The organism is Micromonospora sp. DSM 43699, assembly GCF_055517075.1.
In genome coordinates this window covers 1-57,671 of sequence record NZ_JBTMMT010000036.1, presented here as the reverse complement: position 1 = coordinate 57,671, position 57,671 = coordinate 1, and the positions used below count along the sequence as shown (strand labels likewise).

Below are 57,671 nucleotides of genomic sequence, written 5' to 3'. Positions count from 1 at the left end.
GAACCGAAGGCCGGTGTCCTTGAGCCGCCGGTAGGCCGCCTCGATGTCGTCCACCTCCAGGTTGACGTGGACCAGCCGGCGGCTCATCGGGGCCGCCCCGGTCACCTCGCGCAGCACCAGCCGGGTCGCCCCGGAGGCGAGCACCGCGTTGCCGGTGCCCCTGTCGAACTCCTCGAAGCCGAGCTTGTCACGGTAGAACTCCAGGGACCGGGACAGGTCGGTGACCAGCAGGGTCAGCCCGACGCCGCTGATCGGGGCGGCCAGGTCGTCCTGGTCCTCCGGCGCGGTGGTCGGGTCGTACCCGAAGATCGCCTCGTCCAGCTCCGGGTCGAGCCGGCCCTCGGTGGTGGGGGGAGCGTCCAGCGGGACGTCGACCGGGTCGAGGATCGGCTCGTCGAACCGTTCCTCGGCGGGTGGGCGGGGGGTGGGCGCGGCGGTGACCGTGGCCCGACGGGGCAGTCCACCGGCGGTCGGCTGCTCGACCACGGTGCCCTCCAGCACCACCGGGCGGCCGGGCCGCTGGTGTACCACAAGCGGCTTCCGCTCGTCGGTCAGCACCTCGACGTCGTCGCGCAGTGGCTCGGCCCGTGCCGGCTCGGGATGGGGCGACTCCGGCCGCCGGGGGTCGTCGGGCAGCGGGTCGGTGGGCGGCGGATCGCGCAGCTCGTCCCGGAACTCGTCCCGGAACTCGTCGCGGAACTCGTCGTCGGCCGTCCGGCCCGCCCACGGCGGGGCCTCCTGCTGGATCAGCAGGTCGTCGAGGGGCTCGGCCCCACCGTACTCGGGTGGCAGGTCGGCCATGCTCGTGGCGGACTCGGTGTGGGTCGGCACCTCGTCCCAGAGGACCCGGACGTGCCGCTGGTCGTCCAGGGCCACCCGGATCGGCAGGGTCTGCCCCAGCGACGGCCACTTCGCCACCGGCACCCGGGGCTCGATGATCTTCTTGGACCGGGGCGGCAGACCCGGCGCGTCGATCACCAGTTGCAGCTCGCAGCGGCCGAAGGCGTACTGGGTGGGTGGCTCGGAGGCGCTGTGCACGTGGCCGACGCCGACCACCCAGGTGCGCCCGCCGCCGCGCACGGTGGCCAGGGCGATGGCGAGCACCACCAGGGCCACGCCCAGCGCGACGATGGCCCAGCTGGTCATGCCCAGCCCGAACAGGACGACGAAGGTGGCCACGGTGCCGAGCACCGCGGCGATCAGCTTGCGTACCGGCGCGATGGTGCGGTTCCCGCCATTCGCCACAGTGGACCTCCCAGGGGTCAGAGCCAGGCTAGGCCGGACGGCGACCGAGGGAAAGAGCAGCCGCCGCGCCGGTGCCGGTACCGGGTCGCTAGGCTGACCGTACCCAGCCGAACCGCCTTGTGCGCACAGGAGGAACCCAGCGTGTCCAGCAGCAGCCCGGATGAGCGCACTCTCGTACTGATCAAGCCGGACGCGGTGCGCCGTGGCCTGGTCGGCGAGATCATCTCCCGCTTCGAGCGCAAGGGCCTGCGGATCGACGCGCTGGAGACCCGGACGCTGGACGGCGGGTTCGCCGACCAGCACTACGCCGAGCACGTGGACAAGCCGTTCTACCCGCCGCTGAAGACGTTCATGACGAGCGGGCCGCTGGTGTCGCTGGTGCTCTCCGGCGACCAGGTGATCGAGGTGGTCCGCGCGATGATCGGTAGCACCGACGGCCGTAAGGCCGCCGCCGGCACGATCCGGGGCGACCTGTCGCTGTCCAACCGGGAGAACCTGGTGCACGCCTCGGACTCCACCGACAGCGCCAAGCGCGAGATCGCCCTCTGGTTCCCCACCCTGGACTGACTCCGCCGGAGGCGCTACCGGGTGGGGCGGTCGCGGAAGGGGCGGCCCCGGCCGAGGGCGTCGGCGTACCCCCAGCGGCCCCTGATGTCGAGCAGTTCGATCTGCCCCAGCTCCTCCGGCACCGCGGCGTCGACGGCGAGATGGTCCTCGTACGGTTCGAGGCCGAGCAGCGTACGGAGCAGCATCAGGGGCGCTCCGGCCGACGGCGCGTACGGGCTGTCGGTGAAGCCGTGCGGGACGGGGACGTGGGTGATGGCCCGGTCGTAGCCGGTGAGGTACGCCGGCAGCCGGCCCTGGAAGTGCCGGGCGGCGTCGAGCAGCCCGGTGGCGACCCGGGCGGCATGGGTCCGGAAACCGGCCCGGCGCAGCCCCCAGGCGATAAGCGAGTTCTCCCAGGGCCAGATCGCGCCGGTGTGGTGGCCGAGCGGGTTGTACTCGGCCGCCGTGCTGGCCAGGGTGCGGATGCCCCAGCCGGAGTACAGCGCCGGTGAGAACAGGTGCGCCACCATCTGTTCGGCGCGGTGGGGGGCGACTATGCCGGTGCAGAACAACTGTCCGATGTTGGACGTCAGCGAGTCCAGTGGGGTGCCGTCGAGCTGCACCGCCACCGCGTAGTGGCCGCGTTCGGGCAGCCAGAAATCCCTGTCGAACCGCTCCCGCAGCCCGGCGGCGTCGCGTTCCAGCCGGTCGGCCCAGGCCGGATCGGCCCAGAAGCGGCGGGCCATCCGGGCGGCCCGTCGGCGGGCTTCGTAGGCGTATCCCTGGATCTCGCAGATCGCCAGCGGGAAGGTGGGCGAACGGCCGTCGTGGAAGCAGACCGCGTCGGCGGAGTTGCGCCAGCTCTCGTTCTGCAGCCCGGTCCGGGTCGGGTGGCGGGTGGACCAGACGTAGCCGGTGCCGGTCGGGTCGGCGTCGGAGCCGAGCCAGCCGATGGCAGCCCGGACCTCGAACTCGAACCGGCGTACCAGTTCCTCGTCGCCGGTCCAGCGTTCGTACTCGTCGAGCAGGATGACGAAGAGGGCGGTGGTGTCGGCCGCGGTGAAGCTGGCGGCCTCCGGGGTGTCGTTGAACGCGCCGGAGTCGCCGTACCGGCTCTCCTGGACGATCTTGCCGGGTTGTTCGCCCCGGAACGGGTCCTGCCGGACGCCCTGGCTCAGCGCCAGGATGCGCAGCGTGTTGACCGCCCGGTCGGGCATGAAGGGCAGCGCCTGGAAGCTGCTGACCAGGCTCTCCCGGCCGAGTAGGGCCATCGACCAGGGCAGCCCGGTGGCGGGCAGGGCGGCCTGGAAGTTCAGCCCGGGGTAGTGCAACGCGGCCAGGTCCCGGATGCCGTACTCGTACGCCTGCTGTAACGGTTTGTGGTCGGCGCGCAGCCGGGGCACCCCGGCGGTCCGGGCGGCGATGTCCCGGCCCCGCCGGTGGTGGCTGCGGCCAGCCGAGCTGGTCAACCGTTCCCGCAGGTCGCGGCGGTGCAGGTCGCGCAGGAGGGCGAGCACCCGCAGCCGGGTGGACCAGGTGCCGTGCGACGCCACGGTGAACGTCCAGGTCAGCCCGTGCTCGTCGAACTCGGCAGGTGTGCTGGAGGTGATCACCGTCTCGCGGTGCAGGCTGCTCCGCTTGTAGTGCAGCCGGAGCGCGTTCTCGGCGATGGTGGCCGTCACCGGCCGGGCCCGGCGGAAGCCGTCGCGGACCTCCAGTACCTCGGCGAAGTCCGCTCCCGCGTCGAGCCGGACGACGTACCGCACCGGCTCCGGCGCGTAGTTGAACAGGGTGATCTCCTCTTCGAACTCCGGCCCCACCCAGCGGTGGCGCAGCACGGAGGTGGTGGCGTTGACGTAGTGGGTGGGTTCCCCGGGGACCAGCCCGAACTTGGCCTCGTAGGTGGCGACGTCGTCGACGGAGAGCACCGAGAGGGATTCGGAGTTGACGGTCAGCCGCCAGGTCGACAGGAACCGGGTGTCGAAGGAGAAGAGCCCGAGCGGGGTGGTCGGCGCCGCCGACACGTCCCCGTTCTGGGCGCTGATCATGAATATGTTGCCGGCGAATACGCTTGTGACCTCGTCCAGTCCGATGAAGCTGGGGGTGGTGTCCCGGACCAGTTCGGGGGCCGGTTCGGTGCCGGCGCTGTCGGCGGGCACCGGCAGCAGCCGCCGGAAGGTGAACAGCAGGGCCAGGTCGCCGGCGACCGAGACGTCGCCGCGTAGCAGCATCGCCACCGTGTTGTCCCGGCCGGCCAGCAGCCGGACGAACGCCTCCGGCCGGATCTCCACCGTGCAGTCGGGGTGGTCCCCGGTCCGGGTGACCCGGGCCCGCCCGTCGGCGAACCGGACGAACCAGGTGGCGGTCTCCCCGTCGTCGGCGACGACGTCGAAGCGGAGCAGTCCGGTGGGTGCGGTGGGCAACCGCCCCGGACGGTCCGCAGTGAGGCCGACGAAGAACTCCTCGATCCGCCCGTCCACCGTCGGCTCCCGTCCCCCTGCTGGCCGTACCCACGAAAAGGTCCAGGCGTGCCAAAAGGAACAATACGCCGCGTCGAAACCGGGTGGGCGCGCTTAAGTGGAAGAACGCCATTACGCTGCGCACACGCCGGGGAGGTTCGACGATGGACGGGCAGACGGCCGCCGGGATGCGGTACCGGACGTACGGGCAGGGTCGGCGCGGCACCTTTCTGCTGGTGCACGGCTGGTGCTGCGACCACGAGTTCATGGCGCCGCCGGCCCGGCACCTGGCCGCCCGGCAGGCCCGGGTGATCGCCGTGGACATGCCCGGTCACGGGGCCAGTCCACCCCCGGCCGACGGCTACGGGGTCGCCGAGATGGCGGGTCACCTGCGGTCCTTCGCCGCCGCCCTCGACCTGCGTCGGGTCTTCGTGCTCGGGCACAGCCTGGGCGGGGTGTGGTCGCTGGTGGCCGCCGCCGGTGACCGGGACCGGTTCACCGGGCTGGGGCTGCTCGACTCCGCGGTGGCCGGGCCGCCCGGTGCCGCCGCCGCGATCGCCCAGGTCGCCGCCTCGCTGCGGGACGACACCTCGGGTGCGGTCCGGGAGTCGATCGTCAGGTCGTACTTCCCGCCGTACTCCGACCCGCGGCTGGTGGAGCGGGTGGTGGCGGCGACGGCCCGACCGTCCACCGAGGTGGCGTACGCGCCGATCGCCGGGCTGGCCGAGTGGACCGCCGCCGAGGGGGACGTGGCCGCCCTGCGTCGCTGGGACCGCCGGCTGCTCTTCGTGGGCAGCAACGCCCCGTTCGCCGACTACGCCCGGCTGGCCCAGCTCGCGCCGCAGGCGGTCATCGGGCAGACCGTCGGCTCCGGGCACTTCGTCCAGCTCCAGGTGCCGACCCAGGTCGACGCGATGCTCGACCGCTACCTGGAGATCACCGACTGACCCGGGTGGTGGGCCGGCGGACGCGACGACCGCGCGGTCCCCGACAGCCGCGGGGGAGGGGACGCCGTCAGAGGGTGTCCAGCGAGGCGCGGCGACGGGACTCCGCCTCGAACACCTTGAGCAACCCGGCCGCCAGCACGGCGTAGCCGACCCCGACGGCCAGTTCGACGCCGATCGCCGGCAGGGCGTCGCCCAGGGTGGCCCCGCCGGCCAGCCGCCGGGCCGCCTCGGCGGCGTGGGTCACCGGCAGCACGCCGCCGACCGCGCGGATGCCGGCCGGCAGACCCTCGGCCGGCACGTTCACCCCGGTGAACAGCAACAGCAGCGCCGCCGCCACGTTCGAGATCAGGAAGACGTCCCGGAAGCGCAGCCCCAGCGCCCCCAGGGTCAGCCCGAAGAAGCCGCAGGTCAGCGAAGCCGAAGCCAGGGCCAGCAGCAGACCGGGCAGGGCGGTGACCGGAATCCGTAGGCCGAGCAGGAACGCGGCCACGGTGAGCGTGCTCGCCGCGATCAGCAGGCCGTTGCCGGCGTACGGCAGCACCCGGCCGAGGAAGATCGCGGTGCGGCTGCGCGGGGAGAGCAGCACGTGCCCGAGGGTGCCGAAGCGTCGCTCGTTGGCCACCGCCATGGTGCCGCCGTAGACGCAGGCCAACGAGGTGCTGAGCACCGCGTTGCCGACGATGTAGAACCTGTCGTCGGCTACCCCGAGCTCCCGCCCCAGGTAGGCGAAGAAGAAGAGCTGGAACAGCGGGCCCACCAGCAGGGTACCCACGAAGATCGACGGGGTGGTCCAGTTGAACAGGGCCCGGTAGGCGATCACCCCACCCACGCCCACCAGCCGCAACAGTGCGCTCATCGGTGACCTCCACCGAGTGGCCGGGACAGTGCGCTCATCGGTGACCCCCTCAGGCCAGGGCCAGGGTCGCGGCGACCCGGGCCCGGCGCTCGACGTACGTCATCAGCAGCCAGCCGGCGGCCAGGCAGGCCAGGCTGATCGCCAGGCAGATGCCCAGCGCCGGCCAGACCGACCCACCGACGGCGGCCTCGTGCACCGCGCGGGCACCCCAGGTGGTCGGCAGCACCGCGGCGACCGGCCCGGTCCAGCCGGGCAGCGCGGTGACCGGCACGAGCATCCCGGAGACCAGCCAGATCGGGTACTCCAGCATGTTCGCCAGGGCGTTCGCGTGCCGCAGCAGCACGAAGCTGGACGCCAGCAGCAGACCGAACATGCCCAACCCGGCGATGCAGCCGACCACGGCGACCGGGAAGGCCAGCGGGTGGGCGAAGTCGAGCGGGATGCCGTAGAGCAACCGTCCCCAGGCCAGGGTGGCGAGCATCGCGTACGTGCCGGTGACGCCGGTGGCCAGGGTGATCGGCAGCAGCACCAGCGCCGGCGGTCGGGGCGCCAACATGATCATTTCCAGGGTGCCCTGCCAACGCTGGCTCTGGATCGCCCCGCCGGAACCGAACAGCACAGTCGACCAGACCCCCATCAGGCCCGCGCCCACCGCCGCCTCGAGCAACCGGTCCGGCTCACCGCCGGCCCGGAACAGGTAGACCGCCAGGGTCGCCTGCACCACCGGGACGAGCAGCGCGATGGCGATCTCGAACGGGGAGCGGCTGAGCTGCTTGACGTGCAGCAGCGCGCCGACCGCGATCATCCGTGCGGTGCTCACGCCGGCACCGGATCGGCCACCGACGTCGGCTGCGCCGCCCGGTTGACGATCGCCACGTACGCGTCCTCCAGGGTGGGTTGCCGGGCGGTGACCCGGCCCAGCCGTACCCCGCTCAGCTCGCGCAGCACGTCGGCCTGCACGTCCACCCCCGCGTCGGACTGCACCCCGAGCACCTGCGCCGCCCCGTGCACCGCCAGGCTCACCTCGCGTACGCCGGGCCGGGCCCGGATCGCGGCCACCTGCTCGTCGGTGACCCCGTAGGCCTCGACCTCCAGCACCCGCCGGCCGTCGGCGTGGTGACGCAGCTCGGCGGGGGTGCCCAGGGCCTGGATCCGGCCGCCCGCGATCACCGCCATCCGGCCGCACAACTCGTCGGCCTCGGCCATGTAGTGCGTGGTCAGCAGCACCGTCGTGCCGGTGGCGGCCAGCTCGGCGACGGTCTGCCGCAGCTCCCGGGCGGCCACCGGGTCGACCCCGATCGACGGCTCGTCGAGGAAGAGCACCCGGGGCCGGTGCAGCAGCCCCCGGGCGATGTGCAGCCGCTGCCGCATGCCCCGGGAGTAACCCTCGACCCGGTCGTCCTCCCGGCCGGTCAGCCGGACCAGCGCGAACAGCTCGGCGATCCGGCGCTTCTGCTCCCGACCCGGTACGCCGTACAGCTCGGCGAAGTAGCGCAGGTTGTCCCGGGCGGAGAGCCGGTCGTACAGGCCCCGGTCGCCGCCGAAGACGTAACCGATCCGCCGGCGTACCTCCCGGGTCTGCCGGACTACGTCGAAGCCGCAGATCCGGGCCTCGCCCGCGGTCGGGATCAGCAGGGTGTTGAGCAGCTTGATGGTGGTGGTCTTGCCGGCGCCGTTCGGGCCGAGCAGGCCGAACAGCTCACCGTGGCCCACCGTGAGGTCGACCCCGGCGACGGCGTGCACCTCCCGGCGCTGTGGTCGTAACCAGCCGGTCCTGGTGCGGTAGCTGCGGTGCAGTCCCACCGCCTCGATCGCGTGCCCACCCATGGCCGTGAATCTATGGGTTGCCCGGGGACGCCCGCACGCCCATTACCCGCCGACCGGCACCGCCCCCGGCCCTCGCCCCGGCCGGTTACTCGGCGGCGGACGCCCCGGTCGGTCGAGTATCCTTGCCGGTACAGGCGACGACCCGGCCATCACCGGCGAGCCTCCGGAAGAAACGGTGGCGACACCGGAGTAGAACCGGACGGGGCGGCCCGTCACAGCCGACCGACGAGCGGGTGGTCGATTCCTGACCGCCAAGCGGGGTGGTACCGCGGGCCCGGCCCGGGGCGTCGACGACGGCGTACCGGCGAAGGCTCGTCCTCGCAGACCACGAGATCAGTGAGCTGCCAGAGGAGAGCGACCCCCGATGGGCTATCCGTTGCACGACCCGGCCGCCGGCGTCCCGGCGAGCCCGGACCTGCCCGCGGTCGAACGCCGCGTCCTGGAGCACTGGACCGCCGACCGGACCTTCGAGGCCTCGGTGGCGGCCCGGCCGGCCGGCGACGACGGCAAGAACGAGTACGTCTTCTACGACGGCCCGCCGTTCGCCAACGGCCTGCCGCACTACGGCCACCTGTTCACCGGGTACGTCAAGGACGTGGTGCCGCGTTACCAGACCATGCGCGGCCGGCACGTCGAGCGGCGTTTCGGCTGGGACTGCCACGGCCTGCCCGCCGAGGTGGTGGCCGAGAAGCAGCTCGGCATCACCAGCAAGGCGGAGATCCTCGACCTCGGGGTGGCCCGGTTCAACGAGGCGTGCCGCTCCTCGGTGCTGGAGTTCACCCAGGACTGGGAGCGGTACGTCACCCGGCAGGCCCGCTGGGTCGACTTCACCGACGACTACAAGACCCTCGACCTGGACTACATGGAAAGCGTCATGTGGGCCTTCAAGACCCTGCACGACAAGGGCCTGGTCTACGAGGGCTTCCGGGTGCTGGCGTACTGCTGGCGGTGCGAGACGCCGCTGTCGAACACCGAGACCCGGATGGACGACGTCTACCGTGACCGGCACGACCCCACGCTGACCGTGTGGTTCGAGCTGACCCCGGACGAGCGTGCCCCGGAGCTGGTCCGCGGGCCGGTCAAGCTCGGCGTCTGGACGACCACGCCGTGGACCCTGCCGTCCAACCTCGCGCTCGCCGTCGGCCCGGACATCCGGTACGCGGTGCTGGAGCGCGACGGCCAGCGGTACGTGGTCGGGGAGTCCCGGCTCGGGGCGTACGCCAAGGAGTTGGAGGGGTACGAGCAGGTCGGCTGGGTGACCGGCGAGGCTCTGGCCGGACGCCGCTACACCCCGCTGTTCGACTTCCTGGTCGAGCGGGCCGGGGAGAACGCCTACCAGGTGCTCGGCGCGGAGTTCGTCACCACCGAGGACGGCACCGGGATCGTGCACCTCGCCCCGGCCTTCGGTGAGGACGACCAGAACGTCTGCAACGCCGCCGGCATCCCCACCATCGTCACGGTCGACGACCACACCCGGTTCACCGCGCTGGTCCCGCCGTACCAGGGTGAGCAGGTCTTCGACGTCAACAAGCCGGTGATCCGGGAGCTCAAGGAGCGGGGGGTGGTGCTGCGGCAGGACACCTACACCCACTCGTACCCGCACTGCTGGCGCTGCGACACCCCGCTGGTCTACAAGGCGGTGTCGTCGTGGTTCGTCGCGGTGACGCGGTTCCGGGACCGGATGGTCGAGCTGAACCAGCAGATCAACTGGACGCCCGGCCACATCAAGGACGGTTCGTTCGGCAAGTGGCTGGCCAACGCCCGGGACTGGTCGATCAGCCGCAACCGGTTCTGGGGCTCACCCATCCCGGCCTGGAAGTCCGACGACCCGAACTACCCCCGGCTGGACGTCTACGGCTCGCTGGACGAGATCGAACGGGACTTCGGCGTACGCCTGACCGACCTGCACCGGCCGGCGGTGGACGACCTGGTCCGCCCCAACCCGGACGACCCGACCGGGCGCTCGATGATGCGTCGGGTGCCGGAGGTGCTGGACTGCTGGTTCGAGTCCGGCTCGATGCCCTTCGCCCAGGTGCACTACCCGTTCGAGAACGCGGACTGGTTCGAGCACCACTACCCGGGTGACTTCATCGTCGAGTACATCGGGCAGACCCGGGGCTGGTTCTACACCATGCACGTGCTGGCCACCGCGCTGTTCGACAGGCCGGCGTTCCGCAACTGCCTGAGTCACGGCATCCTGCTCGGCTCGGACGGGCGCAAGATGTCCAAGAGCCTGCGCAACTACCCGGACGTCTACCACGTCTTCGACGCGTACGGCTCGGACGCGATGCGCTGGATGCTGATGTCCTCGCCGGTGCTGCGGGGCGGGGACATGCCGGTCACCGAGCCGGCGATCCGCGACGCCGTCCGGCAGGTGCTGCTGCCGCTGTGGAACGTCTGGTACTTCTTCTCGCTCTACGCCAACGCCGCCGGGCACACCGCCCGTCGCCGGACCGACTCGACGCACCTGCTCGACCGGTACGTGCTGGCCAAGACCCGGGAACTTGTGGAGACCGTCGGCGCGCAGATGGACGCGTACGACATCTCCGGGGCCTGCGCCACAGTCCGGTCCTACCTCGACGCGCTGACCAACTGGTATGTGCGGCGGTCCCGGGACCGGTTCTGGTCGGGTGACGCCGACGCGTTCGACACCCTGTGGACGGTGCTGGAGACGCTCTGCCGGGTGGTCGCGCCGCTGGCCCCGCTGACCGCCGAGGAGATCTGGCGCGGGCTGACCGGCGAGCGGTCGGTGCACCTGACCGACTGGCCGTCGGCGCAGGACCTCCCCGCCGACCACGACCTGGTCGCGGCGATGGACGCCACCCGGGACGTCTGCTCGGCGGCGCTGTCGCTGCGCAAGGCCAAGGGGCTGCGGGTCCGGCTGCCGCTGCCCAGGCTGACCGTGGCCTCCCCGGTCGCCGACCAGCTGCGGCCCTTCGCCGACCTGGTCGCCGACGAGGTAAACGTCAAGGCGGTGGAGTTCTCCGCGCAGGTCGCCGACTACTGCCAGCAGGTGCTGACCGTGGTGCCCCGGGCGCTCGGCCCCCGGGTCGGCAAGCAGGTGCAGCAGGTGATCAGGGCGGTCAAGGCGGGGGAGTGGGAGCTTCACGACGGCGCTCCCGTCGCCGCCGGGGTCACCCTCGCCGAGGGCGAGTACGAGCTGCGCCTGGTCGCCGCCGACGCCGCGCACTCCGCCCCGCTGCCCGGCGGTGAGGGGGTGGTGGTGCTCGACACCGCTGTCACCCCGGAGTTGGCCGCCGAGGGGCTGGCCCGGGACGTGGTCCGGGTGGTGCAGCAGGCCCGCCGGGACGCCGACCTGGACATCTCCGACCGGATCGTGCTGTCGGTGTCGGCCTCCGAGGAGGTCCGGGCGGCGGTGTCGGCGTACACCGGGTTCGTCGCCCGGGAGGTGCTGGCCGACACGGTGGACTTCGCCGACGGCCTGGCCGGGTTCACCGGTGAGGTCGGCGACGGCGAGCCGGTGACGGTGACCGTCCGACCGGTGTGAGCGGTGTGGGAGGGGCCCCTGCCGTCGCCTGCGCGGCGGTCGGGGCCCGTCCCCGCGCCCGCCCATCCAGTGGGCGGACGCGCGTGCACCCGTTGGGTCGTGCGGGCGTCCGTCCGCTACCGTGACACCGCCTGTTCAACGTACGACCGCCGGAGGACCAGTGCCGCTGCTCTACACCATCGGCAAGCTCACCGTGGGACCCGCGATCCGGCTGGCCTTCCGCCCGGTCGTCGAGGGGCTGGAGCACATCCCGGCGAGCGGCGGTGCGATCTTCGCGGGCAACCACCTCTCCGTCGCCGACGAGCTGCTGCTGGGCACCGTCGTCCCCCGGCACCTCGCCTTCTGGGCCAAGTCGGAGTACTTCACCGGCCCCGGTCCGAAGGGCGCACTGTCCAAGTTCGTGCTCACCGGCCTGGGTGCCATCCCGGTCGAGCGGGCCGGTGGGCGGGCCGCGCTGTCCGCGTTCGACGCGGCCATCCCGGCGTTGCGCGGCGGAGACCTGGTCGCCGTCTACCCGGAGGGGACCCGCTCGCCCGACGGGCGGCTCTACCGGGGACGGACGGGCACCGCCCGGCTGGCGGTGGCGGCCGGCGTGCCGATCATCCCGGTGGGGGTGCTCGGCACCGACAAGGCCCAGCCGATCGGCACCCGGGTCCCCCGCCCCGGCAAGGCGAAGATCATCATCAAGTTCGGCAAGCCGCTGGACTTCACCGGCCGCTCCGACGACCGCACCTCGCTGCGGGAGATGACCGACGAGCTGATGGCCGAGATCCAGAAGCTCACCGGCCAGGAGTACGTCCCCCGCTACGCCCCCCGCCGGGCCGAGCCCACCTCCGGTGGCACGCCGGCCTGAACACCGCCTGTACACGGCGGAGCGTCGGCTGCTCGGGCCGGCCCCCGCTCAGCCCTGCTTCGGAGTGACGATCTGGGCGCGCATCGTGGCGAGCAGCCGGGCGCTGTCGTCCACCGAGAGTCGGGTGAAGACCCCGGTGGCGCTGCTGCCGTGGTCCACCGACGTGCAGACCACCACGTCGGCGCCGTTGGATGACCCGGTCGCGCAGCGCTCGTACCGGCCCCGGACGCCGGTGTCCACCGGTTGGGGCGTACCGAGCCCGAAGGTGTCGGTCAGCCGCACCATGGCGTCGTCCGCGTCGGACTCCGGGCTGAACCGGAAGCCGGTGTCACCGAAGACGATCACCCGCTTGCCGTCGGACGTGCCGTAGACGCCGGCGTAGACGTCCTCGGCGAGCAGGTTCGCCTTGCGTACCTCGGTCTTGAGCTTCTCGACCTCGCTGCCCGAGTCCTCCCGCAGGGTCAGGTCCGCGACCTGGCCGGGCAGGGTGGCATCGGCGGGGTACTGCTGCCAGGCCGGTCGGCCGAACCAGGCGGGGCAGCCGCAGCAGCAGGCCAGGCTGAGCAGCAGCACCCAGGGCCAGCGCCGACGCTTGCGGCGGACGTACCCCTTGGGAGGTCTCCTGGGGTCCACCGGCGGTGGGGCGGCCGGTTCCGGACGGGCCCGGCGCTGCTTCGGCGGCCGGGGTGGCGCGGGCGGCGGCGGGGGTGGCAGCGCCGGGCGGGCTGGTGGCGGGGACACCGGCCGCGCAGCGGGCACCGGCGCGACCGGGTAGGGCCTGGTCGGCGAGGGCGCGGCCGGAGCCGGCGACGACACCGGCGGGTACGGCGGGGTCGGGGTGTTCTGGTGGAGCGGGGTGTTCTGGTACGGCGGGGCCGGTGGGGTCGGGGTGTGCTGGTGGGGCGTCGACTGCGCCGGTGGGGTGGAGCCGGGCCGGTGGGGTGGGGCCGGGCCGGTGGCCGGTGGGTAGGGGCGGGTCGGCGGCGACGCCGGATAGGGCACCGCCGGCGGCAGTGCAGCCAGCTCGGGGTGGTGCAGGTCCCAACCGCCGGTGTCCGCGCCCGCCCACGGGTCCACCGGGGCACGGTGCTCCGGCAGCTCCGGCGGGGGCGGCGGCGGGAGTGGCGGCGGTGCCGGGGTGAACTCGGCCGACTCACCCCACCCGCGGCGACGCGGCGGCGGTGCGGGTACGGCGGCGGAACCACTCCACCGGGGCGCCGCCGGCTCCTCAAGCGTCGCGTCGGGGCGCTGTTCCAGCCGGGTGGCGTCGGGGCGTTGCTCCAGCCTGGTCGGGTCGGGGCGCTGTTCCTGCCGGGTCGGGTCGGGGCCCTGCTCCTGTCGGGCCAGGTCGGGCTGGGCTGGCGTCGTCGGCTCGGGCTGGGCTGGCGTCGTCGGCTCGGGCGGTGTGACCCGCGCCGGAACGGCGGCCGACCCCCGGGCCGGGGTGACCGGGCCGGGCGCGACCCCCCGCGCCGGGCCGACCGGCTCCACCGGACTGCTCTGCTCGGTCGGGCCGGTGGACTCCATAAGACCGGCCTGTCCGTCGGGGCCGGCCTGCTCGCTCGGGCCGGCGGACTCCGGCGTGCCGGCCTGCTCGGCCTGCTCGGTCGTGCCGGCCTGTTCCGGTGGGGTGGGGGGCTCGGTCGGGCCGGCCTGTTCCGGCGCGGGGGTGGGTCGGGGTGGGGTGGCGACGTCGACGGGTGACGCGGAAGGAGGGGCGTCACCAGCCGGATTCCCCAAGTCGCCCTGCGTGACCGCGATGGGCTCACCCGCCGACGCTGCGTGGTCACCAGGCGGTGGTGTGGGGAGGTCGACCGGCTCGGCGGTGACCACTGGATCCTGCTGCCGACCCGGGACCGGGTCGCCCCCGTCGGCCGGCCGGTCTGCTCCCGGCTGCGGCTCCGGCATCGCGGCAATCTCCTCTCGCGCCGGTTGCGAGGTTAGTACCGGGGTGCCACCTCGACCAATCGGCGGTGCGGCGAGTGGTTCGCCGGCGGACGCGTACCCTTGGGCTCCATGAGTGCTCCGTCCACGACGCCGCGCCCCGCCGCGGCCATGACCGACGACGGCTCCGGCACGGCGGGTCCTTCGCCGCGCCACGGCGGCGAGCTGTCGGTCTGGCCCCGGCTGGAGGCGCTGCTGCCCCAGGTGACCAAGCCCATCCAGTACGTCGGTGGCGAGCTGGGCGCGGTGGTCAAGGACTGGGACGCGGCGACCGTACGCTGGGCGCTGATGTACCCCGACGCGTACGAGGTGGGCCTGCCCAACCAGGGCGTGCAGATCCTCTACGAGGTGCTCAACGAGCAGCCCGACGTGCTGGCCGAGCGGACGTACGCGGTCTGGCCGGACCTGGAACAGCTGATGCGTACCCACGGCGTGCCGCAGTTCACCGTCGACGCGCACCGTTCGGTGCGCCGCTTCGACGTGTTCGGGGTCTCGTTCTCGACCGAGTTGGGCTACACCAACCTGCTCACCGCGATCGACCTCGCCGGTATCCCGATGCGCGCCGCCGACCGTACCGAGGCCGATCCGGTGATCGTGGCCGGTGGGCACGCCGCGTTCAACCCGGAGCCGATCGCCGACTTCGTCGACGCCGCCGTGCTCGGCGACGGCGAGGAGGCGGTCCTGGAGATCACCGCGATCGTCCGGGAGTGGAAGGCGGAGGGCTCCCCGGGCGGCCGGGACGAGCTGCTGCTGCGGCTGGCCCGCACCGAGAGCGTCTACGTGCCGCGCTTCTACGACGTGGACTACCTGCCCGACGGCCGGATCCAGCGGGTCGTGCCGAACCGCCCGGACGTGCCGTTCCGGGTGCACAAGCGCACCACCATGGACCTGGACGCCTGGCCGTACCCGAAGAAGCCGCTCGTGCCGCTGGCCGAGACGGTGCACGAGCGGTACGCGGTGGAGATCTTCCGGGGCTGCACCAGGGGTTGCCGGTTCTGCCAGGCCGGCATGATCACCCGCCCGGTCCGGGAACGCTCGATCACCACCGTCGGGCAGATGGTCCAGCAGGGGTTGGAGTTCTCCGGCTTCCACGAGGTGGGCCTGCTGTCGCTGTCGTCGGCCGACCACTCCGAGATCGGCGACATGTGCTCCGGCCTGGCCGAGCAGTACGCCGGCACCAACGTGTCACTGTCGTTGCCGTCGACCCGGGTGGACGCGTTCAACATCGACCTGGCGCAGGAGCTGTCCCGCAACGGTCGGCGGACCGGGCTGACCTTCGCCCCGGAGGGCGGGTCGGAGCGGATCCGCAAGGTCATCAACAAGATGGTGTCGAAGGAAGACCTGATCCGCACGGTGGTCACCGCGTACACCAACGGTTGGCGGCAGGTGAAGCTCTACTTCATGTGCGGCCTGCCCACCGAGACCGACGAGGACGTCCTGGAGATCGCCGACATGGCGCACGAGGTGATCCGGGCCGGGCGGGCGGCCACCGGGTCCAAGGACATCCGCTGCACCGTCTCCATCGGCGGTTTCGTGCCGAAGCCGCACACCCCGTTCCAGTGGGCACCGATCTGCCCGCCGGAGGTCATCGACCACCGGCTCAGGCTGCTCAAGCAGGCGATCAATTCGGACCGCTCGCTCGGTCGGGCGATCGGCTACCGCTATCACGACGGCGAGCCGTCGCTGATCGAGGGCCTGCTCAGCCGGGGTGACCGCCGGGTAGGCGCGGTGATCCACGAGGTGTGGCGCAACGGCGGCCGGTTCGACGGGTGGAGCGAGCACTTCTCGTACCAGCGCTGGGTGGACGCCGCCGCCGAGGTGCTCCCGGGCTTCGGCGTCGACCTGGACTGGTACACCACCCGCCAGCGCGACGAGCTGGAGGTGCTGCCCTGGGACCACCTCGACTCCGGCCTGGACAAGGACTGGCTCTGGCAGGACTGGCAGGATTCCCTGGGCGAGTACGAGCAGGACGACTGCCGGTGGACCCCGTGCTTCGACTGCGGTGTCTGCCCGTCGATGGACACCGAGATCCAGATCGGTCCCACCGGCCGTAAGCTCCTGCCGCTCACCCCGGTCACCGGCCTGAAGGTGCCCACCGGCGCCCAGCAGTGACAGTCGCCGGGGCGGGGGTGGCGTGCCCCGGCGGGCCACCCGTCCCGCGAAGACGCGCATGACGCTATCGTCACCGCCGGCCCGGGGCACGGGGACGACCGGCCGGTTCTAGACCGAGGAGTACGACGATCAGCAGGAAACCACAGCCGGAGGGCGGGCAGGCGCCCATCGTCCAGCGGGTCCGGATCCGGTACGCGAAGCGCGGACCGTTGCGGTTCACCTCCCACCGGGACTTCGCCCGCGCCTTCGAGCGCGCCCTGCGCCGGGCCGCCGTACCGGTGGCCTTCTCCCAGGGCTTCACCCCGCACCCGAAGATCTCCTACGCCAGCGCCGCCCCCACCGGCGTCGCCAGCGAGGCGGAGTACCTGGAGGTCGGCCTCCAGGCGGTGGTCGACCCGGAGCAGTTGCGCGCCGCGCTCGACGCGGCCCTCTCACCCGGCCTCGACGTGCTGGACGTGGTGGTCGCCACCGGGGGGAGCCTGCCCGAGCGGATCGAGGCGTCGCACTGGCGGATCGAGCTGCCCGACGTCGACCCGGCGGTGGCACAACGGGCGGTTTCCGCCTTCGTGGCCGCCGACGAGGTGCAGGTCGAGCGGATGACCAAGCAGGGCCGACGGACGTTCGACGCGCGGAGCGCGGTGACCCGCATCGATGTGCTGCCCCCGGTGGAGACGCCTTCCGGGGCAGCGGACTCGTCGTGTGCGATACTCGAACTGGTCGTACGGCAGGTCACCCCGTCCGTGCGACCCGATGACGTCCTTTCCGGCCTCCGCGTGGTGGCCGCCCTGGAGCCGCCGGTCTCCCCGAGGGTGATCCGGCTGGCGCAGGGCACGTTGACCGCGCAGGGCGCGATCGTGGATCCGTTGGAAGCGGACCGCGACTGGGCAGCCATCGGAGGACGCTGACCGTCGGTCAGGGTTCTGGCAGGCAGACTTCGGCGGTCGTGCACGTAGCGCGCCCGGCGGAAACACTTTTGCGGCAGTCCTGCGTGGCAGCGCTCACCCGCGCCCGGGGCCGCCAGAACTGGAGAACGTCCATGCTCGAGAACGAGCCCGAGGGCGGCGAACGGACCGGTTCCCAGCCGGCCGGCGACACCGCCGACACCACCATCGGCGGCGGCACCGGTGCCGCCTCCTCCGACGGCACGCCCGGCGCCGCGCCACCGGAGGCCGCCGCGACGCCCCCGGAGGGTGCCGCGACGACCACCGAGGGTGCCGCGACGGCTGTGGACGGTGCACCGCCGACCCGGCGACGGACCACCCGACGGCGGGCCGCGCCACTGAGCCAGCCGGAGCCGACCGGGGCGCCCGCCGAGGCGTCCGACACCGCCGCCTCGGCCACCGACGAGTCGCAGCAGGCCGAGGTGATCGTCCCGGTCGCCGGTGAACTCGACTCCGCGCCGAAGCCCACCCGACGCCGCCGCAAGGCCACCCCGGCCAAGGCGGTCGAGGATCCGCTCGTCGCCGACGGGGTGGAAGAGGGCAGCGCGGAACTCGTACCACCGGTGAAGGTGACCCGTACCCGGCGGAAGAAGGCTGTCGCCCCGGCGGCCGCCGAGCCGCTGCCGGCCGCCGAGGTCGCCGCCGGCCAGGTGCCGGCCGCCGAGGTGGAGGAGCCGGCCGTGGAGGCGGCTGCCCCGACCGAACCGACCGTCGCCGACGAGGTCGAGGAGACCGAGGAGACCGCGGCCGAGGAAGCCGCGGTGCCTGTCGACGAGCCGTCCGCCGGGGCGGCGCAGCCGGACACCGGTGCGCGGCCGGGCAGGACGTCCGGCCCGGCCGGTGCCGGGACGGGAGCCGGTGAGGTGTCGCCCGGCGTCGCCGTGCCGGCCGCCGGTGAGCCGGTGGAGCCGGCCGAGCCGCAGCCGCGTACCCGCCGGCGGCGGGCCGCGATCGCCGCGCCGACGGTGCTCTTCATGGCCCCGCAGCCGGAGGAGCTGCCCACCTTCCGGGTGGTCGAGCCCGGACCGGTCGCCGAGGAGCCCGCCGAGGAGCCCGCCGAGACCGGGCGGCGGCGTCGCCGTGGTCGCCGTGAGGCCGAGCCGGTCGAGGCCGTCGAGCCGGTCGAGGTCGTCGAGGAGGAGCCCACCGGCGAGGCCGAGGAGGGCACCGAGGACGACAGTGACGACGAGGAGGACGACGACGAGTCGGCCGCCGCGCGTCGCCGCCGTCGCCGGGGCCGCCGGGGCCGGGGCCGGGGCAAGGGCGGCGCGGACGACACCGACGAGGACGAGACCGAGGAGCCGGCCCAGGCCGAGGCCGAGAGCGAGGGCGACGAGGCCGAGGACGAGGGTGACGGGGACGGACTGACCCGCCGTCGTCGGCGGCGTCGCCGCCGGGGCGCCGGGGACGTCGAGGGGAGCGCCGACGACGGCGTACCCACGGTGGTGAAGATCCGTGAGCCCCGCAAGGCCGTCGACGAGGTGCAGGGCGTCTCCGGCTCGACCCGGCTGGAGGCCAAGCGGCAGCGTCGGCGGGACGGCCGGGAGCAGCGCCGCACCCGCCCGCCGATCCTGAGCGAGTCGGAGTTCCTGGCCCGCCGGGAGGCGGTCGACCGGGTGATGGCGGTCCGCCAGCGCGGCGACCGGACCCAGATCGCGGTCCTCGAGGACGGCGTCCTGGTCGAGCACTACGTCACCCGCAACTCGTCCGGCACCATGGCCGGCAACGTCTACCTGGGCAAGGTGCAGAACGTCCTGCCCAGCATGGAGGCGGCCTTCGTCGACGTCGGGCGGGGTCGCAACGCCGTGCTGTACGCCGGCGAGGTCAACTGGGACACCAGCGGCCTGGAGGGGCGCTCCCGCTCGATCGAGCAGGCGTTGCGCTCCGGCGATTCGGTGCTGGTCCAGGTCACCAAGGACCCGATCGGGCACAAGGGCGCCCGGCTGACCAGCCACGTGGCGCTCTCCGGCCGGCACCTGGTCTACGTGCCCAACGGCAACGCCTCCGGGATCAGCCGCAAGCTGCCCGACAACGAGCGCAAGCGGCTGCGTGACGTGCTCAAGAAGCTGGTCCCGGACGGCGCGGGCGTGATCGTCCGGACCGCCGCCGAGGGAGCCAGCGAAGACGAGCTGGCCCGGGACGTCAAGCGGCTGCAGGCCCAGTGGGAGGACATCCAGGCCAAGGCGACCGCCGGTGGCGCCCCGGTGCTGCTCTACGAGGAGCCCGACCTGGTCATCCGGGTGGTCCGGGACCTGTTCAACGAGGACTTCCGCGAGTTGGTCATCGAGGGCGAGCAGTCGTACGGCATGGTCGAGTCGTACCTGTCGCACGTCTCGCCGGACCTGGTCGACCGGGTACGCCGGTACGTCGGCACCGCCGACGTGTTCACCGAGTACCGGATCGACGAGCAGATCATCAAGGGGCTGGACCGCAAGGTCTTCCTGCCCTCCGGTGGTTCGCTGGTGATCGACCGGACCGAGGCGATGACCGTCGTCGACGTCAACACCGGCAAGTACACCGGCTCCGGGGGCAACCTGGAGGAGACGGTCACCCGCAACAACCTGGAGGCGGCCGAGGAGATCGTCCGTCAGCTGCGGTTGCGCGACATCGGTGGCATCGTGGTCATCGACTTCATCGACATGGTGCTGGAGTCCAACCGTGAGCTGGTGTTGCGTCGGCTCACCGAGTGCCTGGGGCGCGACCGGACCAAGCACCAGGTGACCGAGATCACTTCGCTCGGCCTGGTGCAGATGACCCGGAAGCGGATCGGCGCCGGCCTGCTGGAGGCGTTCAGCGAGCCCTGCGAGTGCTGCAAGGGCCGGGGCCTGGTCATCCACACCGAGCCGGTGGCGGAGAAGCCGCGTGCGGGTGCCGGTGCGGGTGCGGGTGCGGGCGACCGGGTCAAGGCGGTCGCCTCGGCGGTCACCGCCCCGGCGGCCGAACCGCCCGCCAGCGCGTCCTCGCGGCGGCGGGCCCGCAAGGCGGCCACGGCGGAGCGGACCGTGGTCGAGACCACCGAGGCCACCGACGTCGAGGTCGCCGCCCCGGCGGCCGACACCGGTTACGACGACACCATGGGCTACGACCTGTCCCGGTACGAGACGCAGACGCCGGCCGCGCCGGCTGTGGCCGACGCCCAGACCGGTGAGTCGGCCCGGCTCGCCGGGGTGGACGACCCGGACGCGCTGGGTGAGGCCGACGGCGACGACGACGGTGGTGAGGCCGGCACCGGTCGGCGGCGGTCCCGCCGGGGTGGTGCCCGTCGGCGGACCCGTCCGTGACGGGCTGACCCGCACCAACGTGCCCCAGGACCCCTCCTCCGGCGTCCCGCTGGTGGGAGGGGTCCTGCCGGGCCGGCGGCCGGCGATACGATCGGTCACCCCCGGCTAGGAGAAGACCATGCGCCGCCTGCCCGCCGCCATCGTGGTGACCACCGTCCTGCTGACCGGCGTCGGCTGTTCCGGCGACCGGACCGACGGGTCGGCCCCCGCCGACCGGTCGAGTGCCACGGTGGCCCCCGCCACGGTGGTCCCGTCCGCCGTGGTGAGCGGTTCCCCGGCGGGCGGCAACGGACCGCAGGTGTGCGCCGACGCCGAGGCCGCCTCGACCACGGCGGTGCGTACCTACGTCGAGGAACTGGGCAAGATGATCGCGGCGGTCGGTGCGAACGACAGTACGGCGGCGGACACCGCCCGCAAGCGGGCGGAGGTGGCGCTGACCACCTGGCGGACGGTGCTGCGGCAGCAGTCCGGCCGGGCCACCGACCCCCAGTTGAAGACCCTGCTCACCGAGTTGGCCACCGAGATCGGCCGGCTCGGCACCGACGTCGACTCGATCGACGAGACCGAACTGGACCGGCTCCAGCAGCGCCTGGACCAGCTCTGCGCCCGCTGACGGCGGGCCGGTTCCGGCGCGGCCGGCCGACCGGCGGGGGGCCGGTTTGGGTGGCGGGCGGGGGATGGCGTAGTCTTTCCTGCGGCGCACTTTGGTGTGCCGAGTTCCCGCGTGCCCGCGCTGCCGGTGTCACAGCTACCCGGCAAGTTGCCATGGGAACGACCGCCAGCAGCCTCAACGACAGGGAGTCCGCCTCCGATGTACGCGATCGTCAAGACCGGCGGCAAGCAGTACAAGGTCGCCGAGGGCGACGTGATCGAGGTCGAGAAGCTCACCGGTGCCCCCGGTGACGCGGTGAAGCTCACCGCGGTGCTCCTCGTCGACGGTGACGACCTGGTGACCGAAGCGGCAAAGCTTGCCAAGGTCGCGGTGTCCGGCGAGATCGCCGCGCACACCAAGGGCCCGAAGATCCGGATCCACAAGTTCAAGAACAAGACCGGCTACCACAAGCGCCAGGGTCACCGCCAGCCGTTGACCCAGGTCAAGGTGACCGGCATCTCCAGCGGGAAGTAGGTCGTCCTCCAATGGCTCATAAAAAGGGTGCGTCCAGCTCGCGTAACGGTCGTGACTCCGCGGCCCAGCGACTCGGCGTGAAGCGCTTCGGTGGTCAGGTCGTCAGCGCGGGTGAGATCCTCATCCGTCAGCGTGGCACCAAGTTCCACCCCGGTGACCTGGTCGGCCGCGGTGGCGACGACACGCTCTTCGCGCTGGCCGCCGGTTCGGTCCTGTTCGGCACCAAGCGGGGTCGTAAGACCGTCAGCATCGTGCCGCAGTAGCTCGAAGGCGAAGCGGGCCGCGGACCTCGGGGTCGCGGCCCGCTTCGCCGTTTCAGGTGCGGGGTGCTCCCGCCGGTGGGTGCTCCTGTCCCGCCGGTGGCCCCGGTGGGGTGCTTTTCAGGTGCGGGGCGTGACTCCGCTGGAAGGATTGGCGTCGTGACGACGTTCGTTGACCGGGTCGTCCTGCACATGCAGGCCGGCGACGGCGGGCACGGCTGTGTCTCCATCCACCGGGAGAAGTTCAAGCCCTTCGGCGGCCCGGACGGGGGCGACGGCGGGCACGGCGGCAGCGTCTCGCTGGTTGTCGACCCGCAGGTGACCACGCTGCTTGACTTCCACTTCCGCCCGCACCTGAAGGCCGAGAACGGCAAGGGCGGCGCGGGTTCGAACCGGGACGGCGCCAAGGGCCACGACCTGCTGATCAAGGTGCCCAACGGCACCGTCGTGCAGACCCTCGACGGTACGGTGCTTGCCGATCTGGTCGGTGCGGGCACCACCTTCGAGGCGGCCCGGGGTGGGCGCGGCGGGCGGGGCAACGCCTCGCTGGCCAACGCCCGGCGCAAGGCGCCCGGCTTCGCCGAACTGGGCGAGCCCGGTGACAAGCTCGACGTGGTGCTCGAGCTCAAGAGCGTCGCCGACGTCGGCCTGGTCGGTTTCCCGTCGGCGGGCAAGTCCTCGCTGATCTCGGTGATCTCCGCCGCCAAGCCGAAGATCGCCGACTACCCGTTCACCACCCTGGTCCCCAACCTGGGCGTGGTCCGGGTGGACAACCACACCTTCACCGTCGCCGACGTGCCGGGTCTGATCCCGGGTGCCGCCACCGGTAAGGGGCTGGGCCTGGAGTTCCTCCGCCACGTCGAGCGGTGCGCCGTGCTGGTGCACGTGGTCGACACGGCGACCCTGGAGCCGGGCCGGGACCCACTTGCCGACATCGACACCATCGAGGCGGAGCTGGCCGAGTACGGCGGACTGGCCGACCGGCCCCGGCTGGTGGCGCTGAACAAGGTCGACGTGCCGGACGGTCAGGATCTCGCCGACATCGTCCGACCCGACCTCCAGGCGCGTGGTTTCCAGGTGTTCGACGTCTCCGCGGCCACCCGTGAAGGGCTCAAGGAGCTCACGTACGCGATGGCGGAGCTGGTCGACCAGGCCCGCCGCGCCGCGCCGCCGGCCGAGCCGACCCGGGTGGTGATCCGTCCCAAGGCGGTCGACGACGCCGGCTTCACCATCGAGGCGGCGGCCGACGGCTCGTTCACCGTGCGGGGCGTCCGACCCGAGCGTTGGGTACGCCAGACGAACTTCGACAACGACGAGGCGGTCGGCTTCCTCGCCGACCGGCTGGCCCGGCTGGGGGTGGAGGAGAAGCTGGCCAAGGCCGGCGCGAACCCCGGTGACCTGGTCCGGATCGGTGAGCGGGAGTTCGACTGGCAGCCGACCCTCTACGCCGGCGTCGACTTCGTCCCCGGCAACCGGGGCACCGACGTACGGCTGGAGGAGAAGTCGTCGCGCCCGGCGGCGGCCGAGCGGTTGGCCGCCCGCAAGGCACGGCGGCAGCGCCCCGAGGACGAGCTGGCGACGGCCTCGCCGGAGTCGGCGGCCGACGACCAGGACTACGACGAAGACGAGGAATAGCCCGTTACCGGTCGGGTCCGGGTCGTTTCCCGGAAACCTTCGTGAAACGGACCCGTCCTACCGTGGGGTGATGCTGATCGAGTCCCGTCCCGCCACCGATCCGCAGGTCGACGCGCTGGTCGCCGCCCAGCAGCGGGAGCTACGCGAGGCCGACGGTGGGCTGGGCGGACAGGTCACCCTGGTCCACGACGGCATCCGCTACCTGGTGGTGGTGGACGGTGGCCGGGTGGTCGCCTGCGGTGGCCTCCAGTCCCTCGATGCGGACACCGGCGAGCTGAAGCGGATGTACGTCCGGCCGGCGTACCGGGGGCGGGGGATCGCCCGGCAGTTGCTCTGTGCGCTGGAGGAGTTGGCCTTCCAGCAGGGCCACTCGATGCTCTGCCTGGAGACGGGCACCTATCTACCTGCCGCGATCGGCCTCTACACCTCCTGCGGCTACCAGCCGATCCCGGTCTACGGCGAGTACGTCGGCAACCCGTACAGCGTGTGTTTCGCCAAGCGGCTGCCGGTGGCGGCCTGAACAGCCCCGCCAGGTCAGGCGCCGGTCTGGGCGTGCGCGGCGGTCACCGGCTTCGACTCCGGCGAGGACGCCTGGCGCAGGAAGATGCTCAGCAGGACCAGTGCCCCCACGGCGAGGAACTCGCTCTGCCAGTTCTGCATCGACTGGAACCAGAAGTCGCTGGTGCCGAGGAACTGCCAGGCGCTGATCGGGGCCGCGCCGCTCTGGAGCGCCTGCTCCTCGTTGTAGGCGGCAACCCCGCCGAACAGATGCCCGACGAAGGACCCCGCGAAGATCAGTAACAGGGCCGACGAGAGGCTGTGCCGGTAGACGGCCAGTGGCAGTCCACCGACCCGGACCGGCCAGGGCGCGTCCGGGCCGGCCCGCCGTTCGTCGTCGGTGGGCCGGTCGGTGCTGTCCTCGGGCTTCGACTCGGCAGAGCCCCGCTGTACCAGGTAGGTGGTGAGCAGCACGTAGCCGCCCATCTGGAGGAACTCCGACTCCCAGTTCTCGAAGACCGCCTCGGCGAAGTGCCCGCTGCCCAGGTACGCCCACCAGCTCAGCGGGGCGACGCCGTACTCGGCGAGCTCCTCGTTGTGGGTCTGCCAGCCGAACAGGCTCTGCAATCCCAGGAAGAGTGCGAACGCGCCCAACAGGGCCAGGCTCAGGGCGTTCCTGCGCAACCATCGTGACATCGCGGCCTCCTCGTCCTCCCGGTGGCTGCCCGAGCCGGGACGCGGGCAAACGCCGGCGCGGCGTGTCGGGGCACGGACCACCCGCCCGGGTGACGGGGCGGCGGCTCCGCGGAAACGACGGATCGTGCATGGACCCGAAAGGCGAGGGTAGGTCCGAAGGTGCGGCCGACGTGATCGGCGAATCCCCCGCACATCACCGCGACGAGTATCCGAGCGGAAGGACCATCATGACGCACGATCTTTCCTCCACCACTTCCTACGGGCAGCAGAGCAACGGCACCGGCGTCCGGGACCAGGCACGCCAGGTCGGCGCCGACGCCGCCAACGCCGGTGGGGCGGTCGCCCAGACCGCCCGGGAGCAGGGCCACGAGGTGGTCGGCGAGGCCCGCCGTCAGGTGCGCAACCTCTACGGCGAGGCCCGTGACCAGCTCACCACCCACGGCGGCGAGCAGCAGCGCAGGGCCGCCGGTGGCCTGCGGTCGCTGGCCGAGGAGATGCGCTCGATGGCGCAGAACGGCGGGCAGGGCGGCCCGGTGACCGAGCTCGCCCACCAGGCGGCCGACCGGGTCCACGGCGTGGCCGGCTGGCTGGAGGAGCGCGAGCCGGGCGACCTGCTCCACGAGGTGAAGACCTACGCCCGCCGCAACCCGGGCACCTTCCTGCTCGGCGCGGCCGTGCTCGGCGTGGTCGCCGGCAGGCTCGCCAAGGGTCTCACCGCCGGTTCCGACGACGCCACCAGCCCCCGCGGCTACGGCACGGCGGGCGGCTACGACCCGGAGCAGACCGCGGTCATCCCGACCCAGGCGGCCCCGACCCCGCCGGCCGGCTACCTGGACCCGACCCCCGGCACCTACGCCGAGCCCGACCCGGGCTACTCCGGCCAGGGCGCGGCCCACCCCGACAACGGGACCGGCGCCAGCTACGCCGACCCGGCCGGCGGCACCGGCCAGCCCCTACCGCCGGTGACCCAGACCGACCCGCTGCCCGGCGTGCCGTCCAGCGGCGTCACCCGCCCGTGAGCCGAGCGATCATCCGAAGGGAGGCGACGGCATGACCATGCCGACGCAGGGGTCCGGACCGGACTCCGGATACCACCCCGCGGGTGCGCCGCACTCCGCGGACGAGGTCAGGGGCAGTTCGCTCGGTGACCTGATGAGGTCGGTCACCGCCGACCTGTCCACCCTGATGCGCCAGGAGGTGGAGCTGGCCAAGGCCGAGATCCGCCAGGAGGGCAAGAAGGCGGGCAAGGCCGCCGGGCTCTACGGCGGTGCCGGTTTCGGCGGCTACATGGTCGCGCTCTTCCTCTCCATCGCCCTGTGGGCCGGACTGTCCAACGTGTTGGACGCCGGTTGGGCGGGCCTGATCGTCGCCGTGATCTGGGCGGCCATCGCCGCCGTCCTCTACTCGATGGCCAAGAAGAACGCCGCACACGTGCGCGGCCTCAAGCAGACCAACGACAGCGTGCAGCGCATCCCGGATGCGCTCAAGCCGCACCCGGAGGGAGTCACCCGATGAGCACCGATCCCGACCAGATCCGCCGGGAGATCGAGGCGACCCGCAACAGCCTCAGCTCGGACGTGGACGCGCTGGCGTACAAGGTCAGTCCCGGCCGCATCGTCGACTACCGCAAGCAGCGGGCGCGCAGCGCGCTGCAGAATGTGAGGGACAGGGTCATGGGCACCGCTTCCGACCTCGGCCACGGCACCGGTCACGCCGCCCACTCGGTAGGCGACCGCGCCTCCTCGGCGATCTCCGCCGTCGGTGGAAGCGCCCACGCGGCGGCCTCGACCGTCGGTGACGCCGCCCAGCGCGCCCCGCAGGTGATCCGGCGCAAGTCCGAGGGCAACCCGATCGCCGCCGGCCTGATCGCCTTCGGTGTCGGCATGCTGGTCTCCTCCCTGATCCCGGCCAGCCGCCGCGAGCAGGAGCTGGCCGCCCAGGTCAAGGAGAAGGCCGGCGAGCACAGCGGGGCCGTCAAGGAGAAGCTGGGCGAGGTGGCCGGCGAACTCAGGGAAGAGCTGCGCGAGCCGGCCCAGCAGGCCACCGAGTCGCTGCGCAGCACCGCCCAGGACGCCGTGCACGCGGTCAGGGACGACACCCGCACCGCCGCCCACGACGTGAAGGACTCCGCGCAGCAGTCCCGCGAACAGGTCCGCCACTGAGCGGACCCGGTACGACTCGCGGCCACCTCCGGCACCCGCCGGGGCGTGGCCGCGAGCCGCGTCCGGCCGGCGGGGTCAGGGCCGGCCCGCGTGCGGCCGGTGGCCGGTGACGTTCTCGCTGGTCAGCGGCCCCGGGAGGCCGGGTCGGCCCGGATCCAGCGGGTGAGGTCGCTCGGCTCGGCCGGGGTCAGCCGGCGGCGGAGCACCCGCACCGAGTGGGCCGGCCGGCGTACCCGCCGACCCGCGTGACGCACCCCGCCGCGACCTACCCGGCGGGCCAGCGCGAGCCAGCTGCAGGCTCCGCGTTCGAGCAGCCAGAGCGGTGCGGCCAGCACGGTGGTCGGGGGGAACACCGCCGTCCCCCCGGCCCGCCGTCGGCCGACCTCGGCCAGCGCCACCGTGCCGGCCGCCCCGACGGCCAGCAGCCCCGGCCGGCGGGCCACCGCCGCGGCCACCACCCCGGGCAGCACCGCCAGCGCGACCAGCAGCCGCACCGGTCGGGCCAGTTCGTCGTACGCCTGGCGGAACCGCTGGCTCTGGAAGTGCGCGGCGGTCGGTGGCAGCCTCCGGACGTACAGCCCGGCGGGGCTCGCCTCGGTGCCGCCGTACGCCCGCACCGTGCGGACCAGCTCCAGGTTCCCGAAGAGCACGTCCGGGTCGTAACCGCCCATCGCCCGGAAGGTGCTGCGACGCACCGCCAGGGTGCCCGGCCCGTCGGCGCCGAACGCCCGGTTGAGCAGCGTCCGGCCGGTGTCCCACCAGGCGTGCCAGGGCAGCGGATCGAAGTAGTTCTGCGGGCGGACCAGGTCGACGGTGTCCAGCAACCGGTGTACCGCGCGCAGCCCCGCCTCGTCGTACCGGACGTCGTCGTCGGCGATCACCACGTGTTCGTGCCGTGCCGCCGCCACCCCGGTCAGCACCCCGCACACCTTGCCGTTGACCCCGTGCACCGTCGGGTCGGGCGGCAGGTGCCGGAGCAGGCCGTCCCAGCGGGCGGCGTGCCGGGCGAACACCTGTGGTGGGGAGCTGTCGACCACTGTCACGTCGACCAGTTGGCCCAGCTCCCGCAGGTAGCCGGTCAGCTCGTCCAGGCCGGTGTCGTCGGCCTGCCGCAGCGGTAGGACGTACTCGACGGGGAGCCGGATCGGGCCCGGGCGGCCAGCGGGGTGGTGGTCCCGGGTGGTGGTGTGGCGGTCCCGGGTCGCGGCGGTGTCGGGCAACGGTCCTCCCGGTGACGATGGTCCCCGAACATCCCCCACCGAAGGCCGACCAAACCGCGCAGTTTCCACAGGTCCGCGCCGGGTGGCACACCGGGCCCCGGTGGCGGAGCGGTCAGCCGGTCGGGTGGACGCCGGTGAGCACGAGGCCGCTGGGCGGCAGGGTCGGCACCCGGGTCAGGTCCAGGGCCAGGTCCTGCGGCGGCACCCGGTAGTCCATCGCCCCGGTCAGCACCCCGACCGCCTGCTTCATCAGCTCGATAGTGATCCACTCCCCGGCGCAGCGGTGCCCGCCCAGGTGGTACCCCCCGCCCTGCGGCACGAAGCCGTACGGGTCGTCGCGCCAGCCGGCGAACCGCTCCGGGCGGAACCGCTCGGGCTCGGGCCAGAGCCGCGGGTGGTGGTTGGTGCCGTACAGGTCGAGCAGTACCCGGCGACCCTGCGGGAAGTGGTGGCCCTGCCAGTCGAAGGAGTGCCGGACCCGGGCCATGGCCACCGGGAAGAACGGGTAGTAGCGGCGCACCTCCTGGACGAACCACTCGGTCGGCTCGTCACCGGTACGGACCCGTTCCCGCCAGCCCGGATGGTCGTGCAGGGCCAGGGCGGCGAAGACCACGTACCTGTCGACGGCCACCGTGGGGCGCAGCACGTTGAGCAGTTCCACCGCGGCGACCCGGCGGGGGAGCAGCCGGCCGTCGGCAGCCCGGTGCTCGGCGATCACCGCGAGCGCGCTGTCCGCCGGTGCGGGCAGGGTGCCGATCCGGACCCGCTCCACCAGGTCGGCGAGCCAGCGCTCCGCCCGCCGCCGGGCGAGCAGGCCACGCCAGTGCCGAGGCCCCAGCGCGGCCGGTCCGTCGATCATGGCGTGCATCTGCGCGGTACGTCGGCCCACCTCGCTGGTGGGCAACGGCACCCCGGCCCAGGCGCAGACGGCCCGCATGAGCAGCGGACCGACCTCGTCGCCGAGCACCGTCGGCCCGGACCCTGCCCAGCCGGCCAGCCGGGTGTGCCACTCGTCGGCGAAGAGCCGGCCGAGCCGTTGGACGGCCGAGGGCGTCATGATCGACATGAACATGGCCTTGCGGTCGGCGTGGGCCGCCCCGTCCAACCCCTGCACGCCGCCCTGCCCGGTCAGCGTCCGCTGGCCCCGCTTCGGGGCCGCCCCCGCCCGCAGGAAGCGCTCCTGGTCGTAGAAGAGCTCCGCCGCTTCCCGCCCGCGTAGGAAGATCGTCGGTTCCAGCATCAGCCGGGCGGTGAAGATGTCGCTGTCGTAGCGCTCGCAGCGGGTGCTGATGAACCGGTAACCCTCGCGCAGGTACGCCAGCGTGCTCTCCGGGCTGCGGTCGGCCGGGGTGGTGGCCATCTGGCTCTCCTGACGCGGGCTACGGTGGGCGGACCGGCCGACGGGTCGGCCGTGGGTGGTCTACCCGGGTATGGGGGACTGAATCGCTCGCGGCACCCCCGACCGGGGGTTGCCGGCCACCCACCGACCCACCTGCCCGCCGGCACCCCCGGGCGCGGGCGGGTCCCCCGCCCGGGGGCGGCGTCCGACGCTCAGTCCAGGTCGAACTCGCCGTCCTGGGCGCCCGCGACGAACGCGTCCCACTCGGCCTGGGTGAAGACCAGCACCGGGCCGTCCGGCTCGGCCGAGTTGCGCATCCCGATCAGGTCGTCCACGAAAGCCACCTCGACCGCACTGTCGGAGGTGTCCCCCTCGGCTCGCTGCCAGACCGCCCGGGACAGGTCGAAGTCGCCCTTGGGGTGCTGACCCATTGTTGATCCTCCATCGCGACGCGTAAGGGAAGCCCGGCCGGCTCCCCCGTCGGGCAGGATAAGCGGATGCCGAGCCTGACCCGTGTAGAGGCGACCGCGCGTCGCGCACTGATCGATGTCGAGTCCTATCAGGTGGACCTCGATCTGACCGGTGGCGACGACCACTTCCGCTCCACGACCACCATCCGGTTCCGGGCCACCGCAGGCGCCGAGACCTTCGTCGAGGTCAAACCCGCGACGCTCGAGTCCGTCCTGCTCGACGGCCGGGAGCTGGACCCGGGGGCACTCGCCGACGGCCGGTTCCCGCTCACCGGGCTGGCGGCGGAGAACACCCTCACGGTCACCGCCGAGATGGCGTACTCCAACACCGGTGAGGGGATGCACCGTTTCGTCGACCCGGCCGACGGCGAGACGTACCTCTATGCGATGTCCTTCCTGGACGAGGCCCCACGCGTCTTCGCCGCCTTCGACCAGCCCGACCTCAAGGCCCCGGTGACCCTTTCGGTGACCGCGCCGCCGCAGTGGACGGTCGCCGGCAACGGCCCGCTCGTCGCCAACCCGGCCCCGGGCCGCTGGGAGTTCGCCCCCACCGCTCCGCTGGCGAGCTACCTCGTCTCGCTGATCGCCGGCCCCTGGCACGTCCGGCGGGACAGCCATGACGGCATCCCGCTCGGCGTCTACTGCCGGCAGTCGCTGGCCGCGCACCTCGACGCCGACCTCGACGAGATCCTCACCGTCACCAGGCAGTGCCTGGACCGCTTCCACCAGCTCTTCGCCGAGCGTTACCCGTTCGCCAAGTACGACCAGGCGTTCGTGCCGGAGTTCAACGCCGGCGCGATGGAGAACCCGGGCCTGGTCACCATCCGCGACGACGCCGTCTTCCGGTCGGCGGTCACCGACACCGAGCGGGAGCAGCGGGCCACCACGATCGCCCACGAGATGGCCCACATGTGGTTCGGTGACCTGGTCACCATGCGCTGGTGGGACGACCTGTGGCTGAACGAGTCCTTCGCCGAGTACCTGGGCACCCGGGTCACGGCCGAGGCGACCCGGTTCGACCGGGCCTGGACGACCTTCGCGATCCGCCGCAAGGCCTGGGGGTACGCCGCCGACCAGCGCCCGTCCACCCACCCGGTCGCCCCGGAGGAGGTCGCCGACGCCGCCCGCGCCCTGCTCAACTTCGACGGCATCTCGTACGCCAAGGGCGCCGCCGTGCTCCGTCAGCTCGTCGCCTGGCTCGGCGACGACGCCTTCCTGGCCGGGCTCAACCGGCACTTCGCCGCCCACCGCTTCGGCAACGCCACCCTTGCCGACCTGCTCGCCAGCCTCAGTGCCGCCAGCGGGCGGGACCTCACCGACTGGGCCGCCCGCTGGCTGCGCCAACCGCAGGTCAACACGCTGCGGACGGAGACCTCGGTGGACGCCGACGGCCGCTGGACCTCGGTGGCGGTGGTGCAGACCGCGCCGCAGGCGTACCCGGTGCTGCGCCCGCACCGGATCGCCGTCGGCAGGTACACCCCCGACGGCGCGGCCGAACGGGTCGAGGTCGACCTCGACCCGGACAACGACCGGGGCCGCACCGCGCTGCCCGGCCTGACCGGTCAGGCCGCCGACGGTCTGCTGCTGCCCAACGACGGTGACCTGACGTACGCCAAGATCCGGCTCGATCCGGCCTCGGCGGAAGCGGTCGCCACCGTGCTGCCCGGACTCACCGACCCGCTGGCGCGTGCGCTGCTCTGGGAGGAGTCGCTGGACGCCGCGACCGACGGCGAGCGGCCGGTGTCGGCGGTGGTGTCGCTGTTGACGGCGGCCCTGCCCACCGAGACCGAGGTGGCCGTGGCGGAGAGCGTGCTCGCCCGCACCCGCAACCTGGTCGACCGCTACCTCGACCCGCTGGCCCGGGACGCCGCGCTGCTGCGGATCGCCGAGGCCTGCGCCGCGCTGCTCGCCGCCGCTGCGGCCGGTGGTTCGCTGCAACTGGCCGCCGTGCGCGGGTTGCTCTCCGCCACCGCCGACGCCGACCTGCTCACCGGGTGGCTCGCCGGCCGGGACGTGCCCGACGGGCTGGCCGTCGACGCCGAGCTGCGCTGGGCGCTGCTGCGCCGGCTGGTGGTGCTGGGCGCGGCCGGCGAGACCGAGATCGCCGACGAGGCGTCCGCCGACCGCAGCGCCACCGGCGCCGAGCGGGCCACCCTGTGCCGGGCGGCCCGACCCGAGGTGGCGGCGAAGGACGCCGCATGGGAGATCGTCATCCGGGACACCGGCCGGTCCAACCGTCTCGTCGAGGCGGCGGCCGAAGGATTCTGGCAACCGGAGCAGGCCGAGTTGACCGCCGCGTACGTCGACAGGTACTTCACGGAGATGCCGGCGGCGGCGCTTCGGCGTACCCCGTGGGTGGCCGAACAGGTCGCCCGGCTGGCCTTCCCCCGCTACGCCGTGGCGCAGCCCACCCTGGACTCGGCCGCGGCCCTGCTCGGCCGCGACGACCTCACCCCGGGACTTCGCCGGAGCGTCGTCGACGCCGCCGACGACCTGCGCCGGGCGTTGGTCGCCCGGACGGCGGTCGCCGCTGCCGCCGCCTGACCGGCGTGGCCGGGCCGGGTCGGCGGTCGTGGTCCGGCAGCCGGTCGTGGTCCGGCAGCCGGTCGTGGCCGCCGCCGGTCGTGGTCGGGCCTGCTCCGGCCCGGTACCGACCGGCCCGGTCCGGCGGCCTGCGGTGGCGGTACGCCCGGCCCGGGGCGGGACGGGCGAGGGGCGGCCTACGATCATCGGGTGGAGGACGACATCCGGCGGATCGGCATCATGGGCGGCACCTTCGACCCGATCCATCACGGCCACCTGGTGGCGGCCAGCGAGGTGGCGGACCGGTTCGGCCTGGACGAGGTGGTCTTCGTGCCGACCGGTGAGCCGTGGCAGAAGGCGGACACCCCGGTCAGCCCGGCCGAGGACCGTTACCTGATGACGGTGATCGCCACCGCCTCCAACCCCCGGTTCCAGGTCAGTCGGGTCGACATCGACCGCGGCGGCCCCACCTACACCGTCGACACCCTGCGTGACCTGCACCACGAGTACGGCCCAAAGGCGCAGCTGCACTTCATCACCGGCGCCGACGCGCTGGAGCGGATCCTCTCCTGGAAGGACCTGGACGAGATCTTCGCGCTTGCCCACTTCATCGGGGTGACCCGGCCCGGCTTCGCGCTGACCGACGAGCACCTGCCCGCCGACACGGTCAGCCTGGTGCAGGTGCCGGCGATGGCGATCTCCTCGACCAACTGTCGCGACCGGGTGGGCCGCGGCGAGCCGGTCTGGTACCTGGTGCCCGACGGTGTGGTGCAGTACATCGCGAAACGCCGGCTCTACCAGCAGGGATAGTGCCCGGTAGTAGCCATTTCGTCCCCGAAACCGGCCAGAACTGACAAGTCGTCTGTCCGCCGGATGTGAGACGCTTGGAGGGTCGCACGGTTGATCGAAGGAGAACGGTGACAGTTTCCGAACGCGCTCACGAGCTGGCGATGGCCGCCGCCCAGGCTGCGGCCGACAAGAAGGCGCAGGACATCGTCCTCATCGACGTGGGTGAGCAGCTTGCCATCACCGACGTGTTCCTGGTCGCCTCGGCGCCGAACGAGCGTCAGGTGATGGCCATCGTCGATGCCATCGAGGAGCGTCTGCTGGAGCTGCCCGAGAAGGCCAAGCCGCTGCGCCGCGAGGGCGAGCGGGGTGGCCGCTGGGTGCTGCTCGACTACGTCGACATGGTGGTCCACGTCCAGCACACCGAGGAGCGCGAGTTCTACGCCCTCGACCGGCTCTGGAAGGACTGCCCCCAGCTCCCGTTCGTCGACCGTGACCTGGTCGACGCCGACGCCGCCGGTTCCGCCGCCGAATGACCCGCCTGATCGTCTGGCGGCACGGCAACACCGACTGGAACGCCACCGGCCGGGTCCAGGGACAGACCGACGTACCCCTCAACGACCTCGGTCGGGATCAAGCCCGGGTTGCCGCGCCGCTGCTCGCGGCGCTGCGTCCGGACGTCGTCGTCGCCTCCGACCTCCGCCGCGCCGCCGACACCGCCGCCGCGCTCGGCCAGCTCACCGGTCATCCGGTACGTTCCGACGCCCGGCTGCGGGAACGGCACTTCGGGCAGTGGCAGGGCCTGGCCCTGACCGATGCCGCCGACCGGTTCCCCGGCGAGTACGCCCGCTGGCGGGCCGGCGACCCGGACCCGGGAGCGGGCATCGAACCCCTCGACGACCTCGGCAAGCGCGTCGGCGAGGCGCTGCTGGCCGCCGCCGAGCTGGCCGACGGTGGCACCGTCGTGGTCGCCACCCACGGCGGCGCGGCCCGGCAGGGCGTCGGTCACCTGCTCGACTGGGACCACTCCGTGCTGCGCAGCATCGGTTCGCTGGCCAACTGCCACTGGACCGAACTGCGGCGCAACGACGTCCGGGGTTGGCACCTGCGCGCCCACAACGTCGGCCCGATCACCCGGCCGGCGCAGACCGAACCGGTCTGAGTCGGCTGCCCGAACGCCGGACTGCAGGTGCCGGCGCGACCGGGACCTGCCAGCACTGCCGGTGCCGGCGCGGGCGGGCGGTCCCGGCATCGGCTAGCGTGCCGGGCATGCCCGTCGCGGTCGTCACCGACTCCACCGCCTACCTTCCACCCGGGCCGGTGCGGGCGCACCGGCTGACCGTGGTGCCGTTGACCGTCGTGCTCAACGGTGCGGAGGGGTTGGAGGGGGTGGAGACCTTCCCCGCCGACGCCACCCGGGTGCTCGGCGGCCGGCGGGTCTCGGTGAGCACGTCCCGGCCGTCCCCGGCGCAGTTCGTCACGTCGTACCGGCGGCTGCTGGCCGAGGGCGCGGACGGGGTGCTGTCGGTGCACCTGTCGGCCGAGCTGTCCGGCACGGTGGAGGCGGCCCGGCTCGCCGCCGCCGAGGTCGGTGACCGCGTCGAGGTGGTCGACAGCCGGGCCACCGGCATGGGGCTCGGGTTCCCGGTGCTCGCCGCCGCCGCGGCCGCCGAGGCCGGTGCCGACCTGACCGGGGTACGCGCCGCGGCGCTGGCCGCCGTCGACCGGACCACCATCTTCTTCTACGTCGACACGCTGGAGTTCCTGCGCCGGGGCGGTCGGATCAACGCGGCGGAGGCGCTGCTCGGCACCGCCCTGTCGGTGAAGCCGATCATGCACATGCGGGACGGCACGATCGTGGTACGCGACAAGGTGCGCACCGCCAGTCGGGGAGTGGCCCGCCTGGTCGACCTGGCGGTCGAGGCCGCCGCCGACGCCGACGTGGACCTCGGGGTGCACCACCTCGCCGCCCCGCAACGCGCGGAGCAGTTGGTCGAGGTGCTCACCGCCCGGCTCGGTGACCGCCTGCACGACACGTACGTCTCCGAGGCCGGCGCGGTGGTCGCCGCCCACGCCGGACCGGGCCTGGCCAGCGTCGTGGTCCACCGCCGGCCGGACTGAGGCGGGACGGGCGGCGGGCGGCCTTCCTCAACGGGGTCACCCTGCCGGTCGACGGCGGCCGGTCGGCGCTCGGCCTCGACCCGGAATCCTCCTGACGCTTCCTTCCGGCCTGCTGTCGCGAGTGGTGACCCGGGCCGGGTGACCGGGCGGTGTCCGCCATAGCAGATCGGGGCATGATCAGGCGGTTGTCCACAACGGGCGCCGTTGTCCACAGCCGACCTCCCGACGACTGAAGGGGAGCCGTCCGCCGTCCTAGCCTCACGCCGTGTCAGAGGACGAGGAGACCGTGGTGCGGCGACGGCTGCACCGGCTGACGGACGGGTTGTCGACGGCGGAGTGGCCGACGGGGTCCCCAACCCCGCCAGCCCACCCACAGCGTCCGGCGGGCCGGCGGGCCGGGCACCGCGCACCGCCGCAGGACCGGGCGGGTGACGTGCCGCCCCTCCGCCCGCCCGCTGACCCCGGCCTTCGTGATCCCGGTTCTCTCGACGCCGACCGGCCGCGTGACGTCGAGGCCGTCCACCCCGCTCGGGCCGGGCAACCCGGCCTCGACCGGGCGTACCACCCCGATGGGGACGACACGCTCGCCGGCGGCCACCTGTCCGGGCCCGGTGTCTTCGACCCCGGCCGGCGCGGCGTCCGGGCGTTGGCCGCCGTGGCGGTGGTCGTGGTGCTCGGCGCGGCGTTCTGGGCCTGGCGGTCCCGCCCGCAGGCCGAGCCGGTGCGCTCGGCGCCGACGGTGGCCGGGCCGGAGTCCTCCGGCGGGCCTGCATCGGGCCCGGCCCCGAAGCCGACCGGTGAGCTGGTGGTGGCGGTGGCCGGCAAGGTACGCCGTCCCGGGCTCGTCCGGGTGCCGGCGGGGGCGCGGGTCGCCGACGCGGTCGAAGCGGCCGGCGGTGCCCTGCCCGGGGTGGACGTGGCGCTGCTCAACCCGGCCCGGAAGGTGGCCGACGGGGAGTTGGTCCTGGTCGGGGTCACCGCACCACCCGGTGCCGCCGGGGAAGGTGGTGCCCCGGCCGGGCCGGCGGCGGGCGGGGTGGTGCCGGGTGGCCGGGTCAACCTCAACACCGCCACGTTGGCGCAGCTCGACGCGTTGCCCGGGGTCGGCCCGGTGCTCGCCCAACGCATCCTCACCCACCGCGACCAGCAGGGCGGCTTCCGCAGCGTAGGCGACCTGCGCCAGGTCGACGGCATCGGCGACGCCCGGTACGAACAGCTCAAGGACCTGGTGACGGTGTGACCGGCGGCCCGATCCTGGACGGCGCGGTCGCCGCCGACCGGGCTCCCGACCTGCGCCTGGCCGGGCTGACGGTGGCCGCCTGGTTGGCGGCGCTGACCTGCCTGCACCTCACCGCCCGGACGGCGGTCCTGCTCGCCGTCAGCGCCGCTGTCCTCGCCGCCCTGCTCGCCGCGCATCTCCTCGCGATGCTGGGCAACCCGACCACGCCGGTCCGACGGCACGGCTGGATCGCCGTCGCCGTACTGCTCGGGGTGGTCTGTGGCAGCACCGTCACCGCGGCCCGCCTGCACGTCCGCGATGCCGCCCCGCTGCGCGCCCTGGTCGACGACCGGGCCCGGGTCACCGCCGGCCTGGTGCTCCGCGACGATCCCCGTCCGGTACGCGGGGCACCCGGCCGACCGGCGACCCTGCTCGTCACGGCGGAACTGACCGCGCTCACCGACCCCGAGGGCCACCGCCTGCGGGTTCCGGTACGCCTGCTCGTGCTCGCCACCGACCCGGCCTGGCGGGGACTGCTGCCCGGGCAGCGGCTGACCGCCCAGGGCCGGTTGGCCGCCCCCCGGGGCGGCGATCTCACCGCGGCCGTGCTGACCGTGACCGGTCCGCCGGTCCGGCACGGGCCCCCGCCGTGGCTCCAACGCGCCGCCGGCACCCTGCGGGCAGGTCTGCACCGGGCGTGCGCACCGCTCCCACCCGAGCAGGGCGGCCTGCTGCCCGGCCTGGTCGTCGGCGACACCAGTCGACTGCCGGCCACCGTGGAGGAAGACTTCCGGGCCACCGGGATGACCCATCTCAACGCGGTGTCCGGCTCGAACGTGGCGATCGTGGTCGGTGCGGTGCTGTTGCTGGCCCGCTGGGCCCGGGCGGGCCCCCGGCTGGCGGCGGTTCTCTGTGGGCTGGCACTGATCGGCTTCGTCGTCCTGGTCCGCCCCTCGCCCAGCGTGGTGCGGGCGGCCACCATGGGGGCGATCGGGCTGGCCGCGTTGGCCGTCGGGCGTCCCCGGGCGACGCTGCCGGCGTTGGCCGCGGCGGTGGCCGTGCTGGTGCTTGTCGACCCGGAGTTGGCCGGGGACGCCGGTTTCGCGCTGTCCGTCCTGGCCACCGGTGGGTTGCTGCTGCTCGCCCCCGGCTGGCGGGACGGGCTGCGCCGCCGGGGCGTACCGGCGGGGTTGGCCGAGGCACTGGCCGTCCCGGCGGCGGCCCAGCTCGCCTGCGGGCCGGTGGTGGCAGGCATCTCCGGCACGGTGAGCCTGGTGGCGGTGCCGGCCAACCTGCTGGTGGTGCCGGCGATCGCCCCGGCCACCGTGCTCGGGGTGGCGGCGGCCGTCGTCTCGCCGGTGTGGCCGGCCGGGGCCGGATTCGCCGCCTGGTTGGCGAGCTGGCCGGCCTGGTGGCTGGTCACCGTGGCCCGGGTCGGGGCCCGGCTACCGGCGGGCACCCTGCCCTGGCCGGGTGGGGTCCCGGGCGCGATGCTGCTGGCCGGGCTGACGCTGGGGCTGCTGCTGGCGGTCCGCCGTCCGCTGGTTCGTCGGCTGGTGGCGGTCGGCGCGGTGGCGGTGGTGCTGGGCGCCCTCCCGGTCCGGCTGATCGCCAGCGGGTGGCCGCCGGAGGGCTGGGTGGTGGTGGCCTGTGCCGTCGGCCAGGGCGATGCCATCGTGCTACCGGTGACGTCCGGCCGGGCGGTGGTGGTGGATGCCGGCCCGGAACCATCGGCGGTGGACGGTTGCCTGCGCCGGCTCGGGGTACGAGAGGTGTCGTTGCTGGTGGTGAGCCACTTCCACGCTGACCATGTGGGTGGTGTCGCCGGGGTGTCGCGGGGCCGGCGGGTGGCCATGGTGCTCACCCCGGCGATGGCCGAGCCGGCGGCGGGTCTGGAACTGGTGACGGCCGCCGTCGGGACCGCCAGGCGGGTGGTGCCGGCGGCCGGTTGGTCGTACCGGTCCGCGGGGGTCGACCTTGTCGTTCTCGGGCCGCCCCATCCCATGCGGGGCACCCGGTCCGACCCGAACAACAACTCGCTGGTGCTACGGGCCTCGGTGGCCGGCGTACGCATCGTGCTGCCGGGGGATGCGGAGACGGAGGAGCAGCGGGCACTGCTGGACCGGGTTCCGCCGGAGACGCTGCGGGCCGAGGTGCTCAAGGTGGCCCACCACGGCAGCGCGTACCAGGATCCGGGTTTCCTCGACGCGGTACGGCCGGCCGTGGCGCTGGTGCCGGTGGGGGTCGACAACGACTACGGGCATCCCAGCCCGGTGATCCTCGACCGGCTCGTCCGGTCCGGCACACGGGTGCTGCGTACCGACACCGACGGCGACGTGGCGGTGGTGGTCCGGGCCGGCGGTCGACTGGCGGTGGTCGAGCGAGGTCTGCCACCCGGCCGCAGGTGACCGACGGCGCACTGCACCCTGCGATGCATCGCGACCTTAGTCCAATAAAAATGGTAAATGTCCATATTTGCGCTGAGTGCGGGGTGGGCCGTCGCGGTCGCCGACGAGCAGACCCGATCCCCTGCCGGCCGTGCCAAGATGAGCGACGTGACCGGCGTCGACCTTGCTCCTATTCTGCTCGTCCTCGGCGACGAGGAGTTGCTCGCCACGCGCGCGGTGACCGACGCCGTGACGAAAGCCCGTGGCGTCGACCCGGACGTCGACGTCCGGGAGTACCAGGCCGGGGCGTTGGCGGTGGGCGAAATCGACGAGATGCTCAGCCCGTCGCTGTTCGGTGGGCGGCGGGTGCTGGTGCTCCGGTCCGCCCAGGACGCCCGTAAAGACCTGGTCACCGCGCTGCTCGGCTACGCGAAGAACCCCGATCCGGACGTCCAGCTGGTGGTGCTGCACCTGGGCGGGGGCAAGGGCAAGGCGTTCGCGGACGGGCTGCGCGCCGCCGGTGCGACGGTCGTCCCGGCAGCGAAGTTCAAGGGGCACCGTGAGCGGGTGGCATTCGTCCGCGACGAGATCCGCAGGGGCGGCGGAAAGTGCACCGACGACGCGGCCGATGCGCTGATCGCTGCCGTCGGGACCGACCTGCGGGAGCTCGCTGCCGCCTGTTCGCAGCTGATCGCGGACACCGACGGGCGGATCGGCGCGGAGACGGTGGCCCGCTACTACCGGGGCAGAGTCGAGGTGAGCGGCTTCACGGTCGCCGACGCCACGATGATCGGCGATGTCCCCGCCGCCCTGGAGGCACTGCGCTGGGCGCTACACGTCGGGGTCGATCCGGTGCCGATCGCCGACGCCCTCGCCGACGGGGTCCGGACGGTGGCGCGGGTCGCCGCCGCCGGCCGGGGCGATCCGTACCAGCTGGCCAGCACCCTCGGCATGCCCGCCTGGAAGATCAAGAATGCTCAGCAGCGGGCCCGGGGGTGGACGCCGGAGGGCCTGGTCGAGGCGATGCGGGCGGCAGCGGAATGCAACGCGGCGGTCAAGGGCGGCGCCGACGATCGGGGGTACGCGCTGGAGAAGGCGGTCTTCTCGGTCGCCGCCGCCCGGCGAGGCAGCACCAGGTGACCGGCGCGGCCCGTCGGGTGGCTGACCCGGCCCGTCGGGTGGCTGACCCGGCCCGTCGGGTGGCTGACCCGGCCCGTCGGGTGGCTGACCCGGCCCGTCCGGTGACCGGGCATAGCCGGAGGGGGTGGTCCACCATGCCGACAGATGATCAACGGTATCGGCCGCTCTACGCCCGGCTGCTCGGCCTGCGCTTCGTCAACCCCGGTGGGGTGCTCTGTTTCGTCTTCTTCGAAGGAGCGGTGGCGCTCGCGGTGCTGCTCGCCCTGGCCGAGCTGGTGAGCTGGTGGGCGGTCCCGGTGCTGCCGCTGGCGGTGGCCGTCATGGTGAAACTCAACGACGTGGTTGCCGAGCGGGTGGTCCACTCGGCGGCGCTGGTACCGGAGCAGGAACGGGACCGGTACCGGCGGCAGGTCGAGCCGGTGGTCGGGCGGGCCCAGGTGCCGAGCGTCCCGTCCGGCGTGGTGGTCGCCACCCCGTGTCCACCGTGGGAGCCGGCTGATCTCCCACCCCCGGGTACCTCCCGGCACCCACTGTGAAGTAGGCCGCCTCCGCCGTGATCAGGGCCGTTCCGTGGACGGGGACAGAGCCTGGGCCGCACCAGATCGCGCTCGATCCTGGTTGTAGTGGCATCCAAGGTGCAACGAGGCCACTACAACCAGGAAACAGGCGATCCTGAGGCGGGGCGTTTGCTGGGTGCGGACATGATGTCCGAGACGAGACGGGTGGGATATCGGCGTCCGAGCGGTGGACAGCCGTAAGCCCCGGGGGCGCTGCCCCGGGGCTTACGGTCAGGTTTGGGTCGCTCGGTCAGGCCGAGAGCGAGCCGACGCGCTTCGAGATGGCCGACTTCCGGTTGGCCGCCTGGTTGGCGTGAATGACGCCCTTGCTGGCGGCCTTGTCAAGCTTACGGGCGGCGTCACGCATCAGGACGGTGGCCTTCTCGGCGTCACCGGCCTCCGCAGCCTCGTGGAACTTCCGGATGGCGGTCTTCAGCGACGACTTGACCGACTTGTTACGCAGCCGGCGCTTCTCGTTCTGCCGGTTGCGCTTGATCTGGGACTTGATGTTCGCCACGCGACAGCCTCGTCTTGATAGCTCGGTTTGGTCTGCACTTCCGCGCGCGACGAGCATGCGTCATCGCCACGCGAAAACCCAGGCTACCAGGTCCGCGGGGAGGAACCAAAGCGCCCACCCCCACCTCACCGGGCGGCGACCAGACCGTGACGCGGCGGGTGCGGAAACGGCAGGGCCCGGGAAGTGGCATGGCAGAGAGGCAGCGGGCGGGGAGGCGGGGGCAGAGAAGCAGCGGGCAGAGAAGCAGCGGGCGGGGAGGCGGGGGCTCCGGGACGCGGCGGGTCAGCGCCAGCCCTGGCGGGCGGCGAGCCAGCTGAGCGCCTGTTCCCCGCTGAACCGACGGTGCGCCCACAACAGCGGAGACGCCCCTGCCGAATCTGGCCCGGCGGCATCGTCACCAGACGACGTGTCGACCGTCGGTGCCGGGCTGAGGGCCGGTGGCAGGTCGGAGACTGGGGGTCGGCCGGCGGCCGGTGACAGGCCGGCGGCTGGTGGTCGGTCAGCGGTCGGTGGTGGTCCGGCGGCGGTGAGGTAGTAGCCGGAGAGGGCCGCCAGCGTCACGTCCAGGGCGTCGGGTGGGGCACCGACCGCTGCTGGATGACCGGCGAAGATCGCGTCCAGGTCCCCCTCGTCGGCGTACCCGGTGATCAGGAGCCCGGCCAGGTCGAACCAGGCCGGGCCGTGGCAGAGCCAGTTCCAATCGCAGAACCAGGCCCGCCCGGCCGGGTCCAGCAGCACGTTGTCCACCCGCAGATCGCCGTGGACCAGGCCGGGCGCGGTCGCCGCGTACCCGGGCAGCCGGGATTCCAGCGCGACGAGGTCGGGCAGCCGGTGGCGGGCCTGCGGGGGAAGCGGGGGTGTCGGCTCGCGCCCGGCGGCCACCTCACCCCACCAGAGGATGTCGGAGCGGGCCAGGTCGGCCAGCCGGGGCAGGCCGAGCGCGGCCAGCGCGGGCGGCGGGTCGGCCAGCGCGGCGGCGACCTCGGCGTACCCGTCGAGCACGGCGGTCAGCTCGGTCGGATCCCAGGGCAGTCGGGGTGTCCGCCCGTCGAGGGCGTCCAGGCCGACCGCGTACCAGCCGGCCGCGTCGAGCGCCCAGCGAGGGCGGGGGACCGGCAGGCCGGCCGGCAACCGGTCGAGGACGGCCAGCTCCCGGGCGTACCAGTCGGCCAGATGCCGTTGGCGGGTCAGGTCGGCGGCCTTGACGAAGACCCGGCTGCCGGCGGCCGTCTCCAGCACGGCGGCGAAGCCGCCGGTGAAACCCGCGGTGGCGGTCCGGGCCGTGACCACCGTCGCGCCGAGTCGGGCGGTGACCGCTTCCCGCAGGCCGTCGGGCAGGTCACGCCAGTCGGGTCGCACGGCGGTCTCGTGGTACGGCGGCAGCGTCGCGGACACCCCCTCATCGTGCCCGGTCCGGCCCGAGATCGGCTCGCCCGGTCCGACCCGAGGTCGGGAACGTCCCGAGGTCGGGAACGTCCCGAGGGTCGGACCGGTTCGGCCCGAGGTGGGCGGGGGACGGGTTCGGCCCGAGCCGGGCCGGGGTCTGGGAGACTGCGGGGCCATGAGGACCGATGAGTTCTGGCAGTTGATCGACCAGGCCCGGAGCGGGGCCGGGGGAGAGGCGGACGCGGTCGCCGCCCGGGCGGTCGCGCTGCTCGCCGAGCGCACCCCGGAGGACATCGTCGGGTACGCACACCATCAGCAACGGGTGTTGGCGGCCTCCTACCGGGTGGACCTGTGGGGAGCGGCGTACCTCATCAACGGGGGTGCCTCCGACGACGGGTTCGAGTATTTCCGGGGCTGGCTGATGACCCAGGGCCGGGCGGTCTTCGCCGCGGCGGTGGCGGCTCCGGACTCGCTGGCCGAGCTGCCCCGGGTCCGGTCGGCCGCGCTCAGCGGCGAGGAGTTCGAGTGCGAGGACATGCTGGCGGTGCCGTGGGACGCGTACCGGAAGGCGACCGCCAGCGACCTGCCGGCGGAGCGCGACAGGGTGCCGGTGCCCGACCTGAACGACTTCTGGGACTTCGACGACGAGGAGGAGGCCCGCCGTCGGCTCCCGAAGCTCGCGGCCCTCTTCGTCGAGCCACCCGAGGAGTGACCGGACCGGGTTCGGAGCGACGTGGGAACATAGAGGGGGCCGGCGGCGCGTCGGCCCGCTCACGTCAGCCGACCAGAACGGACCGCTGTGCCACCGACGCTCGATCCCGGCGCGAACGCTCCTGGTGCCACCGACCCGGCGCGCATCCGGAACTTCTGCATCATCGCCCACATCGACCACGGGAAGTCGACTCTGGCCGACCGGATGTTGCAGCTCACCGGCGTGGTCGACCCCCGGCAGATGCGCGCGCAGTACCTCGACCGGATGGACATCGAGCGTGAACGCGGCATCACCATCAAGAGCCAGGCCGTCCGGATGCCGTGGACCATCCGGGAGGGCGAGCGGGTCGGTGAGCAGGCCGTCCTGAACATGATCGACACCCCGGGTCACGTGGACTTCACCTACGAGGTGTCCCGGTCGCTGGCCGCCTGCGAGGGCGCGCTGCTGCTTGTCGACGCCGCGCAGGGCATCGAGGCGCAGACGCTGGCCAACCTCTACCTGGCGCTCGAGAACGACATGCGGATCATCCCGGTGCTCAACAAGATCGACCTGCCGGCCGCCCAGCCCGAGAAGTACGCCGAGGAGCTGGCCCACCTGATCGGCGGTGATCCGGCCGACTGCATCAGGGTCTCCGGCAAGACCGGGGTCGGGGTGCCGCACCTGCTCGACGAGATCGTCCGGCAGTTCGCCGCGCCGGTCGGCGACGCCGACGCCCCCGCCCGCGCAATGATCTTCGACTCGGTCTACGACGTGTACCGGGGCGTGGTCACCTACGTCCGGGTGATCGACGGCCGGATCAGCGCCCGGGACCGGATCAAGATGATGTCCACCGCCGCGGTGCACGAGCTGCTGGAGATCGGCGTCATCTCGCCCGAGATGGTCAAGGCCGACGCGCTCGGCGTCGGCGAGGTGGGCTACCTGATCACCGGGGTGAAGGACGTCCGGCAGTCCCGGGTCGGTGACACCGTCACCATCAACTCCCGGCCGGCGACCGAGGCCCTCGGCGGCTACAAGGACCCGAGGCCGATGGTCTACTCCGGCCTCTACCCGATCGACGGTTCGGACTACCCCAACCTGCGTGAGGCGCTGGACAAGCTCAAGCTCAACGACGCCGCCCTCGACTACGAGCCGGAGACGTCCGGGGCGCTGGGCTTCGGCTTCCGCTGCGGCTTCCTCGGCCTGCTGCACCTGGAGATCATCCGGGAGCGGCTGGAACGGGAGTACAACCTCGACCTGATCTCCACCGCCCCGAACGTGGTCTACCGGGCCATCACCGACGACGGCCAGGAGATCGTGGTGACCAACCCGAGCGAGTACCCCACCGGCAAGATCGCCGAGGTGTACGAGCCGGTCGTGCGGGCCACCGTGCTCACCCCGAACGACTACGTCGGTGCGGTGATGGAGCTGTGCCAGGGCCGGCGGGGCAGCCTGCTCGGCATGGACTACCTCTCCGCCGACCGGGTGGAGCTGCGCTACACCCTCCCGCTCGCCGAGATCATCTACGACTTCTTCGACCAGTTGAAGAGCCGCACCAAGGGCTACGCCTCGCTTGACTACGAGCCCTCCGACGAGCAGGCGTCCGACCTGGTCAAGGTGGACATCCTGCTGCACGGTGAGCCGGTGGACGCGTTCAGCGCCATCGTGCACAAGGACAAGGCCTACAACTACGGCACGTCGATCGCGGCGAAGCTGCGCAACCTGATCCCGCGCCAGCAGTTCGAGGTGCCGATCCAGGCGGCGATCGGCAGCCGGGTGATCGCCCGGGAGACCATCCGCGCCATCCGCAAGGACGTGCTCGCCAAGTGCTACGGCGGTGACATCAGCCGTAAGCGCAAGCTGCTGGAGAAGCAGAAGGAGGGCAAGAAGCGGATGAAGATGGTGGGCCGGGTGGAGGTCCCCCAGGAGGCCTTCATCGCCGCGCTCTCCTCGGATTCCGGCGACGCCAAGCCGGCCGGCAAGAAGTAGGCGGGGCCCTGCCTCCCTGGCGTACGGGTGATTTTTTTGTGTCCCGGTGTTGCTCGCACGGGCCGATGCACCCCCGCTGAGCTGGGCGGACATCGACGGTCGGTAAACCGACGCACCGTCGTCGCATCGACGTTCGGCGACAAGTGTGGCGGTGAGTCGGTTTGGGTTTCCGGCCGGTCGGGAACCTAGCTCTCACGACAGGAACCACACATACCGTGTGACTCAATCTTGAGGAGGAGGGCGACCGTGGAGTTCACCGTCTGGGGCATCATCACCGCGCTCGTTGTTGGTCTCATCGTCGGCGCTCTGGGCCGTCTGGTCGTGCCGGGCCGCCAGAACATGCCGATCTGGCTGCACCTGCTGATCGGCGTGGGCGCCGCGCTGCTGGGCACCGTGCTGGCCCGGGCGATGGGCATCGCCACGGAGACCGCCGGTATCGACTGGACCGAGCTGCTGGTGCAGGTCGTCGTCGCCGCCATCGCCGTGGCCCTGGTGGCCGGCGTGGGTCGTCGCCGCGGCGTCTCCCACCGGTAACAGCCGTACCGCTCAGCGGGCGCCCGCACCCCTCGGGGTCGGGCGCCCGCTCGCGTCTGTCCCGACCGTGGTCGCCACCGGCCTTCCCGCCGTGCAGCTCGTCCCGCGTCGCCGCAGCTGACCGGAGGGGGCTCGTCCCGCGCCGCCGCAGCCGGCCGGAGGGATCGACCGCCGGTAGTGGGATCTAGACCGGATCGTTACCGGAACCGGTTTCGCGATTCTCCGCTTCGGGAACCTTATCGATCACCACAGCAACAACAACTCATCGAATGACATATCGACAGAAGAAGGAGGACGGTCGTGGAGTTCACCGTCTGGGGCATCATCACCGCGCTCGTCGTCGGCCTCATCGTCGGCGCGCTGGGCCGCCTGGTCGTGCCGGGTCGTCAGAACATGCCGATCTGGATGCACCTGCTGATCGGTGTCGGCGCCGCGCTGCTGGGCACCGTGCTGGCCCGGGCGATGGGCATCGCCACGGAGACCGCCGGTATCGACTGGACCGAGCTGCTGGTGCAGGTCGTCGTCGCCGCCATCGCCGTGGCCCTGGTGGCCGGTGTTGGCCGGCGTCGGGGCGTCAGCCACCGCTGACCCGTCCGCCGGTCGGTGACCGGTCGGCACGTACCACCAAGCGGATGCCCGCTCCCCGGTTCGGGGGGTGGGCATCCGCTTGTCCTCGTGTCCACGGTTCGAGCCCGACAGGGCCGTCGTAGGCCCTCCTCAGGGGCCTCCGCCTGCGATACGGTCGCCTCGCCGGGCATCCGCGGCGGCCGCCGTCGGCACCCTCGCGGCACCCGCCGTCACCATCGGCGACGGTCTGCCGGCCGGGACGGGAACCGCCCCCTGTCGTAAAGGAAATTTTCCTACTAGGGTGCGGCTAAGAAGGTAAGTGCCGGACGGCGCGAGGGAGAAGTGGCGTGAACAGGTGGAAACGGCTGGCTCCGGTCACCGCCGTCGTGGCCTCGGCCGCGATGGTGCTCGCCGGCTGCGGTGGTTCAGGCGACGACGAAGCCGCCGACGACAGCAAGCTGACGGTCTGGATGATGGGCGAGGGCAGCGCCGCCCAGACGGCGTTCCTCGACGGCGTCGAGACCGAGTTCCAACAGCGGCACCCCGACACCGACGTGGTGGTCCAGTACGTCCCCTGGCTGGAGGCGCCGAAGAAGTTCCAGGCGGCGCTCGCCGGCGGCGAGGGCCCGGACGTCACCGAGCTGGGCAACACCGAGACCCAGGGCTGGGCGGCCCAGGAGGCCCTCGCCGACGTCTCCGGCCGGTTCGGCGACTGGGCCGACGGCAAGGACGTCCTGCCGGACCTGGTGCGCAACGCCCAACTCGACGGCAAGCAGTACGGCGTCCCCTGGTACGCCGGCGTGCGCGCCATCTACTACCGCACCGACTGGTTCGCCGAGGCGGGCGTGCAGCCGCCGAAGAACTGGGACGAACTGGTCTCGGTCGCCAAGGCGGTGCAGGCCAAGAAGCCCGGCACCTACGGCATCGCCCTGCCCGGCAACTCCGAGCTGCCCTTCTACTCCTTCCTCTGGGGTGCCGGGGGCGAGATCGCCACCGACCAGGGCGGCACCTGGAAGTCCGGTTACACCAGCCCCCAGGCACAGCAGGCGGTGAAGTTCTGGACCGACCTGGTGACCGTGCACAAGGTCGCCCCGCCCGCCGCCGCCGCCTGGAACGAGATCGACGCCCGCACCCAGTTCGCCACCGGCAAGGCGGCGATGGCCTTCGCCGGAAGCTGGCAGGCCGGCGCGATCAAGAAGGACAACCCCGAGATCGAGAAGGTCTGGGGCACGTTCCCGATCCCCGGCCCGGACGGCAGGCCGGCCCCGGCCTTCGCCGGCGGCTCCGACCTCGCCCTCTGGCGCGACAGCAAGCGGCAGGACCTGGCCTGGGACTACCTGACCGTGCTGCTGAACAAGAAGAACGCGCAGACCTTCGCCGGCAGTCTCGGCTTCTTCCCGGTCTACGCCGACCTCGTCCGGGGCGGCGACTACGCCGACGACAAGCTGATGGCGGCGTTCGCCAGCACCATGCAACGCACCCGGGTGACCCCGTTGACTCCGAAGTGGGTGGAGGTCAGCCGGACCCGAACGGTCACCCAGGCGATGAACAGCTCGGTCATCAAGGGTCAGAAGTCGGTCGAGCAGGCCACCGCCGACGCCGCCGCCGAGATGGAAAGCATCCTCAACGCCAAGTGAGCACCCTGACCGAGCGCACCGGGGCGGCCGCCGCGCGGGAGACCCCCGTACGGCGGCGACGCCGGGTGGACCGCCTGCCGTACCTGCTCCTGCTGCCCTGCCTGGTGGTCATCGGGGTGCTGCTGCTCTGGCCGCTGGGCCAGGTGGTGGCGATGTCGTTCTTCAAGCTGGACAACGTCCGGCAGTTGCGCGGCGACCGCGAATGGCCGTTCGTCGGGTGGGCCAACTACACCCAGATCCTCGGCGACCCGTTCTTCCGTACGGTGCTGCGCAACACGGTGCTCTTCGCGGCGGCGAACGTGCTGCTGACGATGGTGCTGGGCACCCTGGTCGGGCTGCTGCTGCACCGGCTCGGCCGCAGGATGGCCACCTTCGTGGCCAGCTGCGTGATGCTGGCCTGGGCCACCCCGGCGCTGACCGGCACGATCGTCTGGAAGTGGATCTTCGATGACACCTCCGGCCTGGTCACCTGGGCGTTCAACGCCCTGCCGGACGGGCTGTCGCAGGCGCTCTTCGGGCGCACCGACTGGTCCGGCTACGGCTGGTTCAACTCGCCGCTGCTGTTCTTGGCGATCCTGACCCTGGTGGTGGTCTGGCACTCGTTCCCGTTCATCGCGGTGAGTGTGCTCGCCGGGCTCAAGAGTGTGCCGAGCGAGCTGCACGAGGCGGCCCGGGTGGACGGGGCCGGCCCGTGGACGGTGTTCTGGAAGATCACCTTCCCGCTGCTGCGGCCGGTCTTCGGCATCCTGGTGGTGCTCTCCACCATCTGGGACTTCAAGGTGTTCACCCAACAGTTCGTGCTGGCCGGCGGCACCCAGGACCGGCCGACGTTCATGCTCGCCATCTACTCGTACGCCGAGGCGTTCTCGCCGCCGCCGAAGTACGGCGTGGGTTCGGCCGTCGCGGTCATCCTCACGCTGATCCTGCTGCTGGTGACCGGCCTGTACGTCCGGATGGTGCTCAGGCAGGAGGACGGGTCGTGAAGAAGGTCGCCCTCAACGGCGCGGGCCTGCTGGTGGCGCTCTTCGCCGCGTTCCCGGTCTACTGGATGGTCGCCACCTCGCTGAAGCCGAACCGGGAGATCTTCTCGGCCACCCCCCGGCCGGTGCCGGCCCACCCGACCCTGGAGCACTACCGGGAGATCCTCACCGGCAACCTGATCCCGGGGGTGACCTTCGGCGACTTCCTGCTCAACAGCGTGCTTGTCGCGGGGAGCACGGTCGTGCTCAGCGGCCTGGTGGCGCTGCTGGCCGCGACGGCGGTGGCCCGGTTCCGGTTCCGGCTGCGGACCACCTTCCTGATCATGCTGCTGGTGGTCCAGATGATCCCGCTGGAGGCGCTGGTCATCCCGCTGTTCCTGATGATCCAGCGGCTCGGCCTCTACAACACCCTGCCCAGCCTGATCCTGACCTACCTGGGCTTCTCGCTGCCGTTCGCGGTGTGGATGCTGCGCGGCTTCGTCGCGGCGGTGCCGAAGGAACTGGAGGAGGCCGCCGCGATCGACGGGGCGAGCCGGTCGCAGATCTTCCGGAAGGTCCTCTTTCCGCTTGTCGCGCCAGGCCTGGTGGCGACCAGCATCTTCTCCTTCATCACCGCCTGGAACGAGCTGATCTTCGCGCTGACCTTCGTCAACGACCAGAGCCGGTACACCCTGCCGGTGGCGATGACCTTCTTCTTCGGTCGGGACGACACCGCCTGGGGTTCGGTGATGGCGGCCTCCACGCTCTTCACCCTGCCGGTGATCGTCTTCTTCCTGCTGGTGCAGCGGCGGATGGTCTCCGGCCTGGTGGCCGGCGCGGTCAAGGGCTGAGGCGCGGGGCCGTCGTCGGCGGGTGGTCGTCGTAGGCTGGGCCGATGACGGGCAGGGTGACGGCGGTGAATCTCGGCGTGGTGACCGAGGCGCAGTGGGCGGGCGGCGCGAGCGGGCGCAGCGGCATCGACAAGCGGCCGGCCGACGGCCCGGTGCCGCTGCGTACCGGCGGGGTGGCCGGCGACTTCATCGGCGAACGGGCCCACCACGGCGGCCCCGACCAGGCGGTCTACGCCTACGCGCAGGAGGACGCCGAATGGTGGGCGGCCGAGCTGGGCCGGGACGTCCGCCCCGGCGGCTTCGGCGAGAACCTGACCACCTGGGCGGTGGACGTGACCGGCGCGGTGGTCGGCGAACGCTGGGCGGTCGGCTCGGCGCTGCTCCAGGTCACCAAACCGCGCACCCCGTGCATGACCTTCGCCGGCTTCTGGGGGGTGCCCGACCTGATCAAGCGGTTCACCGTCCGGGCCGCGCCCGGGGCGTACCTGCGGGTGCTGCGCGAAGGTGAGGTCGGCGCCGGCGACCCGGTCGAGGTGGTGGACCGGCCGGCGCACGGGGTCACCATCGGCGAGGTGTTCCGGGCCATGAGCCTGGAACCGGAGCTGCTGCCCCGGCTGCTCACCGCCTCCGAACTGCCCGCGCCGACGATGGAGAAGGTCCGTCGCCGGTTGAACGTCGCCGGCTGACCGCACCGGCCCGCCGACCGGGCGGTCAGGTGCGGTCGGCGAAGACCTCGGCCAGCACCCGGGGCTCGGCGGCCCGGCCGTCGGCGACCTTCGCCCACCGGCCGTTGTCGGCGGTCCACTCCAGGCCGCCGAAGCGGACCCGCTTCACCCCGTGGTCGGGGGCGTGCGAGACCAGCCAGTGCGCGTACCGCCAGCCGTCGCGGGCGTCCGCGGCGGGCACCGTCACGTCGGTCAGTTCGGCCACCGCGCCGGCACCGGGCAACCCCCAGTCCAGGGTCAGGCCGCGGGTCAGCTCGGCGGTCGCCGCCTGCCCGCGCATCACCGGGGTACGCCCGACCGTGCAGGCCACCGCGCCGGTCGCCTCACCGAACAGGGCCCGCGCCAGCACCTGCGACTCGTCCGCCCACTTCTGGTAGGCCTGCGGGTACGCCGACCGCTGCACCGCCTGGGCGGCGTCGGTGACCTCCATCCGTTCCCAGCCACGGACCTTCTTCAGCGCCTTGTAGAACCGGTTGGCCGCGTACCGTTCGTCGCGGATCTGGTCCGGGGTGCCCCAGCCCTGGCTGGGTCGCTGCTGGAACAGGCCGAGCGAGTCCCGGTCACCGTGGGCGAGGTTGCGCAGCCCCGACTCCTGGTACGCGGTGGCCAGCGCGACCACCACGGCCCGCTCGGGCATCTGCCGCTGCATGCCGATCGCGGCGATGGTGGCCGCGTTGGCCATCTGGTCGGCGTCCAACTTCACGGTGCCGTCGGCCTGCACGGTGCAGGTGCGGCTGGCGGTGGGCAGCCGAAGCTGACCGCCGAGCTGACGGACTCCCCAGACCCCGAGCATGGCGAGCACCGCCACCACCACACCGGCTGCCACGAATGTCCGTGTTCGCACCCGCACCTCCTGTTTCAGGGTCGGAGCCAGCCTACGTCGTCATTCTGGGAGCCCGGGTCGGTCGACTGGTTCACGTTCCCGCGCGTAATCAGAAGAAACCAGCTCAATCCGTCGGTACCCAGGCCGCGTCCCGCCGCTCGCGGAAGGCAGTCACGCCCTCACGGCCCTCGGCGGACAGGAAGTAGCCGGTGGACCGGGCGGACAGTTCGGCGATCTCCGCCCGCAGGTCGGGGGCCGCCGGCCGGCGCAACAGCTCCTTCGTCCCGGCCAGTGCGCCAGGCGCTCCCCGGACCAGCGAGGCGCAGTACCGGGCCACCGCCGCGTCCAGCCCGTCGGCCGGCACGGCGGCGGTCACCAGACCCACCTCGGCGGCCCGCCGGCCGTCGAAGGTGTCCCCGGTCAGGTACAGCTCGGCGGCGGCCCGGGGGTGCAGCCGGGGCAGCACGGTCGCCGAGATGACCGCCGGGATCACCCCGATCCGCACCTCGGTGAAGGCGAACGTCGCCTCCTGCGCGCAGACCGCCAGGTCGGCCGCCGCGATCAGGCCGAGCCCACCGGCCCGCGCCGGCCCGGCCACCTTCGCCAGCACCGGCTTCGGGCACTCCCGGACCGCCACCAGCACGTCGCCGAGCATCCCGGCCGGCACCGACCCGCTGGCGTACGCCGCCGCCGTCTCCTTCAGGTCCGCCCCGGAGCAGAAGACCGGGCCGGTGTGGTCCAGCACGACCACCCGGACCGCCTCGTCGGCGACCGCCGCGGCGATCCCGGCCAGCAACCCGGTCATCAGCGCGGTGGACAGCGCGTTGCGGTTGTGCGGGCTGTCCAGGGTGAGGGTGGTCACCCCACGGGCCGTGGCGACCCGCACGAGTCGGTCGGGAGAGGTCATGCCGGGCACACTAGTGGCCATGCCCGGCGTCCTTCCAGATGGTGAGACCGTTCCCGTCGACGGTGCGCTGCCCGCCACCGCGCTGCGTGCCGTCGGCGCGCGGGGGTTCGGCGTGTACCTGCACGTGCCGTTCTGCGCCAGCCGGTGCGGTTACTGCGACTTCAACACATACACCGCCGCCGAGTTGGGCGGGGGTGCCGACCGCGAGTCGTACGCCGACACCGTGCTCGCCGAGTTGGCGCTCGCCGCCCGGGTGCTCGGCGACGCCCGACCGCCGAGGGTGGACACGGTCTTCGTCGGCGGCGGCACGCCGACCCTGCTGCCCGCCGACGACCTGGCCCGCCTGCTGGACGGCATCGACCGCACCTGGGGGCTGGCCGCCGACGCCGAGGTGACCACCGAGGCCAACCCCGAGTCGGTCACCCCGGAGTCGCTGAAGACCCTGCGGGCCGCCGGCTACACCCGGATCTCGCTGGGCATGCAGTCCGCCGCCCCCGGGGTGCTGGCGATCCTCGACCGCACCCACCGCCCCGGCCGGGCCGCCGAGGCCGCCCGGGAGGCCCGCGACGCCGGGTTCGACCACGTCAACCTGGACCTGATCTACGGTACGCCGGGGGAGCGCGCCGAGGACTTCGCCGCCTCACTGGAGCAGGTGGTGGCCGCCGGGGTCGACCACGTCAGCGCGTACGCCCTGATCGTGGAGGACGGCACCCGGCTGGCCGCCCGGATGCGGCGCGGCGAGCTGCCGTACCCCTCCGACGACGTGGCGGCGGACCGTTACCTGGCCGCGGAGGCAGCCCTCGACGCGGCCGGTTTCTCCTGGTACGAGGTCTCCAACTGGGCCCGCACCGAGGCCGCCCGGTGCCGGCACAACCTGCTCTACTGGACCGGCGCCGACTGGTGGGGCCTCGGCCCGGGGGCACACAGCCACGTCGGCGGGGTGCGTTGGTGGAACGTCAAACACCCCACGACGTACGCGCAGCGGCTCGCCGCCGGGCACTCACCCGGCCTGGCCCGGGAGGTCCTCACCCCGGCCGAGGCGCACATGGAGGACGTGATGCTGCGGCTGCGGCTGGCCTCCGGGTTGCCGCTTGCCGCGCTTGACGACGCCGGCCGGGCCGGTGCCGCCCGGGCGCGCGACGCCGGGCTGCTGGACCCCTCGGCCTATCCGCAGGGGCGGGCAGTGCTCACCCTGCGCGGCCGGCTGCTGGCCGACGCGGTGGTCCGCGACCTGCTGCCCTGAGCGCGCGACCCGGGCCGGTCCGTGGCGGTGCCGGGCCGGCGCACGACGGTGCCCGGCCCGGGGTGGTGCCCGGCCGGCCGGGGGAGCGGCCGACCGGGGCTCACTTGATGAAGCTGGTGGACATCGGGTAGCGGTAGGCCTGCCCCTCGTTGGCCTTCATGCCGGCGATGATCCCGAACAGGATCTGGATCACCACGACCGCGATGCTGGGCAGGAAGAGCAGGCACCAGCTCACGAAGAGCAGCACGAACGCGATGATCGACCAGAGGATCTGGAAGTTCAGCGCGGCCAGCGCCTGGGCCCGGACGGCCGGCGACTGCTGACCGCGTACCAGGTAGGCGATCAGCGGGGCGACGAAGCCGAGCGGACCGAAGCTGATCAGCGCACCGGCGGCACCGCCGAAGTGCGCGACAAGTGCCCAGGTCTTGTCCTCGTTGTTGGCGTAGCCACCGGCCGGGGCGCCGTACGCGCCGGCGGTCGGATATCCGCCACCGGCCGGGGGGTAGCCGCCCGGCGGCGGGTAGCCACCGGACGGACCGTAGCCGCCCGACGGCGGCTGGTCACCGGTGGGCGGCGGATACCCGCCGGGCGGGGGATACCCGCCCGACCCCGGGGCACCGGACAGTGGTGCGGTGGGTGGCTCGTATGGCGAGCCCTGGCCAGCGTTCGGGTCCGGCGGGTAGCCGTCCCCCGCGCCGGGCGGGCGAGGTGGTTCAGTCATGCCGCCACGGTAGGGGCTGCCGGCAAGGGCGCACCAGAGCGACACTGGTGAGGTTGGCCTCGACGTTCGGTCAGCGACCGCGCCGGCCGCCCGCCGGGGGCGGCCACACCGACGGTCCGTCGTTGATCATCGCGGCGGCGGTACTGCCGTCGTAGACTGGCACTCGCTACAGTCGAGTGCCAGAGCGGTTGCCGGGCGCAGCGGCTGCCCCGGTCGACGTGCATCAGGAGGTGGGAGATGGGTCTCGACGACCGCAAGCTCGCCGTGCTGCGGGCGATCGTCGAGGACTACGTCGCCACGCAGGAGCCCGTCGGCAGCAAGACGCTCGTCGAGCGGCACCAGCTCGGGGTCTCCCCGGCCACCGTCCGCAACGACATGGCGGTGCTGGAGGAGGAGGGCTACATCCGGCAGCCGCACACCAGCGCCGGCCGGGTGCCCACCGACCGCGGCTACCGCCTCTTCGTCGACCGGCTCTCCCGGGTCAAGCCGCTCAGCCCGGCCGAGCGCCGGGCCATCGAGCGCTTCCTGGTCGGCGCGGTCGACCTGGACGACGTCGTGCACCGCACCGTGCGCCTGCTGGCGCAGCTCACCCGGCAGGTCGCCGTGGTGCAGTACCCGTCGCTGGCCCGCTCGTCGGTGCGGCACCTGGAGCTGGTGCCGATCTCCACCACCCGGCTGATGCTGGTCATGATCGCCGACACCGGGCGGGTGGAGCAGCGGCTGGTCGAGCTGCCCGCGCCGGTGCCCGCCGACGACGTCACCGACCTGCGCCGGTTGGTCAACGAGAAGCTGGTCGGCAGCCGGTTGTCCGACACCCCGCCGTTGGTCCAGGCGCTTGTCGAGGAGTCCGCGCCGCACCTGCGCGGTGCCATGACCACCCTCTCCACCGTGCTGCTGGAGACCCTCGTCGAGCGCACCGAGGAGCGGCTGGCGCTGGCCGGCACCGCCAACCTCACCCGGGGCGGCCTGCTCGACTTCCAGGGTTCGCTGCGTCCCATCCTGGAGGCGCTCGAAGAGGAGGTGGTCCTGCTCAAGCTGATCGGCGAGGCCGAGCCGAGCACCACCCGGGTGCTGATCGGCGACGAGAACGAGATCGACAACCTCCGCGCCGCCTCGGTGGTCAGCACCGGGTACGGCCCGGGCAGCACCATCGTCGGCGGGTTGGGTGTGCTCGGCCCGACCCGGATGGACTACCCCGGCACCATCGCCACGGTGCGGGCCGTGGCACGCTACGTGGGCGAGCTGCTGGCCCAGAACTGACCAGTCAGGGCCGACGGCCGGCTCCGGCCGCCGACCGGCGCAACGCGAGACGAACATGAGGACACGGAACGCAGTGGCCAGGGACTACTACGGCATCCTCGGCGTGAGCCGGGAAGCCTCCGACGACGAGATCAAGCGCGCCTACCGCAAGCTGGCGCGGCAGTTCCACCCGGACGTCAATCCGGACCCGGAGGCACAGGAGAAGTTCAAGGACATCAACGCCGCGTACGAGGTCCTGTCGGACGATCGGAAGCGGCAGATCGTCGACCTGGGCGGCGACCCGCTCGCCCCGGGCGGCGGGGGTGCCGGCGGCCCGGGTGGCCCCGGTGGGGCGGGCCCGTTCGTCGGTTTCCAGGACATCATGGACGCCTTCTTCGGCGGCGCCGCCGGTGGCGCACGCGGACCGCGCCCGCGTACCCGGCCGGGTGCCGACGCGATCCTGCGGCTGGAGCTGGACCTGCACGAGACCGCCTTCGGCGTCGAGGCCCCGATCACCGTCGACACCGCCGTGCTCTGCACCACCTGCTCCGGGGCGGGCACCGCAGCCGGCACCCACCTGGCGACCTGCGAGGCGTGCGGGGGCCGGGGCGAGGTGCAGTCGGTGCAGCGGACCTTCCTCGGCCAGGTGGTCTCGGCCCGCCCGTGCACCGTCTGCCAGGGCTACGGCACCACCATCCCGCACCCCTGTCCCACCTGCGCCGGCGACGGCCGGGTGCGGACCCGCCGCTCGCTGACCGTGAAGATCCCCGCCGGGGTCGAGGACGGCATGCGCATCCGGCTGGCCCAGCAGGGCGAGGTCGGCCCGGGTGGTGGCACCGCCGGTGACCTCTACGTCGAGATCCACGAGCGCCCGCACGACGTCTACTCCCGCAAGGGCGACGACCTGCACTGCCGGGTCACCGTCCCGATGACCGCCGCCGCGCTGGGCACCCGGCTGACCATCAAGACGCTGGACAGCGAGGAGACCGTCGACGTCAAGGCCGGCACCCAGCCGGGCAGCACGCTGCGGCTACGCGCCCGGGGCGTACCGCACCTGCGCGGCACCGGCCGGGGCGACCTCTACGTCCACCTCGACGTGCGTACCCCCACCAAGCTCGACGCCGACCAGGAGAAGATGCTGCGGGACTTCGCCAAGACCCGGGGCGAGGAGGTCGCCGAGCTGAGCAAGCAGGGCGGTTTCTTCTCCCGGATGCGCGACGCCTTCAACGGCCACGCCTGACCGGCCCGTTCGGGCTCGCGCCTGATCGTTCCGGTCGGGGTCGGGCTGTCGGGGTCGGGCCGGCGCTGCCGCGTCGCTCCGGTCGGGGTCGGGCCGGCGCTGCCGCGTCGCTCCGGTCGGGGTCGGGCCGGCGCTCCCGCTCCCGCTCCCGCTCGGGGTCGGGGTCGGGGTCGGGGTCGGGTGATCGTGGGACCAGCCCCGACCGGCTCAGGCTCGGCCGGTTAGCCTGATTGTCGTGTCCGCGTCGCTGTTCCTGGTCGAATCGCTGCCCACCGCCGACCAGTTCACCCTGGACGGCCCCGAGGGGCACCACGCCGCCACCGTGCAACGGGTACGCGTCGGCGAGGAGCTGCTGCTCGCCGACGGCCGGGGTGGCACCGCCGGCGCCGTGGTCACCGCCGTCGCCCGGGGCACCCTCGACCTCACCATCACCTCCCGGGGGTACGTCGACGCGGACGTCCCCCGGCTGGTCGTGGCGCAGGGCATCGCCAAGGGGGACCGGGGCGAGCTGGCAGTGCAGGCGATGACCGAGGTCGGGGTGGACGAGATCGTGCCCTGGGCGGCGTCCCGCTCGGTGGTGCAGTGGCGCGGTGACCGGGGCGTACGGGCCCGGGCGAAGTGGGCGGCGACGGCCCGGGAGGCGGCCAAGCAGGCCCGCCGGGCGCGGCTGCCGGTGGTGGCCGGAGCGCCTGACGAGTCGACCGCCACGGTGGCCAGACGGATCGCCGGGGCGGCAGCGGCGTTCGTGCTGCACGAGGAGGCCGACGAGCGCCTCACCGCGGCGGAGCTGCCGGCCACCGGCGAGATCGTCCTGGTCGTCGGGCCCGAGGGCGGCATCGCCCCGACAGAGCTGACCACCTTCACCGAGGCCGGCGCCCACCAGGTACGCCTCGGCCCCTCGGTCCTACGTACCTCCACCGCCGGCGTGGCCGCCCTCACCGTCCTAGCCACCCGCCTCTCCCGCTGGTAAATCCCCCACCCCCACCC

At 72.9% G+C, this 57,671-nt stretch carries 51 protein-coding genes (1 of these 51 running past the window's edge); 36 read left to right on the top strand and 15 right to left on the bottom strand.

Annotation, left to right across the window (positions count from 1 at the left end):
- Positions 1–1,245 carry the 5' portion of a VOC family protein gene (locus AC0AIB_RS18530; RefSeq protein WP_465097135.1) on the bottom strand. Its footprint begins 120 nt before the window's first position, so only the first 1,245 of its 1,365 coding nucleotides appear in the window; the start codon lies at positions 1,243–1,245; its stop codon lies off the left edge, out of view.
- Positions 1,246–1,386: 141 nt separating this feature from the next.
- Here AC0AIB_RS18530 and ndk point away from each other — a divergent pair, with 141 nt between their 5' ends.
- Positions 1,387–1,812: a nucleoside-diphosphate kinase gene (gene ndk, locus AC0AIB_RS18525; RefSeq protein ID WP_328343754.1), complete on the top strand. Its 426-nt coding sequence runs from the start codon at positions 1,387–1,389 to the stop codon at positions 1,810–1,812.
- 14 nt (positions 1,813–1,826) lie between these two features.
- Here ndk and AC0AIB_RS18520 read toward each other — a convergent pair whose 3' ends face one another.
- Positions 1,827–4,271: a glycogen debranching N-terminal domain-containing protein gene (locus AC0AIB_RS18520; RefSeq protein WP_442930631.1), complete on the bottom strand. Its 2,445-nt coding sequence runs from the start codon at positions 4,269–4,271 to the stop codon at positions 1,827–1,829.
- 143 nt (positions 4,272–4,414) lie between these two features.
- Here AC0AIB_RS18520 and AC0AIB_RS18515 point away from each other — a divergent pair, with 143 nt between their 5' ends.
- A complete protein-coding gene (locus AC0AIB_RS18515) occupies positions 4,415–5,197 on the top strand; it encodes an alpha/beta fold hydrolase (RefSeq protein ID WP_465097134.1) in 783 nt (260 codons plus the stop codon).
- A gap of 67 nt (positions 5,198–5,264) precedes the next feature.
- On the opposite strand, the gene AC0AIB_RS18510 is transcribed toward AC0AIB_RS18515, so the two are convergent.
- Genes AC0AIB_RS18510 through AC0AIB_RS18500 form a run of 3 tightly spaced genes read right to left on the bottom strand, consistent with a single transcriptional unit; the run spans position 5,265 to position 7,880 of the window.
- Entirely contained in the window at positions 5,265–6,053 is a 789-nt protein-coding gene (locus tag AC0AIB_RS18510; RefSeq protein ID WP_328343758.1) for an ABC transporter permease, read from the bottom strand.
- A 49-nt stretch (positions 6,054–6,102) separates the two neighbouring features.
- Positions 6,103–6,873 (bottom strand): ABC transporter permease, encoded by a 771-nt coding sequence (locus AC0AIB_RS18505; protein WP_465097133.1) that lies wholly within the window; start codon positions 6,871–6,873, stop codon positions 6,103–6,105.
- Positions 6,870–7,880 (bottom strand): ABC transporter ATP-binding protein, encoded by a 1,011-nt coding sequence (locus AC0AIB_RS18500; RefSeq protein ID WP_328343762.1) that lies wholly within the window; start codon positions 7,878–7,880, stop codon positions 6,870–6,872. Before AC0AIB_RS18500 ends, AC0AIB_RS18505 begins: the two co-directional genes overlap by 4 nt.
- A gap of 364 nt (positions 7,881–8,244) precedes the next feature.
- Between AC0AIB_RS18500 and ileS the strand changes: the two genes are divergently transcribed.
- A complete protein-coding gene (gene ileS, locus AC0AIB_RS18495; protein WP_328343763.1) occupies positions 8,245–11,388 on the top strand; it encodes an isoleucine--tRNA ligase in 3,144 nt (1,047 codons plus the stop codon).
- Positions 11,389–11,548: 160 nt separating this feature from the next.
- On the top strand, positions 11,549–12,241 hold the full coding sequence (locus tag AC0AIB_RS18490) for a lysophospholipid acyltransferase family protein (protein WP_465097132.1): 693 nt from the start codon (positions 11,549–11,551) through the stop codon (positions 12,239–12,241).
- A gap of 48 nt (positions 12,242–12,289) precedes the next feature.
- Here AC0AIB_RS18490 and AC0AIB_RS18485 read toward each other — a convergent pair whose 3' ends face one another.
- Entirely contained in the window at positions 12,290–14,149 is a 1,860-nt protein-coding gene (locus AC0AIB_RS18485) for a hypothetical protein (RefSeq protein ID WP_465097131.1), read from the bottom strand.
- Between the two features lie 108 nt (positions 14,150–14,257).
- Between AC0AIB_RS18485 and AC0AIB_RS18480 the strand changes: the two genes are divergently transcribed.
- The 8 genes from AC0AIB_RS18480 (at position 14,258) to AC0AIB_RS18445 (ending at position 24,060) form a co-directional block, all read left to right on the top strand.
- Complete coding sequence (locus AC0AIB_RS18480) at positions 14,258–16,297, top strand: TIGR03960 family B12-binding radical SAM protein (protein ID WP_465097130.1); 2,040 nt, start codon at positions 14,258–14,260, stop codon at positions 16,295–16,297.
- Between the two features lie 185 nt (positions 16,298–16,482).
- Complete coding sequence (locus AC0AIB_RS18475; protein ID WP_328348688.1) at positions 16,483–17,202, top strand: TIGR03936 family radical SAM-associated protein; 720 nt, start codon at positions 16,483–16,485, stop codon at positions 17,200–17,202.
- Positions 17,203–17,333: 131 nt separating this feature from the next.
- The gene (locus AC0AIB_RS18470) at positions 17,334–20,519 is read left to right on the top strand and encodes an Rne/Rng family ribonuclease (protein WP_465097129.1); all 3,186 of its coding nucleotides are present in this window, start codon (positions 17,334–17,336) and stop codon (positions 20,517–20,519) included.
- Positions 20,520–20,637: 118 nt separating this feature from the next.
- The gene (locus AC0AIB_RS18465) at positions 20,638–21,132 is read left to right on the top strand and encodes a hypothetical protein (protein ID WP_328343772.1); all 495 of its coding nucleotides are present in this window, start codon (positions 20,638–20,640) and stop codon (positions 21,130–21,132) included.
- A 198-nt stretch (positions 21,133–21,330) separates the two neighbouring features.
- Entirely contained in the window at positions 21,331–21,645 is a 315-nt protein-coding gene (rplU, locus tag AC0AIB_RS18460; RefSeq protein WP_328343774.1) for a 50S ribosomal protein L21, read from the top strand.
- A gap of 11 nt (positions 21,646–21,656) precedes the next feature.
- Positions 21,657–21,908: a 50S ribosomal protein L27 gene (gene rpmA / locus AC0AIB_RS18455; protein WP_088647594.1), complete on the top strand. Its 252-nt coding sequence runs from the start codon at positions 21,657–21,659 to the stop codon at positions 21,906–21,908.
- A 156-nt stretch (positions 21,909–22,064) separates the two neighbouring features.
- Complete coding sequence (gene obgE, locus AC0AIB_RS18450; protein ID WP_328343776.1) at positions 22,065–23,540, top strand: GTPase ObgE; 1,476 nt, start codon at positions 22,065–22,067, stop codon at positions 23,538–23,540.
- Positions 23,541–23,610: 70 nt separating this feature from the next.
- Positions 23,611–24,060 (top strand): GNAT family N-acetyltransferase, encoded by a 450-nt coding sequence (locus AC0AIB_RS18445; RefSeq protein ID WP_328343778.1) that lies wholly within the window; start codon positions 23,611–23,613, stop codon positions 24,058–24,060.
- Positions 24,061–24,074: 14 nt separating this feature from the next.
- Here the strand turns inward: AC0AIB_RS18445 and AC0AIB_RS18440 are convergent, their stop codons facing one another.
- Positions 24,075–24,734, bottom strand: coding sequence for a DUF6766 family protein (locus AC0AIB_RS18440; protein WP_328343780.1), 660 nt, complete (start codon positions 24,732–24,734; stop codon positions 24,075–24,077).
- 227 nt (positions 24,735–24,961) lie between these two features.
- On the opposite strand from AC0AIB_RS18440, the gene AC0AIB_RS18435 reads away from it, so the two are divergent.
- The 3 genes from AC0AIB_RS18435 to AC0AIB_RS18425 are packed head-to-tail and all read left to right on the top strand — an operon-like array spanning position 24,962 to position 26,896.
- Positions 24,962–25,753, top strand: a complete 792-nt coding sequence (locus AC0AIB_RS18435) for a hypothetical protein (RefSeq protein WP_328343782.1) — start codon at positions 24,962–24,964, stop codon at positions 25,751–25,753.
- 31 nt (positions 25,754–25,784) lie between these two features.
- Positions 25,785–26,249, top strand: a complete 465-nt coding sequence (locus tag AC0AIB_RS18430; protein WP_328343784.1) for a phage holin family protein — start codon at positions 25,785–25,787, stop codon at positions 26,247–26,249.
- Positions 26,246–26,896: a DUF3618 domain-containing protein gene (locus AC0AIB_RS18425; protein WP_328343786.1), complete on the top strand. Its 651-nt coding sequence runs from the start codon at positions 26,246–26,248 to the stop codon at positions 26,894–26,896. Before AC0AIB_RS18430 ends, AC0AIB_RS18425 begins: the two co-directional genes overlap by 4 nt.
- Before the next feature lie 122 nt (positions 26,897–27,018).
- Here the strand turns inward: AC0AIB_RS18425 and AC0AIB_RS18420 are convergent, their stop codons facing one another.
- The 3 genes from AC0AIB_RS18420 to AC0AIB_RS18410 all read right to left on the bottom strand — a co-directional run bounded on the left by AC0AIB_RS18420 (position 27,019) and on the right by AC0AIB_RS18410 (position 29,886).
- Positions 27,019–28,116 carry a glycosyltransferase family 2 protein gene (locus AC0AIB_RS18420; protein WP_465097128.1) on the bottom strand — a complete coding sequence of 366 codons (1,098 nt, stop codon included), beginning with the start codon at positions 28,114–28,116 and terminating at the stop codon, positions 27,019–27,021.
- Between the two features lie 112 nt (positions 28,117–28,228).
- Entirely contained in the window at positions 28,229–29,476 is a 1,248-nt protein-coding gene (locus AC0AIB_RS18415) for a cytochrome P450 (RefSeq protein WP_328343790.1), read from the bottom strand.
- 191 nt (positions 29,477–29,667) lie between these two features.
- The gene (locus tag AC0AIB_RS18410; protein ID WP_067312494.1) at positions 29,668–29,886 is read right to left on the bottom strand and encodes a DUF397 domain-containing protein; all 219 of its coding nucleotides are present in this window, start codon (positions 29,884–29,886) and stop codon (positions 29,668–29,670) included.
- A gap of 66 nt (positions 29,887–29,952) precedes the next feature.
- Here AC0AIB_RS18410 and pepN point away from each other — a divergent pair, with 66 nt between their 5' ends.
- The 9 genes from pepN to AC0AIB_RS18365 all read left to right on the top strand — a co-directional run bounded on the left by pepN (position 29,953) and on the right by AC0AIB_RS18365 (position 40,637).
- A complete protein-coding gene (gene pepN / locus AC0AIB_RS18405; protein ID WP_465097127.1) occupies positions 29,953–32,469 on the top strand; it encodes an aminopeptidase N in 2,517 nt (838 codons plus the stop codon).
- 189 nt (positions 32,470–32,658) lie between these two features.
- Positions 32,659–33,258, top strand: coding sequence for a nicotinate-nucleotide adenylyltransferase (gene nadD / locus AC0AIB_RS18400; RefSeq protein ID WP_328343800.1), 600 nt, complete (start codon positions 32,659–32,661; stop codon positions 33,256–33,258).
- Between the two features lie 107 nt (positions 33,259–33,365).
- On the top strand, positions 33,366–33,770 hold the full coding sequence (gene rsfS / locus AC0AIB_RS18395) for a ribosome silencing factor (RefSeq protein ID WP_328343802.1): 405 nt from the start codon (positions 33,366–33,368) through the stop codon (positions 33,768–33,770).
- Complete coding sequence (locus AC0AIB_RS18390) at positions 33,767–34,396, top strand: histidine phosphatase family protein (RefSeq protein WP_465097126.1); 630 nt, start codon at positions 33,767–33,769, stop codon at positions 34,394–34,396. Before rsfS ends, AC0AIB_RS18390 begins: the two co-directional genes overlap by 4 nt.
- Positions 34,397–34,503: 107 nt before the next feature.
- Positions 34,504–35,355, top strand: a complete 852-nt coding sequence (locus AC0AIB_RS18385; RefSeq protein WP_328343805.1) for a DegV family protein — start codon at positions 34,504–34,506, stop codon at positions 35,353–35,355.
- Positions 35,356–35,620: 265 nt separating this feature from the next.
- Entirely contained in the window at positions 35,621–36,595 is a 975-nt protein-coding gene (locus AC0AIB_RS18380) for a ComEA family DNA-binding protein (RefSeq protein WP_465097125.1), read from the top strand.
- Complete coding sequence (locus tag AC0AIB_RS18375; protein WP_465097124.1) at positions 36,592–38,982, top strand: ComEC/Rec2 family competence protein; 2,391 nt, start codon at positions 36,592–36,594, stop codon at positions 38,980–38,982. The genes AC0AIB_RS18380 and AC0AIB_RS18375 overlap by 4 nt, the downstream gene beginning before the upstream one ends.
- Positions 38,983–39,120: 138 nt before the next feature.
- Positions 39,121–40,101: a DNA polymerase III subunit delta gene (gene holA, locus AC0AIB_RS18370; protein ID WP_465097137.1), complete on the top strand. Its 981-nt coding sequence runs from the start codon at positions 39,121–39,123 to the stop codon at positions 40,099–40,101.
- A 101-nt stretch (positions 40,102–40,202) separates the two neighbouring features.
- Positions 40,203–40,637 (top strand): hypothetical protein, encoded by a 435-nt coding sequence (locus tag AC0AIB_RS18365; RefSeq protein ID WP_465097136.1) that lies wholly within the window; start codon positions 40,203–40,205, stop codon positions 40,635–40,637.
- 271 nt (positions 40,638–40,908) lie between these two features.
- On the opposite strand, the gene rpsT is transcribed toward AC0AIB_RS18365, so the two are convergent.
- The gene (gene rpsT, locus AC0AIB_RS18360) at positions 40,909–41,175 is read right to left on the bottom strand and encodes a 30S ribosomal protein S20 (RefSeq protein WP_091238600.1); all 267 of its coding nucleotides are present in this window, start codon (positions 41,173–41,175) and stop codon (positions 40,909–40,911) included.
- Between the two features lie 282 nt (positions 41,176–41,457).
- Complete coding sequence (locus AC0AIB_RS18355; RefSeq protein WP_328343812.1) at positions 41,458–42,570, bottom strand: aminoglycoside phosphotransferase family protein; 1,113 nt, start codon at positions 42,568–42,570, stop codon at positions 41,458–41,460.
- A 166-nt stretch (positions 42,571–42,736) separates the two neighbouring features.
- On the opposite strand from AC0AIB_RS18355, the gene AC0AIB_RS18350 reads away from it, so the two are divergent.
- From AC0AIB_RS18350 to AC0AIB_RS18315, 8 genes are all read left to right on the top strand, one after another.
- Complete coding sequence (locus tag AC0AIB_RS18350) at positions 42,737–43,273, top strand: DUF4240 domain-containing protein (protein WP_328343814.1); 537 nt, start codon at positions 42,737–42,739, stop codon at positions 43,271–43,273.
- A gap of 87 nt (positions 43,274–43,360) precedes the next feature.
- A complete protein-coding gene (gene lepA, locus AC0AIB_RS18345; RefSeq protein WP_328343815.1) occupies positions 43,361–45,238 on the top strand; it encodes a translation elongation factor 4 in 1,878 nt (625 codons plus the stop codon).
- A gap of 246 nt (positions 45,239–45,484) precedes the next feature.
- Positions 45,485–45,772, top strand: a complete 288-nt coding sequence (locus AC0AIB_RS18340; RefSeq protein WP_328343817.1) for a GlsB/YeaQ/YmgE family stress response membrane protein — start codon at positions 45,485–45,487, stop codon at positions 45,770–45,772.
- A gap of 300 nt (positions 45,773–46,072) precedes the next feature.
- Complete coding sequence (locus AC0AIB_RS18335; protein ID WP_328343819.1) at positions 46,073–46,360, top strand: GlsB/YeaQ/YmgE family stress response membrane protein; 288 nt, start codon at positions 46,073–46,075, stop codon at positions 46,358–46,360.
- A gap of 326 nt (positions 46,361–46,686) precedes the next feature.
- On the top strand, positions 46,687–47,976 hold the full coding sequence (locus AC0AIB_RS18330) for a sugar ABC transporter substrate-binding protein (protein WP_465097123.1): 1,290 nt from the start codon (positions 46,687–46,689) through the stop codon (positions 47,974–47,976).
- Entirely contained in the window at positions 47,973–48,959 is a 987-nt protein-coding gene (locus tag AC0AIB_RS18325) for a carbohydrate ABC transporter permease (RefSeq protein WP_328343823.1), read from the top strand. Before AC0AIB_RS18330 ends, AC0AIB_RS18325 begins: the two co-directional genes overlap by 4 nt.
- On the top strand, positions 48,956–49,786 hold the full coding sequence (locus AC0AIB_RS18320; RefSeq protein WP_328343825.1) for a carbohydrate ABC transporter permease: 831 nt from the start codon (positions 48,956–48,958) through the stop codon (positions 49,784–49,786). Before AC0AIB_RS18325 ends, AC0AIB_RS18320 begins: the two co-directional genes overlap by 4 nt.
- 44 nt (positions 49,787–49,830) lie before the next feature.
- A complete protein-coding gene (locus tag AC0AIB_RS18315) occupies positions 49,831–50,472 on the top strand; it encodes an MOSC domain-containing protein (protein ID WP_328343827.1) in 642 nt (213 codons plus the stop codon).
- A 25-nt stretch (positions 50,473–50,497) separates the two neighbouring features.
- On the opposite strand, the gene AC0AIB_RS18310 is transcribed toward AC0AIB_RS18315, so the two are convergent.
- Both AC0AIB_RS18310 and AC0AIB_RS18305 read right to left on the bottom strand, forming a co-directional pair.
- Complete coding sequence (locus AC0AIB_RS18310; protein WP_328343829.1) at positions 50,498–51,361, bottom strand: hypothetical protein; 864 nt, start codon at positions 51,359–51,361, stop codon at positions 50,498–50,500.
- A gap of 97 nt (positions 51,362–51,458) precedes the next feature.
- Positions 51,459–52,241 (bottom strand): enoyl-CoA hydratase-related protein, encoded by a 783-nt coding sequence (locus AC0AIB_RS18305; RefSeq protein WP_328343831.1) that lies wholly within the window; start codon positions 52,239–52,241, stop codon positions 51,459–51,461.
- 19 nt (positions 52,242–52,260) lie between these two features.
- Here AC0AIB_RS18305 and hemW point away from each other — a divergent pair, with 19 nt between their 5' ends.
- A complete protein-coding gene (gene hemW, locus AC0AIB_RS18300) occupies positions 52,261–53,484 on the top strand; it encodes a radical SAM family heme chaperone HemW (RefSeq protein ID WP_328348690.1) in 1,224 nt (407 codons plus the stop codon).
- A 100-nt stretch (positions 53,485–53,584) separates the two neighbouring features.
- Here the strand turns inward: hemW and AC0AIB_RS18295 are convergent, their stop codons facing one another.
- Complete coding sequence (locus AC0AIB_RS18295; protein ID WP_328343833.1) at positions 53,585–54,205, bottom strand: DUF4870 domain-containing protein; 621 nt, start codon at positions 54,203–54,205, stop codon at positions 53,585–53,587.
- 237 nt (positions 54,206–54,442) lie between these two features.
- Here AC0AIB_RS18295 and hrcA point away from each other — a divergent pair, with 237 nt between their 5' ends.
- The 3 genes from hrcA (at position 54,443) to AC0AIB_RS18280 (ending at position 57,654) form a co-directional block, all read left to right on the top strand.
- Positions 54,443–55,465: a heat-inducible transcriptional repressor HrcA gene (gene hrcA, locus AC0AIB_RS18290; RefSeq protein ID WP_328343835.1), complete on the top strand. Its 1,023-nt coding sequence runs from the start codon at positions 54,443–54,445 to the stop codon at positions 55,463–55,465.
- Positions 55,466–55,538: 73 nt separating this feature from the next.
- The gene (gene dnaJ / locus AC0AIB_RS18285) at positions 55,539–56,684 is read left to right on the top strand and encodes a molecular chaperone DnaJ (RefSeq protein WP_282274015.1); all 1,146 of its coding nucleotides are present in this window, start codon (positions 55,539–55,541) and stop codon (positions 56,682–56,684) included.
- Between the two features lie 235 nt (positions 56,685–56,919).
- On the top strand, positions 56,920–57,654 hold the full coding sequence (locus tag AC0AIB_RS18280) for a 16S rRNA (uracil(1498)-N(3))-methyltransferase (protein ID WP_328343837.1): 735 nt from the start codon (positions 56,920–56,922) through the stop codon (positions 57,652–57,654).
- The last annotated feature ends 17 nt before the right edge of the window (positions 57,655–57,671 follow it).

Excerpts from the sequence above, each read along its gene's own strand:
- AC0AIB_RS18390 (WP_465097126.1), top strand. The coding sequence starts at position 33,767 with ATGACCCGCCTGATCGTCTGGCGGCACGGCAACACCGACTGGAACGCC.
- AC0AIB_RS18295 (WP_328343833.1), bottom strand. The coding sequence starts at position 54,205 with ATGACTGAACCACCTCGCCCGCCCGGCGCGGGGGACGGCTACCCGCCG.
- holA (WP_465097137.1), top strand. The coding sequence starts at position 39,121 with ATGAGCGACGTGACCGGCGTCGACCTTGCTCCTATTCTGCTCGTCCTC.
- ileS (WP_328343763.1), top strand. The coding sequence starts at position 8,245 with ATGGGCTATCCGTTGCACGACCCGGCCGCCGGCGTCCCGGCGAGCCCG.
- AC0AIB_RS18500 (WP_328343762.1), bottom strand. The coding sequence starts at position 7,880 with ATGGGTGGGCACGCGATCGAGGCGGTGGGACTGCACCGCAGCTACCGC.
- AC0AIB_RS18410 (WP_067312494.1), bottom strand. The coding sequence starts at position 29,886 with ATGGGTCAGCACCCCAAGGGCGACTTCGACCTGTCCCGGGCGGTCTGG.
- AC0AIB_RS18315 (WP_328343827.1), top strand. The coding sequence starts at position 49,831 with ATGACGGGCAGGGTGACGGCGGTGAATCTCGGCGTGGTGACCGAGGCG.
- AC0AIB_RS18485 (WP_465097131.1), bottom strand. The coding sequence starts at position 14,149 with ATGCCGGAGCCGCAGCCGGGAGCAGACCGGCCGGCCGACGGGGGCGAC.
- AC0AIB_RS18440 (WP_328343780.1), bottom strand. The coding sequence starts at position 24,734 with ATGTCACGATGGTTGCGCAGGAACGCCCTGAGCCTGGCCCTGTTGGGC.
- rpmA (WP_088647594.1), top strand. The coding sequence starts at position 21,657 with ATGGCTCATAAAAAGGGTGCGTCCAGCTCGCGTAACGGTCGTGACTCC.
- pepN (WP_465097127.1), top strand. The coding sequence starts at position 29,953 with ATGCCGAGCCTGACCCGTGTAGAGGCGACCGCGCGTCGCGCACTGATC.
- rplU (WP_328343774.1), top strand. The coding sequence starts at position 21,331 with ATGTACGCGATCGTCAAGACCGGCGGCAAGCAGTACAAGGTCGCCGAG.
- AC0AIB_RS18470 (WP_465097129.1), top strand. The coding sequence starts at position 17,334 with ATGCTCGAGAACGAGCCCGAGGGCGGCGAACGGACCGGTTCCCAGCCG.
- AC0AIB_RS18435 (WP_328343782.1), top strand. The coding sequence starts at position 24,962 with ATGACGCACGATCTTTCCTCCACCACTTCCTACGGGCAGCAGAGCAAC.
- hrcA (WP_328343835.1), top strand. The coding sequence starts at position 54,443 with ATGGGTCTCGACGACCGCAAGCTCGCCGTGCTGCGGGCGATCGTCGAG.
- hemW (WP_328348690.1), top strand. The coding sequence starts at position 52,261 with ATGCCCGGCGTCCTTCCAGATGGTGAGACCGTTCCCGTCGACGGTGCG.
- AC0AIB_RS18415 (WP_328343790.1), bottom strand. The coding sequence starts at position 29,476 with ATGGCCACCACCCCGGCCGACCGCAGCCCGGAGAGCACGCTGGCGTAC.
- AC0AIB_RS18385 (WP_328343805.1), top strand. The coding sequence starts at position 34,504 with ATGCCCGTCGCGGTCGTCACCGACTCCACCGCCTACCTTCCACCCGGG.
- AC0AIB_RS18515 (WP_465097134.1), top strand. The coding sequence starts at position 4,415 with ATGGACGGGCAGACGGCCGCCGGGATGCGGTACCGGACGTACGGGCAG.
- AC0AIB_RS18465 (WP_328343772.1), top strand. The coding sequence starts at position 20,638 with ATGCGCCGCCTGCCCGCCGCCATCGTGGTGACCACCGTCCTGCTGACC.
- AC0AIB_RS18445 (WP_328343778.1), top strand. The coding sequence starts at position 23,611 with ATGCTGATCGAGTCCCGTCCCGCCACCGATCCGCAGGTCGACGCGCTG.
- AC0AIB_RS18350 (WP_328343814.1), top strand. The coding sequence starts at position 42,737 with ATGAGGACCGATGAGTTCTGGCAGTTGATCGACCAGGCCCGGAGCGGG.
- AC0AIB_RS18480 (WP_465097130.1), top strand. The coding sequence starts at position 14,258 with ATGAGTGCTCCGTCCACGACGCCGCGCCCCGCCGCGGCCATGACCGAC.
- AC0AIB_RS18430 (WP_328343784.1), top strand. The coding sequence starts at position 25,785 with ATGACCATGCCGACGCAGGGGTCCGGACCGGACTCCGGATACCACCCC.
- AC0AIB_RS18425 (WP_328343786.1), top strand. The coding sequence starts at position 26,246 with ATGAGCACCGATCCCGACCAGATCCGCCGGGAGATCGAGGCGACCCGC.
- AC0AIB_RS18510 (WP_328343758.1), bottom strand. The coding sequence starts at position 6,053 with ATGAGCGCACTGTTGCGGCTGGTGGGCGTGGGTGGGGTGATCGCCTAC.
- AC0AIB_RS18305 (WP_328343831.1), bottom strand. The coding sequence starts at position 52,241 with ATGACCTCTCCCGACCGACTCGTGCGGGTCGCCACGGCCCGTGGGGTG.